This is a genomic window from Lihuaxuella thermophila, assembly GCF_900110165.1.
Lineage (GTDB): Bacteria > Bacillota > Bacilli > Thermoactinomycetales > Thermoactinomycetaceae > Lihuaxuella > Lihuaxuella thermophila.
The window spans coordinates 1-57,671 of record NZ_FOCQ01000015.1 but is presented as its reverse complement, the minus strand read 5'-3'; the positions used below and the strand labels follow the sequence as shown (position 1 = coordinate 57,671).

At 48.0% G+C, this 57,671-nt stretch carries 62 protein-coding genes, 1 tRNA gene and 2 other annotated features (1 of these 65 running past the window's edge); of the genes, 9 read left to right on the top strand and 54 right to left on the bottom strand.

Going from position 1 to position 57,671, the window contains the following annotated elements:
* From rpoB to BMW55_RS15375, 20 genes are all read right to left on the bottom strand, one after another.
* Positions 1–683, bottom strand: partial view of a DNA-directed RNA polymerase subunit beta gene (gene rpoB / locus BMW55_RS15470; protein ID WP_425283875.1) — the 5' end (the start) only. The gene continues 2,854 nt to the left of window position 1, outside the view; only the first 683 of its 3,537 coding nucleotides appear in the window; the start codon lies at positions 681–683; the stop codon falls past the left edge of the window.
* Positions 684–925: 242 nt separating this feature from the next.
* Complete coding sequence (locus BMW55_RS15465; protein ID WP_089971427.1) at positions 926–1,528, bottom strand: class I SAM-dependent methyltransferase; 603 nt, start codon at positions 1,526–1,528, stop codon at positions 926–928.
* A 67-nt stretch (positions 1,529–1,595) separates the two neighbouring features.
* A complete protein-coding gene (gene rplL / locus BMW55_RS15460) occupies positions 1,596–1,961 on the bottom strand; it encodes a 50S ribosomal protein L7/L12 (RefSeq protein ID WP_089971424.1) in 366 nt (121 codons plus the stop codon).
* Between the two features lie 62 nt (positions 1,962–2,023).
* Positions 2,024–2,539, bottom strand: coding sequence for a 50S ribosomal protein L10 (gene rplJ / locus BMW55_RS15455; protein WP_089971421.1), 516 nt, complete (start codon positions 2,537–2,539; stop codon positions 2,024–2,026).
* A 26-nt stretch (positions 2,540–2,565) separates the two neighbouring features.
* Positions 2,566–2,695, bottom strand: a sequence feature (ribosomal protein L10 leader region).
* Between the two features lie 69 nt (positions 2,696–2,764).
* Positions 2,765–3,463, bottom strand: coding sequence for a 50S ribosomal protein L1 (gene rplA / locus BMW55_RS15450; protein WP_089971418.1), 699 nt, complete (start codon positions 3,461–3,463; stop codon positions 2,765–2,767).
* 80 nt (positions 3,464–3,543) lie between these two features.
* Positions 3,544–3,969, bottom strand: a complete 426-nt coding sequence (rplK, locus tag BMW55_RS15445) for a 50S ribosomal protein L11 (RefSeq protein WP_089971415.1) — start codon at positions 3,967–3,969, stop codon at positions 3,544–3,546.
* Positions 3,970–4,127: 158 nt separating this feature from the next.
* Positions 4,128–4,661 carry a transcription termination/antitermination protein NusG gene (gene nusG / locus BMW55_RS15440; RefSeq protein ID WP_089971412.1) on the bottom strand — a complete coding sequence of 178 codons (534 nt, stop codon included), beginning with the start codon at positions 4,659–4,661 and terminating at the stop codon, positions 4,128–4,130.
* Positions 4,662–4,713: 52 nt separating this feature from the next.
* Positions 4,714–4,935, bottom strand: a complete 222-nt coding sequence (gene secE / locus BMW55_RS15435) for a preprotein translocase subunit SecE (RefSeq protein WP_089971409.1) — start codon at positions 4,933–4,935, stop codon at positions 4,714–4,716.
* Between the two features lie 37 nt (positions 4,936–4,972).
* A complete protein-coding gene (gene rpmG, locus BMW55_RS15430) occupies positions 4,973–5,122 on the bottom strand; it encodes a 50S ribosomal protein L33 (RefSeq protein ID WP_089971406.1) in 150 nt (49 codons plus the stop codon).
* A 354-nt stretch (positions 5,123–5,476) separates the two neighbouring features.
* Positions 5,477–6,160 (bottom strand): RNA polymerase sporulation sigma factor SigH, encoded by a 684-nt coding sequence (sigH, locus tag BMW55_RS15425; RefSeq protein WP_089971403.1) that lies wholly within the window; start codon positions 6,158–6,160, stop codon positions 5,477–5,479.
* 64 nt (positions 6,161–6,224) lie between these two features.
* Positions 6,225–6,743 carry an NYN domain-containing protein gene (locus BMW55_RS15420; RefSeq protein WP_089971400.1) on the bottom strand — a complete coding sequence of 173 codons (519 nt, stop codon included), beginning with the start codon at positions 6,741–6,743 and terminating at the stop codon, positions 6,225–6,227.
* Positions 6,743–7,480 carry a 23S rRNA (guanosine(2251)-2'-O)-methyltransferase RlmB gene (gene rlmB / locus BMW55_RS15415; RefSeq protein WP_089971397.1) on the bottom strand — a complete coding sequence of 246 codons (738 nt, stop codon included), beginning with the start codon at positions 7,478–7,480 and terminating at the stop codon, positions 6,743–6,745. The genes BMW55_RS15420 and rlmB overlap by 1 nt, the downstream gene beginning before the upstream one ends.
* Positions 7,473–7,922, bottom strand: a complete 450-nt coding sequence (locus BMW55_RS15410; RefSeq protein WP_280139793.1) for a Mini-ribonuclease 3 — start codon at positions 7,920–7,922, stop codon at positions 7,473–7,475. The genes rlmB and BMW55_RS15410 overlap by 8 nt, the downstream gene beginning before the upstream one ends.
* On the bottom strand, positions 7,907–9,307 hold the full coding sequence (cysS, locus tag BMW55_RS15405) for a cysteine--tRNA ligase (RefSeq protein ID WP_089971395.1): 1,401 nt from the start codon (positions 9,305–9,307) through the stop codon (positions 7,907–7,909). The genes BMW55_RS15410 and cysS overlap by 16 nt, the downstream gene beginning before the upstream one ends.
* Positions 9,276–10,016: a serine O-acetyltransferase gene (gene cysE, locus BMW55_RS15400; protein WP_089971392.1), complete on the bottom strand. Its 741-nt coding sequence runs from the start codon at positions 10,014–10,016 to the stop codon at positions 9,276–9,278. Before cysE ends, cysS begins: the two co-directional genes overlap by 32 nt.
* A gap of 177 nt (positions 10,017–10,193) precedes the next feature.
* Positions 10,194–10,429, bottom strand: a binding site (T-box leader).
* A gap of 49 nt (positions 10,430–10,478) precedes the next feature.
* The gene (gene gltX / locus BMW55_RS15395) at positions 10,479–11,963 is read right to left on the bottom strand and encodes a glutamate--tRNA ligase (RefSeq protein ID WP_089971389.1); all 1,485 of its coding nucleotides are present in this window, start codon (positions 11,961–11,963) and stop codon (positions 10,479–10,481) included.
* 34 nt (positions 11,964–11,997) lie between these two features.
* Positions 11,998–12,480, bottom strand: coding sequence for a 2-C-methyl-D-erythritol 2,4-cyclodiphosphate synthase (gene ispF, locus BMW55_RS15390; RefSeq protein WP_089971386.1), 483 nt, complete (start codon positions 12,478–12,480; stop codon positions 11,998–12,000).
* Positions 12,477–13,166 carry a 2-C-methyl-D-erythritol 4-phosphate cytidylyltransferase gene (gene ispD / locus BMW55_RS15385; protein WP_244527594.1) on the bottom strand — a complete coding sequence of 230 codons (690 nt, stop codon included), beginning with the start codon at positions 13,164–13,166 and terminating at the stop codon, positions 12,477–12,479. The genes ispF and ispD overlap by 4 nt, the downstream gene beginning before the upstream one ends.
* Before the next feature lie 182 nt (positions 13,167–13,348).
* Positions 13,349–14,443, bottom strand: coding sequence for a PIN/TRAM domain-containing protein (locus tag BMW55_RS15380; RefSeq protein ID WP_089971384.1), 1,095 nt, complete (start codon positions 14,441–14,443; stop codon positions 13,349–13,351).
* A gap of 116 nt (positions 14,444–14,559) precedes the next feature.
* Positions 14,560–15,048 carry a CarD family transcriptional regulator gene (locus tag BMW55_RS15375; protein ID WP_089971381.1) on the bottom strand — a complete coding sequence of 163 codons (489 nt, stop codon included), beginning with the start codon at positions 15,046–15,048 and terminating at the stop codon, positions 14,560–14,562.
* Between the two features lie 254 nt (positions 15,049–15,302).
* On the opposite strand from BMW55_RS15375, the gene BMW55_RS15370 reads away from it, so the two are divergent.
* Complete coding sequence (locus BMW55_RS15370; RefSeq protein WP_089971378.1) at positions 15,303–15,701, top strand: nucleoside triphosphate pyrophosphohydrolase family protein; 399 nt, start codon at positions 15,303–15,305, stop codon at positions 15,699–15,701.
* 136 nt (positions 15,702–15,837) lie between these two features.
* Here the strand turns inward: BMW55_RS15370 and pssA are convergent, their stop codons facing one another.
* The 9 genes from pssA to BMW55_RS15325 all read right to left on the bottom strand — a co-directional run bounded on the left by pssA (position 15,838) and on the right by BMW55_RS15325 (position 25,651).
* Positions 15,838–16,554 carry a CDP-diacylglycerol--serine O-phosphatidyltransferase gene (gene pssA / locus BMW55_RS15365; RefSeq protein ID WP_089971375.1) on the bottom strand — a complete coding sequence of 239 codons (717 nt, stop codon included), beginning with the start codon at positions 16,552–16,554 and terminating at the stop codon, positions 15,838–15,840.
* Positions 16,555–16,653: 99 nt separating this feature from the next.
* Entirely contained in the window at positions 16,654–17,733 is a 1,080-nt protein-coding gene (gene disA, locus BMW55_RS15360; RefSeq protein ID WP_280139792.1) for a DNA integrity scanning diadenylate cyclase DisA, read from the bottom strand.
* Positions 17,734–17,737: 4 nt separating this feature from the next.
* On the bottom strand, positions 17,738–19,105 hold the full coding sequence (gene radA / locus BMW55_RS15355) for a DNA repair protein RadA (protein WP_089971372.1): 1,368 nt from the start codon (positions 19,103–19,105) through the stop codon (positions 17,738–17,740).
* A 97-nt stretch (positions 19,106–19,202) separates the two neighbouring features.
* Positions 19,203–21,656, bottom strand: a complete 2,454-nt coding sequence (locus BMW55_RS15350; protein WP_089971369.1) for an ATP-dependent Clp protease ATP-binding subunit — start codon at positions 21,654–21,656, stop codon at positions 19,203–19,205.
* Positions 21,657–21,683: 27 nt separating this feature from the next.
* Positions 21,684–22,769, bottom strand: coding sequence for a protein-arginine kinase McsB (mcsB, locus tag BMW55_RS15345; protein WP_089971366.1), 1,086 nt, complete (start codon positions 22,767–22,769; stop codon positions 21,684–21,686).
* Between the two features lie 10 nt (positions 22,770–22,779).
* A complete protein-coding gene (mcsA, locus tag BMW55_RS15340; RefSeq protein WP_089971363.1) occupies positions 22,780–23,313 on the bottom strand; it encodes a protein-arginine kinase activator protein McsA in 534 nt (177 codons plus the stop codon).
* 7 nt (positions 23,314–23,320) lie between these two features.
* Positions 23,321–23,791, bottom strand: a complete 471-nt coding sequence (locus BMW55_RS15335) for a CtsR family transcriptional regulator (RefSeq protein ID WP_089971360.1) — start codon at positions 23,789–23,791, stop codon at positions 23,321–23,323.
* A gap of 138 nt (positions 23,792–23,929) precedes the next feature.
* Positions 23,930–24,619: an MgtC/SapB family protein gene (locus tag BMW55_RS15330; protein ID WP_089971357.1), complete on the bottom strand. Its 690-nt coding sequence runs from the start codon at positions 24,617–24,619 to the stop codon at positions 23,930–23,932.
* Between the two features lie 366 nt (positions 24,620–24,985).
* Positions 24,986–25,651: an HAD family hydrolase gene (locus tag BMW55_RS15325; protein WP_244527593.1), complete on the bottom strand. Its 666-nt coding sequence runs from the start codon at positions 25,649–25,651 to the stop codon at positions 24,986–24,988.
* Positions 25,652–25,839: 188 nt separating this feature from the next.
* On the opposite strand from BMW55_RS15325, the gene BMW55_RS19520 reads away from it, so the two are divergent.
* The 4 genes from BMW55_RS19520 (at position 25,840) to BMW55_RS15310 (ending at position 28,054) form a co-directional block, all read left to right on the top strand.
* The gene (locus BMW55_RS19520) at positions 25,840–26,001 is read left to right on the top strand and encodes a hypothetical protein (RefSeq protein WP_170839973.1); all 162 of its coding nucleotides are present in this window, start codon (positions 25,840–25,842) and stop codon (positions 25,999–26,001) included.
* Positions 26,002–26,135: 134 nt separating this feature from the next.
* Positions 26,136–26,339: a hypothetical protein gene (locus BMW55_RS15320; protein WP_089971351.1), complete on the top strand. Its 204-nt coding sequence runs from the start codon at positions 26,136–26,138 to the stop codon at positions 26,337–26,339.
* Positions 26,340–26,376: 37 nt separating this feature from the next.
* On the top strand, positions 26,377–27,261 hold the full coding sequence (locus BMW55_RS15315) for an ABC transporter ATP-binding protein (protein ID WP_211663683.1): 885 nt from the start codon (positions 26,377–26,379) through the stop codon (positions 27,259–27,261).
* Complete coding sequence (locus BMW55_RS15310) at positions 27,245–28,054, top strand: ABC transporter permease (RefSeq protein WP_211663682.1); 810 nt, start codon at positions 27,245–27,247, stop codon at positions 28,052–28,054. Before BMW55_RS15315 ends, BMW55_RS15310 begins: the two co-directional genes overlap by 17 nt.
* Positions 28,055–28,156: 102 nt before the next feature.
* On the opposite strand, the gene dacB is transcribed toward BMW55_RS15310, so the two are convergent.
* Positions 28,157–31,024, bottom strand: a complete 2,868-nt coding sequence (gene dacB / locus BMW55_RS15305) for a D-alanyl-D-alanine carboxypeptidase/D-alanyl-D-alanine endopeptidase (protein ID WP_089971348.1) — start codon at positions 31,022–31,024, stop codon at positions 28,157–28,159.
* 229 nt (positions 31,025–31,253) lie between these two features.
* On the opposite strand from dacB, the gene BMW55_RS15300 reads away from it, so the two are divergent.
* From BMW55_RS15300 to BMW55_RS15290, 3 genes are all read left to right on the top strand, one after another.
* Positions 31,254–32,075, top strand: coding sequence for a sensor histidine kinase (locus BMW55_RS15300; RefSeq protein WP_244527592.1), 822 nt, complete (start codon positions 31,254–31,256; stop codon positions 32,073–32,075).
* Positions 32,072–32,719, top strand: coding sequence for a response regulator (locus BMW55_RS15295; protein ID WP_089971340.1), 648 nt, complete (start codon positions 32,072–32,074; stop codon positions 32,717–32,719). Before BMW55_RS15300 ends, BMW55_RS15295 begins: the two co-directional genes overlap by 4 nt.
* Positions 32,720–32,843: 124 nt before the next feature.
* A complete protein-coding gene (locus tag BMW55_RS15290) occupies positions 32,844–33,599 on the top strand; it encodes a FixH family protein (protein ID WP_089971337.1) in 756 nt (251 codons plus the stop codon).
* A 302-nt stretch (positions 33,600–33,901) separates the two neighbouring features.
* Here BMW55_RS15290 and BMW55_RS15285 read toward each other — a convergent pair whose 3' ends face one another.
* The 9 genes from BMW55_RS15285 to BMW55_RS15250 all read right to left on the bottom strand — a co-directional run bounded on the left by BMW55_RS15285 (position 33,902) and on the right by BMW55_RS15250 (position 42,646).
* Complete coding sequence (locus BMW55_RS15285; protein WP_244527591.1) at positions 33,902–35,029, bottom strand: site-2 protease family protein; 1,128 nt, start codon at positions 35,027–35,029, stop codon at positions 33,902–33,904.
* Positions 35,030–35,166: 137 nt separating this feature from the next.
* A complete protein-coding gene (locus BMW55_RS15280) occupies positions 35,167–36,360 on the bottom strand; it encodes an ABC transporter permease (protein WP_089971334.1) in 1,194 nt (397 codons plus the stop codon).
* Complete coding sequence (locus tag BMW55_RS15275; protein WP_089971331.1) at positions 36,357–37,049, bottom strand: ABC transporter ATP-binding protein; 693 nt, start codon at positions 37,047–37,049, stop codon at positions 36,357–36,359. Before BMW55_RS15275 ends, BMW55_RS15280 begins: the two co-directional genes overlap by 4 nt.
* Complete coding sequence (locus tag BMW55_RS15270; protein ID WP_089971328.1) at positions 37,046–38,182, bottom strand: efflux RND transporter periplasmic adaptor subunit; 1,137 nt, start codon at positions 38,180–38,182, stop codon at positions 37,046–37,048. Before BMW55_RS15270 ends, BMW55_RS15275 begins: the two co-directional genes overlap by 4 nt.
* Before the next feature lie 22 nt (positions 38,183–38,204).
* A complete protein-coding gene (yknW, locus tag BMW55_RS15265) occupies positions 38,205–38,903 on the bottom strand; it encodes a YknW family membrane protein (RefSeq protein WP_089971325.1) in 699 nt (232 codons plus the stop codon).
* Positions 38,904–39,592: 689 nt separating this feature from the next.
* Positions 39,593–39,668 (bottom strand) — tRNA-Ala (locus tag BMW55_RS15260).
* A 118-nt stretch (positions 39,669–39,786) separates the two neighbouring features.
* Positions 39,787–39,954 carry a hypothetical protein gene (locus BMW55_RS19515; protein WP_170839972.1) on the bottom strand — a complete coding sequence of 56 codons (168 nt, stop codon included), beginning with the start codon at positions 39,952–39,954 and terminating at the stop codon, positions 39,787–39,789.
* Between the two features lie 14 nt (positions 39,955–39,968).
* Positions 39,969–41,879, bottom strand: coding sequence for a tetratricopeptide repeat protein (locus tag BMW55_RS15255; protein ID WP_089971321.1), 1,911 nt, complete (start codon positions 41,877–41,879; stop codon positions 39,969–39,971).
* Complete coding sequence (locus tag BMW55_RS15250) at positions 41,879–42,646, bottom strand: serine/threonine-protein kinase (protein ID WP_089971318.1); 768 nt, start codon at positions 42,644–42,646, stop codon at positions 41,879–41,881. Before BMW55_RS15250 ends, BMW55_RS15255 begins: the two co-directional genes overlap by 1 nt.
* Before the next feature lie 251 nt (positions 42,647–42,897).
* Between BMW55_RS15250 and BMW55_RS15245 the strand changes: the two genes are divergently transcribed.
* On the top strand, positions 42,898–44,196 hold the full coding sequence (locus BMW55_RS15245) for an MFS transporter (RefSeq protein WP_089971316.1): 1,299 nt from the start codon (positions 42,898–42,900) through the stop codon (positions 44,194–44,196).
* 263 nt (positions 44,197–44,459) lie between these two features.
* Here BMW55_RS15245 and BMW55_RS15240 read toward each other — a convergent pair whose 3' ends face one another.
* The 15 genes from BMW55_RS15240 to BMW55_RS15165 form a co-directional block, all read right to left on the bottom strand.
* A complete protein-coding gene (locus BMW55_RS15240; RefSeq protein ID WP_244527590.1) occupies positions 44,460–44,750 on the bottom strand; it encodes a contact-dependent growth inhibition system immunity protein in 291 nt (96 codons plus the stop codon).
* Between the two features lie 17 nt (positions 44,751–44,767).
* The gene (locus BMW55_RS15235) at positions 44,768–45,322 is read right to left on the bottom strand and encodes an RNase A-like domain-containing protein (RefSeq protein WP_089971310.1); all 555 of its coding nucleotides are present in this window, start codon (positions 45,320–45,322) and stop codon (positions 44,768–44,770) included.
* Positions 45,323–45,762: 440 nt separating this feature from the next.
* Positions 45,763–45,948, bottom strand: a complete 186-nt coding sequence (locus BMW55_RS15230) for a type Z 30S ribosomal protein S14 (RefSeq protein ID WP_089971307.1) — start codon at positions 45,946–45,948, stop codon at positions 45,763–45,765.
* Between the two features lie 151 nt (positions 45,949–46,099).
* On the bottom strand, positions 46,100–46,285 hold the full coding sequence (locus BMW55_RS15225) for a hypothetical protein (RefSeq protein WP_089971304.1): 186 nt from the start codon (positions 46,283–46,285) through the stop codon (positions 46,100–46,102).
* A gap of 287 nt (positions 46,286–46,572) precedes the next feature.
* Complete coding sequence (locus BMW55_RS15220) at positions 46,573–47,223, bottom strand: OmpA family protein (protein WP_089971301.1); 651 nt, start codon at positions 47,221–47,223, stop codon at positions 46,573–46,575.
* A gap of 927 nt (positions 47,224–48,150) precedes the next feature.
* Positions 48,151–48,780: a vWA domain-containing protein gene (locus BMW55_RS15210; RefSeq protein WP_089971296.1), complete on the bottom strand. Its 630-nt coding sequence runs from the start codon at positions 48,778–48,780 to the stop codon at positions 48,151–48,153.
* Positions 48,777–49,487 (bottom strand): VWA domain-containing protein, encoded by a 711-nt coding sequence (locus BMW55_RS19875; protein ID WP_170839971.1) that lies wholly within the window; start codon positions 49,485–49,487, stop codon positions 48,777–48,779. Before BMW55_RS19875 ends, BMW55_RS15210 begins: the two co-directional genes overlap by 4 nt.
* Positions 49,488–49,579: 92 nt before the next feature.
* Positions 49,580–50,086: a hypothetical protein gene (locus BMW55_RS15200; RefSeq protein ID WP_139179518.1), complete on the bottom strand. Its 507-nt coding sequence runs from the start codon at positions 50,084–50,086 to the stop codon at positions 49,580–49,582.
* A 563-nt stretch (positions 50,087–50,649) separates the two neighbouring features.
* On the bottom strand, positions 50,650–51,618 hold the full coding sequence (locus tag BMW55_RS15195; protein WP_089971289.1) for an OmpA family protein: 969 nt from the start codon (positions 51,616–51,618) through the stop codon (positions 50,650–50,652).
* Between the two features lie 222 nt (positions 51,619–51,840).
* Positions 51,841–52,275, bottom strand: coding sequence for a hypothetical protein (locus tag BMW55_RS15190; RefSeq protein WP_089971287.1), 435 nt, complete (start codon positions 52,273–52,275; stop codon positions 51,841–51,843).
* Between the two features lie 7 nt (positions 52,276–52,282).
* Entirely contained in the window at positions 52,283–52,711 is a 429-nt protein-coding gene (locus BMW55_RS15185; RefSeq protein ID WP_089971283.1) for an HTTM domain-containing protein, read from the bottom strand.
* Positions 52,712–54,226: 1,515 nt separating this feature from the next.
* Positions 54,227–54,430, bottom strand: a complete 204-nt coding sequence (locus BMW55_RS15180) for a hypothetical protein (protein WP_089971279.1) — start codon at positions 54,428–54,430, stop codon at positions 54,227–54,229.
* A gap of 46 nt (positions 54,431–54,476) precedes the next feature.
* Positions 54,477–54,725, bottom strand: a complete 249-nt coding sequence (locus tag BMW55_RS15175) for a hypothetical protein (protein ID WP_139179516.1) — start codon at positions 54,723–54,725, stop codon at positions 54,477–54,479.
* A gap of 403 nt (positions 54,726–55,128) precedes the next feature.
* Positions 55,129–55,845 carry a hypothetical protein gene (locus BMW55_RS15170; protein WP_089971273.1) on the bottom strand — a complete coding sequence of 239 codons (717 nt, stop codon included), beginning with the start codon at positions 55,843–55,845 and terminating at the stop codon, positions 55,129–55,131.
* 1,318 nt (positions 55,846–57,163) lie between these two features.
* Positions 57,164–57,481 (bottom strand): hypothetical protein, encoded by a 318-nt coding sequence (locus BMW55_RS15165; protein ID WP_089971270.1) that lies wholly within the window; start codon positions 57,479–57,481, stop codon positions 57,164–57,166.
* Between the last annotated feature and the right edge of the window lie 190 nt (positions 57,482–57,671).

Genomic DNA, 57,671 nt, shown 5'->3' with positions numbered 1-57,671 from the left:
AGCGCCTTTTCCGTATTGCCGGTATTGTCTTTGTCCAGCGTGTTGCGGACATACTCATCGTCGCCCAACAAATCGAGAATTTCGGCATCGCTGCTGAATCCGAGGGCACGCAAAAGAACCGTCACAGGAATTTTCCGTGTGCGGTCGATGCGCACATAGATAATATCCTTTGCGTCGGTTTCAAGCTCAAGCCATGCTCCCCGGTTGGGAATCACCGTAGCTGTATAAGTCGGCTTCCCGTTTTTATCCACTTTCGTGTTATAATACACACTGGGTGAACGAACCAATTGGCTGACGATGACCCGTTCAGCACCGTTGATGATAAATGTGCCCGTTTCAGTCATCAACGGGAAGTCGCCCATAAATACTTCCTGCTCTTTAACCTCACCCGTCTCCTTATTGATGAGCCGTACTTTGACGCGCAAGGGTGCAGCGTAAGTAACTTGGTGATCTTTGGCTTCCTCCACATTGTACTTGGGTTCGCCTAAGGTGTAGTCAATAAACTCAAGAACCAGATTTCCAGTGAAATCCTCGATCGGCGAAATATCCTGAAACATTTCGCGCAACCCTTCATCGAGAAACCACTGGTACGACTTCTGTTGGATCTCAATCAGATTCGGCAACTCCAATACCTCGTTAATCCGGGCATAGCTCCGGCGTTGCCGACGGCCACACGGGATCATTTTCCAAGACAAATAAACTCCCCCCTCGTACCCAGTCGAAAGCCGCATAAGACGACTGTGACAGCTAAAAAAAGAAAATGGGTTAAAACGGTAACCTCATTTTTCACCTATAAGTAGTCTACTATGTTATCCAGCTGGAGGCAGAAATAAACCAACCGGATGGAAAACTTTTCTATAAAACGGAAACCTCTTGTAGTGACACTTTCTGCAATTTATAACACTATCACAAGCGGAAAATCATGTCAATCACTCACCGCTTCAAGAATCCAATACCCCTTTTTCTGGCGGGCGAGATTGACGCTCGGATAAAGCCTTTCCAACTCGGCTCGTGCCGATGCGGCTCCTTGCTGTTTGCGGATCACCACCCAGAGTGAACCTCCGGGATTCAAGTGTTCTTTCGCTTCCGCAAACAGGCGGTAGACCGCGGCTTTCCCCACCCGGATCGGCGGGTTGAACAGAATGCGGTCAAACTTGCGATTGGCAATTTCCGCAAAGCCGTCGCTCCGCACAACCTCGACACGGTTTCCCAGTCCGTTTCTCCTGGCATTTTCCGCTGCGAGATGAACCGCGCGTTCATTGATATCCACCATGACGACATGAGCCTGTGGATAACGGACGGCCACAGCGATCCCGATCGGGCCGTATCCACAGCCCAAGTCGAGCACGGTAGAGGCATTTCCGATTTCGGCTGTCTCAATGAGGAGGCGACTGCCAAAATCCACCCCTTTCTTCGAAAAGACGCCCGCATCAGTAATAAAGGTCAGTGTATGACCCAAAAGGCTGGCTTGAAATTCCCGATGTTCATTTTTCGATGCAGGTTGGGGTGAATAATAGTGGTCGCTCATAAAAGATCCTCCCAGATAAAAGCAACCCGCCGACCGACGGCGGCGGGTCCGGCCGGAGTTAAATCAATTACTTGATTTCTACAGTAGCACCGGCTTCTTCGAGTTCTGCTTTGATTTTTTCTGCTTCTTCTTTGGATACGCCTTCTTTGAGCGGAGACGGAGCACCGTCAACGAGTGCTTTTGCTTCTTTGAGTCCCAGACCCGTGATGGCGCGAACAACTTTGATGACGTTGATTTTGGAAGCACCCGGGTTAGCCAGGATTACATCGAATTCGGTTTTCTCTTCAGCAGCTTCAGCAGGAGCGGCGCCGCCTACAACAGCTACAGGAGCGGCCGCGGTTACGCCGAATTCTTCTTCGATTGCTTTTACCAGCTCGTTCAGCTCGAGAACGCTCATGTTCTTTACAGCTTCAATGATTTGTTCTTTAGTCATGAAGGAAACCTCCCTGTATTCGTGTTAAAAATGATTTTTCGCTTCGAAGTTTAAGTGGGAAATTAAGCATTTGCCGCTTCTTCGGCTCCACCGTCTTCTTTTTCGGCCACTGCTTTAACCGCAAGCGCGAAGTTGCGGATCGGAGCTTGCAGAACGGAAAGCAGCATGGACAGGAGCCCTTCGCGGGACGGCAGATCAGCGAGAGCTTTGATTTCTTCCAAACCAACCACTTTGCCCTCAACGACTCCGCCTTTGATCTCCAAAGCTTTGTTCTCTTTGGCAAAGCTATGGAGAATTTTCGCGGGAGCAACCACATCTTCATTACTGAACGCAATCGCGGTTGGACCGGTGAGATACTGATCCAGTTCGCTCAAGCCAACTTGCTCCGTTGCCCGGCGGGTCAGGGTGTTTTTGAGTACCTTGTACTCAACACCCGCTTCACGCAATCTTTTTCTGAGCTCGTTGACTTGCTTTACATTCAGACCGCGGTAGTCAGTAACGATGGTGCTTTTGCTTTGGGACAGCTTTTCTGCAATTTCGGATACGATCGCTTTTTTCTGTTCGATCGCTTTGGACATGCGGACACCTCCTCACAAGGAGTACTGATGAAAAACAAAAAAGCCTTCGCAGACAGTCGAAGGCACGGGTAAGTACTTAAACATGCGAGCACCTCGGTAGGATATTTAAGCGTTACCTGACGCACCTACTGTCTACGGTAAAGGCAAATATTCATGTTTTCAAACAACGTGTATAGGATACTTGAGAGAATATCTCTTTGTCAACTATTGATCGAGCATTTATGATTAACGCGCAGCGACGCTGTTGGGGTTGATGGACACACCGGGCCCCATGGTCGAAGAAACGGTTACGCTCTTCATATAGGTCCCTTTCGCCGCTGCCGGTTTTGCCTTGATCAGTGCCTCTGCAAGAGTTTGCAGGTTTTCCGCCAGTTGTTCCGTGCTGAAGGAAACTTTGCCGATTGCAGCGTGAATGTTCCCTGCTTTATCAGCGCGGTATTCGATTTTACCGGCTTTGATTTCTTTAACTGCTTTTTCAACTTCAAAAGTAACCGTACCCGTTTTCGGGTTGGGCATTAATCCTTTCGGACCGAGCACGCGTCCCAGACGTCCGACTTGGCCCATCATATCAGGGGTAGCCACCACAACATCAAAGTCCAGCCAACCCTGGCTCACTTTGTTGATGAGATCTTCGTCTCCGACAAAATCAGCACCTGCAAGCTCGGCTTCTTTCGCTTTTTCTCCTTTGGCGAACACGAGCACGCGTTTGGTCTTACCGGTCCCGTGCGGCAGGACGACGGCGCCTCTTACTTGCTGATCCGCTTTTTTGGTATCGATCCCCAAGCGGAATGCCGCTTCCACGGTTTCGTCAAACTTGGCAGTAGAAATGCTTTTTACAAGCTCCAGCGCTTCAACCGGTTCATACAATTTTTCCCGGTCTACTTTTTGCAGGGCCTCGAGATATTTTTTTCCGTGTTTTGCCACAGCGATTTCCTCCCTTCGTGGTCGTAGCGGATGATCCTCCCACAAGCCTGAACTGCTAGTGGCGTTTGCAGCCGGCTTTATCAGTCTTCGATCACAATTCCCATGCTGCGGGCCGTTCCCTCAACCATGCGCATGGCAGCTTCCACGCTGGCCGCGTTGAGGTCGGGCATTTTAAGCTCCGCGATTTCACGCACTTTATCGCGTTTGACGGTCGCTACTTTTTTCTTGTTGGGCTCTCCGGAACCGGATTCGATTCCTGCCGCTTTTTTCAGCAGAACGGCAGCCGGAGGCGTTTTGGTGATAAAAGTGAACGAACGGTCTTCAAATACCGTGATTTCAACCGGAATAATCAGGCCTGCCTGGTCAGCAGTACGAGCATTAAATTCTTTACAGAAGGCCATGATGTTTACACCTGCCGCACCCAGAGCCGGGCCTACAGGCGGTGCCGGATTGGCTTTTCCAGCGGGAATCTGCAGCTTGACCACTTTAATCACTTTTTTGGCCACGCTAACCAACCTCCTTCAAACATGTGGTTTTCGCGGGGTTAACCCTCCCACGGTAAGGCAAGCTCCCGGAAACGCGGGCTTGCGCTCGCCCCAAAGACGGGGGTAACAAACAGTAATACTTTACCACAACCCAGTCAGACAGACAAGGTTTGCCTTCATCAAACTTTTTCCACTTGAAAGAACTCCAGTTCGACCGGGGTTTCGCGCCCAAACATATTGACGAGCACTTTTAGTTTGGAGCGGTTCACATCGATTTCCTCGATCGTTCCGACAAAATTGGCAAACGGCCCTTCTTTCACCCTTACATTTTCACCCGCAGCAAAATCCACAATTGCGCGGGGTTCTTCCATACCCATTTGGCGTAAGATCGCATTTACCTCTTCCGGCATAAGGGGAGTCGGTTTTGAACCAGCCCCGGAAGAACCTACAAAGCCGGTCACACCAGGCGTGTTCCGCACGACATACCACGAGTCATCGGTCATGATCATCTCAACCAGAACATAACCCGGAAACACTTTGCGCATGACGGTTTTCTTTTTCCCATCTTTATGCTCCACTTCTTCTTCCATCGGGACCAGGACGCGGAAGATTTTATCCTCCATGTCCATGGAGCGGACCCGCTTTTCCAGGTTGGTTTTCACCTTGTTCTCGTAACCGGAATATGTGTGAACCACATACCAATTCTTCTCCATGCTCTTCAGGGCTTAACCCTGTCCCCCCTTATGACGCTTAAGTTTCTTACGCCTACTTGATCAGATTGAGCAGACTGATCAGCCCGGTATCGATCAAGAAGAAAAAGACAGCAAGTATGACGACGGTAACAATAACGACCAGTGTGTAGCTGACCATTTCCTGCCGGCTCGGCCAGCGAACTTTTTTCAATTCTTGAACACTGCCGCGGAAAAAGCCGGCCGTCCCGCTCACGCTTTTCCGAATCCCGCGTCCGATGTTTGAAAGTATTGCCATGCTGTCACCCCCATCTTTCCTAGAGGATTAAAGCAAATTATTTTGTTTCCCGATGTACGGTATGGGCATTGCAACGGGGGCAATATTTACGGAGTTCCATACGATCCGGATGCTTCCGTTTGTTTTTTGTCAGCGCGTAGTTACGATTGCGACATTCCGTGCAAGCCAAAGTGATGTTCACCCGCATGCCGACACCTCCCCTATTCTTTTAAATCACCGATCATGTAAGTTTAACTAAAGAATACCCAAAATACATTATCATAACGGATACTTTCTGTCAACGCACATCCCCGTCTCGCTCTACCATTATTGACAGAAACAAGGAGATTCTAAACTTCAGCATAAGGAACATGTGCTGAACGGTTCGTTTCATATCCTTTTTTATCCACTCTTGTAAAAACCCTGTGTTCTCTCAAGGTTTGTTCTCAAATTTGTCAACATTTATCGCCGACATTTTTTGATCATCAAAAGAGGACTATGATGATTTTTGTCGAACTAAACAAAAAGAAACAGGCCGCCACCTGTTTCTTCCGTTGATTCCTTACATAGAGACTTCCCTGAGCGCAAGGTATTTTTCAAGTTTTCTCTTCACACGTTGCAATGCGTTATCGATCGATTTGACATGTCGATTTAAGTCGACGGCGATTTCCTGATAAGAGCGCCCGTCCAGATATAACATCAAAACCTTGCGTTCTAAATCACTTAAAATTTTCGATATTTTATCCTCAATATCGTCGTATTCTTCCCGATTGATGTAAATCTCTTCGGGATTTGAACGCGTTCCCGGTATTTTATCCAGCAGGGTTCGATCCGAATCTTCATCATATGCCGGCTTGTCCAATGACACATAAGAGTTGAGCGGAATGTGTTTCTGACGAGTAGCTGTCTTGATTGCAGTGATAATTTGGCGCGTAATACATAATTCAGCAAAAGCTTTAAATGATGCCAGCTTGTCACCGCGAAAATCACGAATCGCTTTATAAAGGCCGATCATGCCTTCTTGAACGATGTCTTCATGGTCAGCACCGATCAAGAAGTATGATCTGGCCTTCGCCCTGACAAAATTTTTGTACTTATTAATCAAGTATTCGAGAGCTTCGCTGTCACCCACACGTACGCCATCTACCAGCTCTTCGTCGGCCAATGCCTCATAGTCTACCATCTTCTCGTAATCGGTCGAATTAGTAGATTGCAGGTTTACACTCACCGCTTTCCCTCCCGACATGTAGCCTAGAAGCCCATAGTAAGGTTATTATATCTGAACTGAAACAAAAACGTCAATTTTTCTCCTATTTTTTCCTCCTCCATTTTTCAAGTTTTTGCTGCAGATCTTCGCTTAATCTTTCACCTAATGTATTTCTTTGACGCTCATACTCATTTTTTCGCAATTTTTCACTCAATTTCTGTTTGGCGATTCGAATCTCCTGCAGCAATTCCCGCGAGGAAATGCGGTAAGCTCCTTGACCAAACACCATCCGCTGCTCCAGGTAATCGGAAGTGGCCACATAGATCCGGCGGTACGGGTTTTTATTTTGTTTGACAAATCGTTCGATCCATTCATCGGCGGTCTCATCCCGTCTGGTGTAATAAACGGTGATTTGCTCCCGAACGTCTTTTACTTGCGCTCCCGGGGTCAAGTGGGCATCGAACACCAGGAAAACCCGTCGTCCCGTCATCGCCTGGTACTCAGAGAGATCACGGATCAGCTTGTCCCGCTCTGCCTCAAGGTTGGACGGATTCCAACGCACCCGGGCATCTGCACCGATGACGTTGTATCCGTCAACGACCAACCATTCTTCTTGCCGCATCATTTTTCCTTCCGGCCCCGCAACACTTCATACATGAGCAGCGCGGCAGCGACAGATGCATTGAGCGAAGTGACGCGGCCCATCATGGGCAATCTCACCAAAAAATCACACTTCTGTTTCATCAGGCGGCTCATCCCCTGGCCCTCGCTCCCGATGACCAGAGCGACCGGCCCGGAATAATCGACTTGAGTATATTCTTGCTCAGCTCTACCGTCGCTCCCGACCAGCCACACTCCACGCTCTTTCAGTTCATCAGCTGTCCGGTTCAGGTTCGTCACCTTCGCCACCGGCACATGCTCGATCGCACCTGCTGATGTCTTGGCCACCACCGCCGTCAATCCGACTGCCCTCCGCTTCGGGATAATCACTCCATGCACCCCGGCGGCATCTGCCGTACGTAAAATGGAACCGAGGTTATGTGGATCTTCAATTCCATCGAGCAGGAGAAAAAACGGAGGTTCACCTCTTTTTTCCGCCCGTTGAAACAGCTCATCCACCTCCACATAACCGTATGCGGCAACCTGGGCCATCACCCCCTGATGATTGCCTCCGCCGGCCAGCTGGTCCAACTTTGGACGGGGCACCCGCTGAAACGGGATCTTCTGTTCCTGCACTTGCTTCAGCAGCTCTTGGATGTTTTTCGTTTGTATACCTTCGGCGAGTAAAACTTTTTCAATTGGCCTTCCCGACCGAACCGCTTCCAGGACGGAGTGCCTTCCCAGTATCCAATTACTCATCTTGCGCCTTTCCTTTCTCTACATGCGTGAGCAATTGCTCCATAATCTCTTGCAATCTTTGTTCGTTGCCTGATGCGTATAAGTAGCCAATCAGCGCTTCTAAGCCCGTACTGTACCGATAATCGGAGATTTTGGTGTTTTTGGGGATACTGCCCGATTTCGCGTTGCGCCCTCTTTTCAGGATGTTCATTTCTTCCTCTGTGAGAAAAGATTCAATCTGTCGCCCGGCCTTCGCCTGTGCCACCGCGGAAACATACCGCGTCGCCTCCCGTTGCAGGTCCCGGGGACGAAGCATCCCTTTCGCCACCAGATGGTAGCGGACAAAAACTTCATAAACAGCATCTCCCAAATAGGCGAGCAGCAAGGGGTTCAGTTCACCGGGAGGTCTGGTGAGCCCCGTCCCGGTCATTCCCAGCAAAACATCGCTCATTTTCTTCTCCATCTGACTCCTTGCGGGGTGTCTTCCAAGATAATCCCCTTTGCTGACAATAAGTCGCGAATCTCATCGGCACGGGCAAAGTTGCGCTCTTTTCTCGCTTGTTGGCGCTCTTCGATGAGGGCTTCAACTTCGGCATCCAGGATTTCTTCCGTTTCCACATCCACCAGTCCGAGAATCTGGCTGCCGTACGTTTTGAACCAGCTGAGCAGGGCATCCAGCGACCCTTCGGAGACGACCGGTTGGGCCACCCATTCATTGGCCAGCTTTACTGCTTCAAAAAGGACGCTGATCGCGTTGGCGGTGTTCAAATCATCATTCATCTCGGTGTGAAACTGTTCCGAAAGGGACTCCAGGTTACGTGTCAATTCCTGTGCAGGCTCCCCTTCCAATGCCGCCTTTTTGCGATGTTTGATATTGGCGACAGCCGTGCGGATCCGTTCCACGCTCCCCTCCGCCTGATGCATGATCTCTTTGCTGAATTGAATCGGGTTGCGGTAATGGGAGGAAAGAAGGAGATAACGGATCGCCTGAGGAGTATATTCCTTTCTCAGGTCGATAACCAGCTTCACATTGCCCAGGGATTTTGACATTTTTTCATGGCCCATATTGATATACCCGTTATGGAGCCAATACCGGACAAATGGTTTTCCGGTCCAAGCTTCACTCTGGGCGATTTCGTTTTCATGATGGGGAAAGCAGAGGTCCATCCCGCCGGCATGGATATCTAAAGTATCCCCCAGGTATTTGCGGGACATGGCCGAGCATTCCAGATGCCAGCCGGGCCTGCCGGGCCCCCAGGGTGTGTCCCAACTGATCTCTCCGGGTTTTGCCGCCTTCCACAGAGCAAAATCAAGAGGATGTTCCTTCCGCTCGTTCACTTCAATGCGCGCCCCCGCTTTCAGTTCATCGAGCGATTGGTGCGACAGTTTGCCGTAATCTTTTTTGGCGAGGGTTCTGAAGTAAACATCTCCGTCTTTTTCATAAGCATATCCATTATCGAGCAACACCTGGACCGCCTCGATCATTTCGGCGATGTGTTCGGTCGCCCGCGGATGAAAGTCCGCCCTTTCCACTCCAAGCGCATCCATATCTTCAAAATAGGCCTGGATGAAGCGTTCGGCAATTTCCGGGACCGGTACTCCGGTCTCTTTGGACGCTTGGATCAAGCGGTCATCCACATCGGTAAAGTTTTGCACATAGGTGACTTTGTAACCGAGATGGCGCAAATAGCGGCGGACCACATCGTAAAAAACAAAGACGCGCGCATTTCCGATGTGAATATAATTGTATACGGTCGGACCGCATACATACATTTTTATTTCCCCCTCTGTAAGGGGTTTTAATTCCTCTTTTTTCTTAGTCAGAGTATTGTAAAGCCTTAGTGTCATCTTGGTTGGGTCCTCCTTGACTACTCGGGGGCTCATCTGTTTTTGCCCCTTGTTTCAATCGTTCGATTTCGTCCCGTAATGCGTTGATTTCGGCTTGCATCGCGCGGAACATTTTTTCAACCGGGTCAGGCAAGTTGACCTGGTCCAGATCCGTCTGCACACGAACTCCGTCCTGAATCACCACACGGCCGGGAACCCCTACCACCGTGGAGTTGGGCGGCACTTCACGCAATACGACGGAACCGGCACCGATCTTGGCGCAGCGTCCCACGCGAATCGAACCCAATACCTTCGCACCGGAGGCGATCATCACATGATCTTCAATCGTAGGATGTCGTTTTCCCTTTTCCTTTCCTGTCCCGCCCAAGGTCACTCCTTGATAAATGGTCACATGGTTCCCGATCTCACAGGTTTCACCGATCACCACACCCATTCCGTGATCGATGAAAACCCCCCGGCCGATCTTGGCGCCCGGATGGATCTCAATCCCTGTAAAAAAGCGGCTGACCTGCGAAATGATTCTGGCGGTGAGGAACCAGCGTCTCCGGTAAAAAAAATGAGCGAACCGGTGAGCCCAGATAGCGTGCAAACCGGAATAAGTGAGAACGACTTCCAAGGTGCTTCTGGCTGCCGGGTCCCTGTCAAATACAGCTTGAATATCCGATTGAAGCGTCCTACGGATTTCTGTCAATTTATTCACGAGTGACATGGTTTGGTTTCTCCCCTCACTTCATTTGATTGAAATTGATACGGATTCCAACCGTTTTGCCCTCCGCTCCAGTTTTCCGGGGCAACCACATGCGAAAGACCCATCGCCTGAATCCGGTTGACCAAACCCTGTATGAGACGGTTTGACAGAATAAAAAAGCCTCCGCAGCTGAAGCGCTGCAGAGACGGGTTTCATTTCCGCGGTTCCACTCTGCTTGAATTCACCAAAAGTGAATTCCTCTCAGGGCCCTTATAACGGCGGGGACCGGACCTTCCTACTCTGGCACTTCAACCATTTCAGAGGGACAGCTCATGGGGGCACTTCGGGAACAGCCGGAATGGAGCCTTTTCAGCGAACAGCCCCTCTCTGTAATCCCGGCGCTTGTTCCTTACTCTCCCAATCATCGCATTTTAAATTATTCTATGCTCAAACATGAAAATGTTCTTTTCGGTTACAGGGTTCTTACCGCTTATTTTCCAATAAGACTTCGTAATTGTCAATCAACGACTGTACCCGGGCCGTTACCGTTTCGGCTCCCAAAAGAGCGATGGTTTCCCTTAAGTCCGGACCGTGAACCACGCCGGTCACCGCTGCACGGATCGGCATAAAGAGCTGCTTTCCTTTACACCCGGTCTCTTTTTGCACCTGTTTGAACATCGCTTTCACTTGGTCCGCATCGAGTTCGCGGACTTCCTTCAGTTGCTTGAGGAATGCCTGCAAAACACCCGGAACCTGTTCTCCCGCAAGAACTTCTTTCGCTTCATCCGAGTAGATCATCTCCTCTTGGAAAAAGAGGTCCGACAGCTCTACGATTTGCGAGATTTCTTCCAATTGCTCCTGATAAAGGCTGACCACACGCGTGACCCATTCTTTTCTCTCGGGTGACAAAGGCGATTCGATGCAGCCTGCCTTCTCCAGATAGGGAAAAGCGAGGGCGGCAACTCTTTCCAGCGGGGCTTTTTTAATATATTGGCCGTTCATCCATTTCAGTTTGCCGGTATCAAACACGGCAGGGGCCTTGGACACACGTTCCAGAGAGAAGATTTGCGTAAGCTCTTGCAGGGAGAAAATCTCTTCTTCCCCTTCGGGAGCCCAGCCCAACAGGGCAATAAAGTTGACGATTGCTTCCGGCAGATAACCGAGTTCTTTATACTGGTCAATAAATTGGATGATCGTTTCATCCCGTTTGCTCATCTTTTTCCCTTCCGCGTTAAGGATCAACGGAACATGGGCGAACTCGGGCACCTCAAATCCAAGCGCTTCATAGATCAACAATTGTTTGGGCGTATTGGAGAGATGTTCCTCTCCCCGGATCACATGCGTAATTTTCATCAACGCGTCGTCGACGACGACCGCAAAGTTGTAAGTGGGCCGGCCATCCGGGCGCATGATGACAAAATCACCGATATCATCGGATTCAAACACAACTCTTCCCCGGATCGCATCGTCAAAAACCAGCGTTTTTCCTTCAGGCACTTTGAAACGAACGCTGGGAACCCGGCCTTCTGCCTCAAATTTTGCTCTCTGTTCAGGTGTCAAGTCACGGTCCCACCCGCTGTATTTCGGCGTTTCCCCGCGCGCCAGCTGCTCTTGTCTCTCTTTTTCCCGTTCTTCCGGAGTACTGTAACTATAATATGCCTTGCCTTCAGCCAGCAATTGGTCCACATATTTTTTGTAGATGTCCATCCGTTCCATACAGCGATAAGGGCCGTAAGGGCCGCCGACATCGACGGACTCATCCCACTCGATTCCGAGCCACTTCAACATGGCCATCTGCTTATCGGCTGCGCCTTCGATGTTCCGTTCCGTATCCGTATCTTCAATGCGCACGATAAACTGTCCGCCGTGTTTTTTCGCGAGTAAATAGCTGAATAATGCCGTCCTTGCCCCTCCGATATGCAAGTGGCCGGTCGGGCTTGGCGCATAACGTGTTCGAACTGTTGCCATCTTTCTTCGTTGCCTCCCCGGTAGTTAGTTTTTCCTAGACTTCATTTTTTACTAGGCAAACGACAGCCATCGCGGCGATTCCCTCTTCACGGCCGGTAAAGCCCAATTTCTCCGTTGTCGTCGCCTTTACATTGACCCGGTCGATGTCCGTCTCTAACAGTTCCGCAATCCGTTCGCGCATCTGCGGAATATAAGGAGCCATTTTCGGCTTTTGGGCGATGATGGTGGCATCTGCGTTCCCCAGACGGTAGCCCCTCTCCTTGGCTAAGTTCCACACGACTTTGAGCAGCTCGGCACTATCCGCTCCTTTGTACTCAGGATCTGTGTCCGGGAAATGCCGGCCGATATCCCCCAGGGCGAGGGCACCCAAAATGGCATCACAAATCGTATGTAAGAGAACATCGGCATCGGAGTGGCCGATCAGCCCTTTCTCATAAGGAATCGTTACCCCTCCAATGATGAGCGGCCGGTTTTCACCCAATTGATGCACGTCAAATCCTTGTCCAATTCGAATCATGCTTTGTTTCTCCTCATTTGATAAATCGCTTCAGCCAATATGAGATCATCCGGCGTGGTCAGCTTGATATTGGTATATTCTCCTTCGACCACCCGGACATCAATGCCCAACAGTTCAACCAGCATGGAGTCGTCAGTGACGGTACGTTCCTGTCCCGCCGCCTGCTCGTGTGCTTCGCGCAATAGGTCCGTCCGAAACGCCTGCGGAGTTTGCACCGCCCACAAACGGTTTCGATCCGGGGTCATTTCGACAATCCCGGCAGAATCCACCTGTTTGACCGTATCTTTCACGGGGACAGCCAGAATCGCAGCTCCGTGCATGCGGACAACCGTAAGCAGACGCGAAATCGCCTCATGGCTGACAAAGGGGCGGACCGCGTCATGAACCAATACCCATTCCGCGGTCAACCACTTTAGCCCTTGGTAGACGCTCTCCTGCCTCTCTCTGCCTCCAACGGTCACCTTGGTTACCTTTTTCAGGCCGGCTTTTTCCACGAGGCCGGTGACGCGCCCGATCTCGTTTTCGCGGGTAACCACAACGATTTCCCCAACTTCCGGATGCGTTTCAAAGACGCGCAAAGTATGGAGGAGGACCGGTTGATCATCTAAGAATAAAAACTGTTTGCTTTCCTTGGTCCCCATCCGCTTTCCCTGCCCCGCTGCCGGGATGATTACGCCCACACTCACAAAGTTATCTCCTTTCAGACACAGCAATGCCCGTCGGCTTTCATAAAACCGATACGGGCTGGTTGAAAAACGAAGTCGAATTGTTTGATCCCCATGGGGGAGAAGCACATTCCGGTGCGGTTTGAGGCGCTTCTGTCCCCTGCGGGATGCCGAGGATCGGGGAAACGAACCCCGATGTTGGATTATAATGCACGTTCAAGCAGTTTCGGTTTGGCAAAAATCATACGCCCTGCTGAAGTTTGTAACACACTGGTGACCAGCACGTCAATCTTGTCTCCGATGTACTCCCGTCCGCCTTCGATCACAATCATCGTGCCGTCATCCAGGTAAGCAACGCCCTGACCATGCTCTTTTCCGTCTTTAATGACCTGAACGTTAATTTCTTCACCTGGCAGGACGACAGGTTTGACGGCATTCGCCAAATCGTTGATGTTCAGCACGCTGACGCCTTGCAGCTCGCAAACCTTATTTAAGTTGAAATCATTGGTGACCACTTTACCCGACAAAACTTTGGCGAGCTTCACCAGCTTGCTGTCCACTTCGGTTACTTCCTCAAAGTCCCCTTCATAGATGAGCACTTTTACATTCGACTCTTTTTGAATCTTATTCAGGATATCCAGACCTCTGCGTCCCCGGTTGCGCTTCAATACGTCCGAAGAGTCGGCAATATGCTGCAACTCTTCAAGAACAAAGCTGGGGATGACGAGCGTTCCTTCCAAAAAGCCAGTCCGGCAGATATCTGCAATGCGCCCGTCGATAATGACACTGGTATCTAAAATTTTATGTTCGAAGACCTCGCGGGCTTCTTTTTTGTTTCGCCCTTCTTTGCCTTGACGACCCAGTGTAAAAATGGAAATTAGTTCATCGCGTTTCTTATATCCTACTCTGAACCCGAGGTAACCGAGAAAACCGGAAATGATAAACGGCAACACCCGGTTGACGACGGGAATCGGCAATGTTGAGAGAGGCTGTTGAATGAGAAAAGCGACGATAAGACCAAAGATCAATCCCAGAGCCCCAAACAAACCATCCGCGGCAGGGATTTTGATCAAGCGCTCTTCACTCCAACGAATCCACTTTACCACATTGTTCGAGAACCAGAAGGTAGCCACGAACATGACGACTGCACCTAAAGCGGCGCCTATATAATGAGGTGCAGGGACTTCACCGAATTTCAGAGAGGATCTTTGAAGCACCCCGAAAAATTTCGGCCCCAGATAGTAGCCAGCGGATGCTCCGATCAGAGTGAAGGCTAGTTGCACAAAGCGTTTCAACACGGGGCTTCACCTCCTCTCAAAACACTTAAGCTAGTATCATTATAGACAATTTGACCAGCGGATAACCTCATTCCCCGATTTTCTTGTTAATTTTTTGGTGACAGCCGAGCGAGAGGTCAATTATTTTTTGTAATAACGATATCATCGATGAGTTCAAATGCCTGCTCTTCCTTCAGATTTCTGGCCAAAACCAGTTCACTGATCAAGATTTGCTTCGCATTTTCCAACATTTTGCGCTCCCCGGTGGAAAGGCCTTTCTCTTCTTCGCGGAGCATCAGGGACCGTACCACATCGGCCACTTCGTAGATGTCTCCGCTCTTCATTTTGTCCAAATTGGCACGATAGCGGCGATTCCAATTCGTCGTGTCGTTCACTTCCCCCGAACGCATACGTTCCAAAACCCGCTCAACAGTGCTTTCATCCACGACTTCCCTCAAACCGATGCTTTCCACATTTTTCAGGGGAACCATCACTTTCATGTCACCGATGGGCATACGCATCACATAATATTTTTGACGCTCTCCCAGGATTTCTTTTTCCTCAATCGATTCAATGATTCCCGCACCATGCATCGGATAAACCACCTTATCGCCAATATTGAACAAATCAGGCCACCTCCAAAGGGCAATATCTATTTCCAAGATATCACAAAAGCCGGCAGGAGTCAATAAAATTAAAAATTCTTATATTAGCATATTCCCATTTGAAACGTCAACAACTTTTTTTACCTGCGATACAGAGAAGCCTGATTGGGAAATTGACACTATGAAAGCGCCACCGATATAATAAACTTAGTCTATTCAGCAATGGCACGGAGTTTGAGCGCGATCGGACACCACCGGCAAAAGAGGTGAAAGGCGTGAGTGAAGACAGCAATTTTGATTTCTTCCAGCAGCAAGTATCAGATCTTCTGTTAAGACACCGCAGCTTTTTAGATGTTTCCTCTAAATTTCAGGAATCCAATGCCCGGGTGAACCGCGCTTTGATGAAGGCAGTCACCGAGTGCGGCTGCATCCAAGTAAATGCCCGTCGCAGGCCCGTTCCCCAAGATGCGACCCTCGAAGAGTGGAAGGAGCAGCTAAAAACCCATTTATCAGGGGAACTGTGTGATCACTGCCTGGATGTGCTCAAAGCGGAGATGGGGAAAAACTTGTTCTACCTGACCGCTTTATGCAACCTGCTGAACATTCGCCTGCAGGATGTAATCGAACAGGAATCCAAAAAACTATCCACTTTGGGAGTTTTTAATCTCCGGTAATTCCTTGTATCCTTTACTACTCACCCATTATACTTCATTTACAGCCGAATGAGCATATTTTTTAAAAGATTGTTAAATATTTTTGCACAGTCAAAAACAACCCTGGCGAGATCAGGGTTGTTTTTGACTGTGCGGCTTATTTCATTTCTTCTACAGGGTCTTCATTCACTTCTTCCCCGCATCGTTTGCGGTCGATGGCTTTTTTCACCCCGTACAGCGCATACAGGGCCAGCGGGATAAACATGACTTTGGGCAGTTCACGCGGATACAAAATGGCAGAAACAGCGACGGCAATCAAAAAGACCGGAGCAAACCAAAACGCGGTCTTCGGTATCTTCATTTTTTTAAAAGCGGGGTATTTGATTTGGCTCACCATTAAAAAAGACAAAAACAGCATCGCAAACATGAGGATATAAGCGTTTGCCACGTATTCGTTGTACAAGGCCATCGTAGCCAGGATTCCGCCCGCCGCCGTGATCGGCAACCCGATGAAATATCCAGGCTCTCCCGGGTGGACGTTAAACCGGGCCAACCGAAGGGCACCGCAAATAGGGAAAATGGCTGTGACCAGCCAACCTTCCGGCCCCATCGACTTAAAAACCGAAACATACATGATGACGGCTGGCGCGACTCCGAATGAGATAACATCAGATAATGAGTCCAGTTCTTTTCCAAATTCGCTTTGTGTATTCAGCATTCGCGCGACACGGCCGTCCAGTCCGTCCAATAGCATTCCGATAATCACCATAATTGCAGCATACTGCCATGAATCCTGAATCGCCAAAATGATGGACATGATACCGAGAAATAAGTTCCCAACCGTAAAACAACTGGGCAACGCTCTGGCAAACATAAAGGGAACCTCCTAAATTGATTGAATACCGCTCAAGTGCGGTTTTCCCCTCCTTAGCCGTTATCGTTCAACTTGCTTAGTGGTTTCATTCTAGGTTATTTAGATATGTCTGTCAATAAAAACCTGTTCCTGAATCCTCTTTAAGCCTTCTTTGATCGTTCTCGCGCGAACGTCTCCGATCCCTTCCACATCATCCAATTCTTCGGTCGACGCCAGCATGATGCGCGGCAGTGTTTCAAAGCGGCTGATCAACTTCTGAATGATGCCCGACGGCAAACGGGGGATTTTGCTTAAGATGCGATAGCCTCGAGGGGAAACCGCTTCTTCCTGGGTATTAATATTTCCCGAAAACCCTAGAATTCTTACCAACTGGGAATAATCGAGCAGGTCATCGGCTGACAACTGTTTCAGTTCCTCAAATACTTTCTCCGGTTTAATGTTTTGCGGGTCTTGAGAGTAATCCTTGATCAGGAGTTCGGCTTCTTCTTCCACATTGGACACCAGTTCTTCCAGCTGCATGCTGATCAGGCGCCCTTCTGTCCCCAATTCATGAATATATGTTTCGATTTCGCGTTTGATTCGGAGGACCATTTCAATCCTCTGCAAAACTAAGGCCACTTCGTTTAAGGTAACCAATTCTTCAAATTCCAACGCGCTCAAATTGGTTGTGGATTGATCCAATACCGATTTATATTTTTCAAGGGTCTGAATGGCCTGATTGGCCTTCGTCAAGATCACGCCGATATCTTTGAGGGTATAGCGAAAATTTCCTTTAAACAAAGTTATTATATTTCTGCGTTGCGAAATGGACACAACCAATTTGCCGGTTTGCTTCGCCGTCCGCTGGGCCGTCCGGTGCCGGATGCCCGTCTCCGTCGAAGGAATGGAGGAGCTGGGCACTAATTGGGTATTGGCATACAAAATTCTTTTTCCGTCATTGCTGAGGATGATCGCTCCGTCCATTTTGGCCAGTTCATACAAATGGGCAGGCGAAAAGGGGCAATCGATATGAAAGCCGCCGTCTACGATTTCACGAACGCTTTCATCGTATCCCATCACAATGAGCGCCCCTGTTTTTGCTCCCAAAACATTGTCAAGACCTTCCCGGAACGGGGTTCCGGGAGCAAGCAAGCGCAAGATATCACTCATCACCCTGTCTTTTTGACCTTCTTCCTTCACCGTCTTACCCTCCCAACGCCACTTCCAATGCTTCTCCCAATGCACTGACCCCGATGAGTTCCATTCCTTGCGGCGGTGTCCAGCCCCGACGGTTTTTTTCCGGGAAAATCACCCTTCTGAATCCCATGTTGAAAGCTTCCGCCACCCTTTGCTCAATCCGGGAGACCGCGCGGACTTCTCCGGTCAACCCCACTTCTCCGATAAACAGATCGTGCGGGGAAGTGGCCCGGTCCCGAAAACTGGAAGCCAGGCTCACGGCGATGCTCAAATCCACAGCCGGTTCGTCCAATCGAACCCCGCCGACCACATTGAGATAAGCATCCTGATTTTGCAGAAAAAAGCCAAGCCTTTTTTCGAGTACGGCCATAATCATCGTTACCCGGTGAGGATCTACACCCGTAGCCATTCGTTTCGGGGTTGCAAAACTGGTAGGGGTCACCAATGCCTGTAATTCCACGAGAACCGGGCGGGTTCCTTCCATGCTTGCAGTTACGGCCGTGCCGGGAACACCGACCGGGCGCCCGGATAAAAACATTTCAGAAGGATTGCCCACTTCCGAGAGACCCGTTTCTTTCATTTCGAATACACCGATTTCATTGGTGGAGCCAAAGCGGTTTTTGACGGCGCGAAGCACCCGGTACGTGTGGTGTCTCTCCCCTTCAAAGTACAGGACCGAATCGACCATATGCTCAAGCATTCTCGGTCCAGCGATGGCTCCTGCCTTTGTAACATGCCCAACGATGATGATGGCAATTCCCTTCTCCTTGGCCCAGCGCATCAGTTGCCCCGTACATTCGCGTACTTGTGAAACACTCCCGGGGGCGGATGTGACTTCCGGGTGAAACATGGTTTGAATGGAGTCAATCACCACCAGTTTGGGCCGGGTCTCCTCAAGCAGGCTTTCAATGGCGGTCAAATCGGTTTCCGAGGCGACCATGACCCGGTCATCCAGTGCCCCCAAACGTTCGGCGCGAAGCCTAATTTGCTCCGCAGATTCCTCCCCGGAGACATACAGAACCGGCATTCCCCGCTTGGCCAACTGATGGGTTGCCTGCAAAAGCAGGGTGGACTTGCCGATCCCCGGATCACCGCCCACCAGGATAAATGAACCGGGAACCAAACCTCCTCCAAGCACCCGGTTGAGCTCCCGCATTCCCGTGTCCGAACGGGGCTGATCCAGTTTCTCCACCCGCGTGATGGGGACCGCTTTTTCCCTCTTTTGGTTCAGTTTGACTGCCGTGCCGGGAATGCGGACAGGTTCTCTCTCTTCGATCATTGAGTTCCAATTTCCGCAGGATGGACAACGCCCCATCCATTTGGGAGATTCATATCCACATTCTTGACAAACAAACCTGTTTTTTTTCTTCGTCACAGTCCGTCCCCTATTCAAACTGTTTTCCTTCACTACATTATAGCAAATCCCAACACAAAAACATCCCCACTAGCCTGTTGTGGGGATGTAAGGCTGCTTAAATGGCTTCAGTTGGCTTTACTTTGGTTTTTTCGACCATCAGCTCGCCGTCTCTCACATCGATGGTGACAGAATCACCGCGGCTGATGTTGCCTCTGAGCAATTCTTCAGACAAGCGGTCTTCAATGTGTTTGGTGATTGCCCTTCTGAGCGGTCTTGCCCCGTAGGTCGGGTCAAAACCTTCTTTGGCCAGGTGCTTTTTGGCCGCTTCGGTGAGTACGAAATCGATGTCCTGCTCTTTGAGCCGTTTGCGCAGTTCTTCAGCCATCAGCGAGACGATTTGCTGCAAATGCTCCTCTTTCAGGGAGTGGAAGACGATGACATCATCGATCCGGTTCAAAAACTCGGGGCGGAAGCTTTTCTTCAGTTCTTCCATCACATTCTGTTTCATTTGTTCGTATTCATCTTTGTCGATATTGCCGTCCCCGGTGGTAAATCCGAGCCGCGTATTTTTTCTGATCGTAGAGGCGCCGACGTTGGAAGTCATGATGATAATGGTGTTGCGGAAGTCAACCGTACGCCCTTTTCCGTCGGTGAGGCGTCCGTCTTCCAATACCTGCAGCAGGATGTTAAACACTTCCGGGTGCGCCTTTTCGATTTCGTCAAAGAGAACGACCGAATAAGGTTTGCGGCGCACTCTTTCCGTCAGCTGTCCTCCTTCTTCATACCCCACATATCCGGGGGGAGAGCCGATTAGCCGGCTGGTGGTGTGTTTCTCCATGTACTCGGACATATCGATGCGGATCATCGCATCTTCATCCCCGAACATCGCTTCGGCAAGGGCGCGGGCCAATTCGGTTTTCCCGACCCCGGTCGGCCCCAGGAAGATAAACGAACCAATCGGGCGTTTCGGGTCCTTCAGTCCCGCACGGGCGCGGCGAATGGCGCGGGAAACCGATTTGACCGCTTCTTCCTGCCCGATGACGCGGTTATGGAGAATGTTTTCCATATTCAAGAGGCGTTCGGACTCTTCCTGAGCCAATTTGCTCACCGGAATTCCCGTCCAGTTGGCAACCACATCCGCGATGTCTTCCGCCGTAACTTCCGAGTCGGTTTTCCCCTGGTCTTGTTTCCAATTGTTGCGAAGGATCTCCAGCTCTTCCCTCAATTTTTGCTCTTTGTCCCTGAGCGATGCCGCTTTTTCAAATTCCTGGCTTTGCACGGCCGCGTCTTTTTCTTTTTTCACTTCTTCCACCTTTTGCTCCAACTCTTTCAGCTCCGGCGGAACGGTGTATGCGGAAAGGCGTACTTTGGAGGCCGCTTCGTCAATCAAGTCGATCGCTTTATCAGGAAGATAGCGATCTGTAATATAGCGGTCGGAGAGTTTTACAGCGGCACGAATCGCTTCATCCGTGATTTTCACCCGGTGATGCGCTTCATAGCGATCGCGCAAGCCCTCCAGAATCAGGATCGCTTCGTCCGCCGTCGGCTCATCGACGGTAATCGGCTGGAACCGGCGTTCCAGCGCCGCGTCTTTTTCAATATACTTCCGGTACTCATCCAGGGTGGTGGCACCGATGCACTGCAAATCACCCCGGGCCAGTGCCGGTTTCAAGATGTTGGAAGCATCGATGGCGCCCTCGGCTCCTCCCGCTCCAATCAACGTATGCAGCTCGTCGATGAACAGAATGATATTTCCGGCCTGACGAATCTCGTCCATGATTTTTTTGAGGCGATCCTCAAACTCTCCGCGGTATTTGGTCCCTGCCACCACCGTTCCCATATCCAGGGTCATAACCCGTTTACCGCGCAGGGTTTCAGGGATTTCACCGTCGACAATCCGCTGTGCCAATCCTTCGGCGATTGCCGTTTTCCCTACCCCCGGCTCCCCGATCAACACAGGGTTGTTTTTGGTACGGCGGGACAGGACTTGAATCACCCGTTCAATTTCTTTGCTGCGGCCGATGACAGGATCCAGATTGCCGTCTCTTGCCGCTTGGGTCAGGTCACGGGCTAGACTGTCGAGGGTCGGGGTGTTGACATTGGGATTGCCCCCCTGATGCCCGGCCACTGACTCACTGTTGCCCAGCAGCTGCAGGACCTGTTGGCGCGCTTTGTTCAGGCTTACCCCCAGGTTGTTGAGAACGCGGGCGGCTACTCCTTCTCCCTCGCGGATCAAACCGAGCAAAATGTGTTCCGTTCCCACATAGGTGTGCCCCAGTTTACGGGCTTCGTCCATCGACAGTTCGATCACTTTTTTGGCCCTTGGCGTATAAGCGATGTTGGCGGGTTGCCCTTGACCCCGACCAATCAGCGTTTCCACTTCTTTTTGGATTTTTTCGAGCCCGAGGCCAAGCGCAATCAGCGCTTTCGCGGCAATTCCTTCCCCTTCGCGGACAAGCCCCAGCAAAATATGCTCTGTACCGATATTGTTGTGGCCCAGACGTACGGCTTCTTCCTGGGCAAGTGACAGCACTTTTTGCGCCCGCTCTGTAAAACGGCCAAACATCATAGAACATGACACCTCTCTTTGCCAGTTTTAAGATTCATCTTGATCTTTTTCCATCGAGAGCCGTTCCCGGATCAATTTGGAGCGGCGGACATCCCGCTGTTCCGCGTCGAGCCTCATCCCGGCGTATTGCTGCAGAAAGCCCGGCTGCGTCATGACCATCAGCTCATTCATCACATTGGCCGATACACCTCTGATGAGTCCCGTGTCGACTCCCAACCGGACGTCGGAGAGTCTCTGCATGGCTTCTTTCGAATCGATGATGCGCGAATGGGCGAGAACTCCATAAGAACGATGCACACGGTCTTCCAGTTGGATGGAGGAAGTCTCCAGGAGCCGCTGGCGCGCCAGTTCCTCATGTTGGATCATCTGCCGTACCACGCCTTGCAGCTTATCCAGAATTTCATCCTCCGATTGTCCGAGGGTAACCTGATTGGAAACCTGATAAAGTTGACCTAACGCTTCGCTGCCCTCACCGTAAATCCCGCGCACCGCCAGGCCTACTTGCGTAATCGCCGGAAGCAGCCGGTCCAATTGCTGGGTCATGGCCAAAGCGGGCAGATGAACCATCACGGAAGCGCGGATCCCGGTTCCGACGTTGGTCGGACAGCTGGTCAGGTATCCGCACTGATCATCAAACGCATAGGAGAGATGTTTCTCAAACCAATCGTCAATCCGGTTGGCCATCTCCCAGGCTCTTTCCAACTGCAGACCCGGAAACAGGCATTGGATTCGGATATGATCTTCTTCGTTGATCATGATGCTCACAGATTCATCTTTTGAGAGAAGCACCGCACCGTGGCGCGATTCCTCGGCCAGCATCGGGCTGATCAGATGTTTTTCCACCAGCACTCTTTTTTCCAGGTCGGTCAAATCCCGCATCCGAATCAGTTCGGCGTCTTTTAACAAGGGGTGGGAATCCCTCTCCTTCTTCCATGCCTCTTCAACCTCACGAACCACTGCCTCCGCTTGGGAAGAAGTGCTTAACATGGGGAAAGGATAGGCGGTAAGGTTACGGGCGATCCGAACACGGCTGCTGAAAACGATGTGCGACTCAGGACCTTTGACCCGCATCCACTCACTGATCGCATTTTGCATAAAATGTTCGAGTGACATGGAATCCCCCCTACTTTTCCAATTTTTCCTGCAATGAGCGAATCTGGTCCCTCAGGCGGGCAGCCTCTTCAAACTCTTCGGCTTGGACTCGTAACGCCAATTCTTCTTTCAATCTCTCCAATTCACGGCGAAGCTTTAACTCACCTTTGGTCCGCTCGGGAATTTTCCCCCGGTGGGAAGCATGCCCGTGAACCCTTCTGAGCAGGGGGACGAGTCGGTCACGAAACGTTTTGTAACAGTCGGCACACCCGAAGCGGCCGATTTTGCTGAACTGGTTGTAAGTCAGCCCGCAAGTCGGACAGCGGTGGATATGGGGTTTCGGAGCCCCTCCGTGCCCGCCGGGTTCCGAAGGGGAAGCATCGAAGTTTAAAAGTCCGGATAATAATTGATGAAAAGAAAACCCGTTTTCAAATCCGGGCATCTGCATATATTCACCTTTTTCCTGGGCACACACTTCGCACAAATGGAATTCCGATTTATGACCGTTCACGATTTTTGTGTAATGAAGTGTTGCCGGGCGTTTTCCACACTCTGGACAAAGCAAAAGGACGTCACTCTCCTTTGCTGGAAAATAATGTGGTAACCAACATCCGCATCATACGCGCCCTCATTTGGTCGCGCAGCGGAATCGGCAACTTGAGCGTATCCCGCGAAATTAAACGTCGCATCAGCAGTGCTTCACGCTGGGTCATCCACTTCTCTTCCAAAAGCCGGGAAATCAGATGTTCCGCCGTAATCTGCGGAATGCTCTCCCCGATTTGCTCCAGAAGATCTTCAAACGTTTCTTGCCGGTTTTTGAGACGGACTTTTCGAATGCGGATATATCCGCCTCCTCCTCTTTTACTTTCCACGATATACCCTTTTTCAATCGTAAACCGGGTACTGATCACATAATTGATCTGCGAAGGCACGCACTGAAAAGCATCCGCCAATTCACTGCGCTTGATCTCGATGACTCCGGTCTTGCTTTCACTCAATATTTTCTTCAGATAGTGTTCAATGATGTCCGAAATACTGCTCATCGGACAACCCCCTGCTGACTTTGACTAACTTTGACCTTATTGATTATTATTATAAATAAAACACCTCTTTCTGCCAAGTACCTCTTTCCCTCTCACCTATCATTTTCCCTTTTTTCTTTTGTCTTCATACCAAGCGATTCACTCGGTACGGACAGACTTGATCCCTTGGATCTTACTGATTTCTTCACATAATTCAGCGATCGACGTCTTCTCCGTTAACCGGATGTGAAAGGTTAACGCTACTTGATTCGAATCCGATTCACTTTCCTCAAAATTGACCCTCCGAATGCTTCCTCCCATTTTTTCAATCAGGAGGGTAAGTTCCCCGAGCTTTCCCGGTTCATCTGAAAGAATCATATAAAGGACGTGCACATGACGTTTTTTGATCAATATATTTTCCAGACGGTTTAAGAGCTCCAAGCTTACCAGCACAAAAATCGTCGCCAGGACGGCAGCGAACATAAAGCCGGCCCCCGCCGCCAGGCCGATTCCGGCCACGACCCACAAGGAGGCGGCGGTCGTCAACCCTTTGACGGAAACTCCGTGCCTTAATATCGTTCCTGCCCCCAAAAAACCGATCCCGCTGACGACTTGGGCGGCAATGCGGGCCGGGTCCATCCGGACGTTTTTTTCATTCACAAAATCAGAGAAGCCGTAGATGGAAATCAACATGATCAACGCAGATCCCAAACTTACTAAAATATGCGTACGAAAGCCGGCAGGATGATTGTCCTTTTCTCTCTCCCAACCGATCAATCCCCCCAAAAATCCGGCCGCAAACAATCGGAGAGCGATTTCCCAGTAAGTAATCGTCCATACATTTTCCATCTCAGAAACCCCTCCTGAAGTTTTTATTTACCCCTCTTGCAAGTCCGGCATTTTTTCTGAATAACATTCACGAACATATGTTTCGCATTCAACGAAAATTCGTTGCTCTTGACAAGCGGATCGCATATCGGGTTGTCCACTGGAGGCTGCGCCCCGCAGCCAATCACCTTGCACGTAAAAGGCGATGTGTACAACTGGCCAGGCTGAATTGCGAAAAACACAGTCTGTGACGTAGCAGTTTAAACAAACTATTCACCATGGGGCCTCGGGGGTAGCTTAGTAAACTCCTCTTCGACCGAAGGGATTACCCAAGCGACCGAAGAAAGTCCCTTGCGGGCAATCCCCTGCGTTACGCATGGAAAAGTGTCAAGAATCCAAAATAATGCTGAGCAACTCTTTAAAATCGCCAATGATATAGTCGGCGTCCGCCAGTTCATCGTGTTCGCCAAATTGGGGGAAACCGGAATAACGGCAGCCAATCACTGTCAGGTGATTTTCTTTTCCCGCTTTCACATCGGAACGGCGATCGCCCACCATGTATCCGCTGGTGATGCCGTGCCGTTCTTTGCAAATGTTCACCAGATCCGTTTTACTTCCCGTCTCAAACTCACCAGCTGTGTAGATTCCTTCGAAGAGAGAGATTAATCCCTTTGATTCCAGCGCCCCGCGCACATAGGGAAGAAGCCCGTTGCTGGCGATCAAAAGAGGCCAACCTGCATTTTTTAGTTTTTTAAGGGTCTCATCCACACCCGGATAGAGAGCCCCTTTTCCCTCCGCCAACATCTCCAACTCTTTCTCCAACAGGATGCGGTCCGCCTTTTTTCTCGTTTCCTCGTCTGCTTCGGGCAACAGCCGTTGCCAAATCTCTTCATGCGTCATTCCAAATACCGACTGAATTTTTGCTGCCGAAGGGGTCTCACCCGAATACAAGCCCAGCTCCCTTAAATCACGAAACATGGCTTCCGCCGCAGGAACGGCCAACTTTTCCGTTTGAAACAAGGTACCGTCCAAGTCAAAAATAATGGCTTTCAAACATAACACCTTCTTTTCTGTGTATATTTCACTTATTTCCGATAACATACTCCATTTCCATGGCAAGGACAAGAGCCGGGTCAAATGGAAAAGAACAATTCAAAAAATTTCATTGACAAATGGTTGGCTAAACATTAGAATTTAAATTGCCTTAAATTACACTCGTTTCTGAAAGGAGGTCGTCCAACATGATGAACGTGTTCATGAATGTTCCAACTGTTCAAGGGGTTGGTCTGCCCATTTTTGCCGATACCCGGAGAGGAGCAGCTCCCTCCAACGGGATCTTTTTGGCTGAAAAAGCATATACAAGGCCGCCGGACGACCTCGGTGATGAGACGATGATGAATTAATCTCAGCGAAACAATCACCACAGGTTCTGCGGGGCCTGTGGTTTTATATTCCCTTTTGCAGGGTACCACAGGCCGTTTCTCTACAAAACCTGTGGTACTTTTTGTTTTTGCTGAAAAAAAGGAGGAGTACCGTCTTGAAAGCCATTATCCACCTCTTTTCCACAGAGCGGATCCGACTACAGGAGCAGATGGAACCCGGATCCGAGACGAACAGCGTTTTCAATCACGTTTTAATCGACTACTGGTTGATCGAAGGTCCCCGCTCTTACCGGCAGAGTATTCTGAGTGACAAGATACGCAGCTTGGACATCAGCCGGAATTATTCGCACTGGATGTAAGGATGATTTTTGACTTTTGTGAAAGGGTGTGAGAGTAGTGACAACTCAGACCATCGAGAAGGATTCGGAACAGGCGAACCGGCCGTCCGATTTGCCGGAATCACCAGTCGCCATAAGCTGCCGCCAAATCAGCAAAACCTTTTACGAGCCGGTCAAAGGGAGCCGTTCCTGGAAAAACGGCTTCCTCGGCCGTAAACGTCCGTTAAAGGCCGTGGATCAAGTTTCGTTTGAAGTGTTCCAGGGAGAGGTATTCGGGCTTCTGGGTCCAAACGGTTCCGGAAAATCGACGTTAATCCGTCTGTTATCCACCCTCCTGCTTCCCGACAGCGGTAGGTTAACCGTGTTCGGGTATGACGTGTCAAAAGATCAACACCAGATCCGCCGCTTCATCAACCGTGTTTCCGTTGAAGCCTCCTTTTTCAAAAAGCTGTCCGCAATGGAAAACCTGCGTTATGCGGCGAGAATTTACGGGCTTCCCCAAGAAGAGGGGCGGGAAAAAGCTCTTTCCATCCTGTCCCGCCTCGGCATTGATCAAGAGAAAGCCCATACTTCACTCGAAAACTTATCACGGGGAATGCAGCAAAAAGTGGCGATCGCCCGGGCTTTGATGACATCGCCCACCCTGGTTCTGCTGGATGAACCCACCACCGGGCTGGACCCGAAATCAAAGCGGGATGTTCAGGAGTTTGTGGAAGAAGTGATGGACACCCATGATGCCACGATCATTCTGACGACCCACGACATGGATGAAGCGGAGCGGTTATGCGACCGCATCGCCATTATCGATCACGGTCAAATTGTCGCGCTGGATACCCCCCAAGGTTTGAAAGATCACGTGGGAACCAATTCAATGGAAGAAGTATTCTTCCGGCTGACAGGGAAATCATGGGAGGATGTGCTGGCAGATGAAAATCACGAGTGAACTGAATGCCATGTATGCCTTTGTAGAGCGGAGTTTCAGCCTGATCCGGCGTTACATCGCCTGGGAAGCGGTTTTCCTCTTCTATAACGTTGTCAATACGTTAACCATCGGGCTGATCGGTTTTACGGTAAACGACCCGGCAGAACGTTCCGAAATGGTCCTGTTTCTGGTGGTTGGCGCTCTCTTCTGGGGTTTTATGTCGGTGCTGTTTGAAGAGGTAGCCAACTCCATCACCTGGGAACGCTGGGAAGGAACCATCGAATACACGTTTATGGCTCCGATCCGCCGCGTGACTCATCTGGCCGGAATGTGTATGTTTGCCGTTTTGTACGGCATCTTTCGCACTGTCGTCGTATTGACGGCCGTCGCTTTATTTTTCGACCTCAATCTGGAAAAATCCAACCTTTTTTCAGCGTTGTCGGTATTGATTGTTGCCAGTCCGGCTTTTATGGGTTTAGGCTTAATCGCTGCGGTTCTTCCCCTGCTGTCTCCGGAGCGGGGGACACAAGCAACCCATATCATTCAAGGAGTCATTTTGCTCGTTTCGGGCATTTATTATCCTGTCACATTGTTGCCCGGATGGCTGCAGCCGCTGTCCTGGATCTCTCCGGGAACCTACGCGCTGGAATCGGCACGGGCCGCACTCTTAAAAGGTGCCACCCTTTCCGACTTGTGGCCACAATTGCTCATACTTGTCGTGATCGGAGCCGTCCTGATCCCGTTCGGATTGTGGATTTTCTCCGTCGCTGAAAAATATGCGATGCGCACAGGCAAGTTAAAGCGCAACGGGTAAAGAACGCACCCGTGACGGATACAGAATGAAATGAGCGGGAACCCCCAAGCGGCCACGGAAAAAGTGGAAAAAAGGGGGTTCCCCGATTTTATGCCCGACTTATCACCTCTGTTCCCGTTTAAATTCGGCCAGCAACACACCGATCTTATCTTGCAGCTCCCGCATGGAGCCGCTGGTGTAACCATTCATCAACATCGAATAGGCCAGCCGCTCACCGTCTTGGGTACTTACATAACCGGACAGCGCGCTGACATCTGTTAATGATCCCGTTTTTCCCCGCAAATTTCCCGCCGCCGCCGTATTTTTCATCCGGCTGCGCAACGTGCCGTCCACTCCGGCAATGGGCAATGAATCGTAAATCGCTGAAAAATAGGGTTCTTCCGTCAGTGCGGTCAGCAGCCCGACCAAATGCGCGGACGCCAGTTGATTGCGCCTCGTCAATCCTGAGCCGTCCAACAGATCCGCATTCAGATCCACCCCGAGACTCCTGGAATAGTCAGTCACGACTGAAATGCCTGCCTTGGCCGTCCCTTCTCCTTTTTTCTCGAAACCGATCGTCTTCAGGATCATTTCTGCATAAAAATTGTCGCTGTTCTTATTGAGATATTGAATCACCTCAGCCAAAGGAGGGGAAAGATAGCGCCGAAGCAATTCCGACTCTTCCGGAACCGGCCCTGATGTGACCCCGCTCCGGGCACTGAAGGAAATGCCCGCCTGTTCCAACTGTTCCTTTAACACATGTCCGGCATAAAGATGGGGATTTTCAACCGGAACACGTGTGTAGTCCCCGCCGAAATCCAACGGGAGGCTGCCCGACAGCCGAATCGTATTGGTTCCCCGGTCCCGCCAAATTTTTAACGTGTTTTCTGAACCGGCCGGTCCGGTCACCACCTCGTTTACGACCCGGACATAATCCGTCTTGGGAGACAAAGTGAGCCGGATCGGATCTCCCGCCTTTTCCCCCGGCAGGTAGTCCAGGCGAACGGTTCCCCTGTTTAAGGACAGGGCGGTAATTTGCGGCTGATAATATTCACTTTCGTCGTCCCAGGACCACCCGTCCCCGTACACATCATCGGTGAAAATGCCGGCATCGGCCACCACGTTCCCTTCCACCCGCTGAATGCCGAGCGCTTTTAAATCGCTGACGATTTGTTCGATCACCGGACCTTCTTGGACACGCAGCGGCCCGTCGGTAGCCAACGTCGGATCTCCGTATCCTTTCATCACTAAATCCCCTTTCAGAACCCCGTCACGAATGGGCCCGGTCCGGTAGAGTTCCGTTTTGAACCGGTAATCCATGCCCAAGGAACGGAGTGCCGCTCCCGCAGTGAACAGTTTGATGTTGGAAGCAGGGGTTAACAACGCTTCCGCATGATGCCGATACAGCACTTCACCATGATCGACCGATTGAACCATTATCCCGCTGATCATGCCGGCATAGGCTTCGTCCGCCAACAGCGGATCGATGGCATCGCTCAAAAGGTATGCTTCTTCCGGCGGAAGTTCACCCGGGTCCGGCAAATCCGGATACGTGGCCAGCGTAATGGCGATCCGGTCTTGCAACGCTTTTGCCAACGCCTTTTTCTGCGCCCCCTTGATCAGGACGGAAAAAGCGAACCGCTCTCCGGACTGGGCAACAGCAATTCCGGCGAGTCCAAATTCCCCGCCTGTCTTGGCCCGGACATGCTTTTCACCCGGCGTTCCGGTCATCCGGTTCTTCAACGTGCCATCGACTCCGGCAACGGGCAGCAACGACCAAAAACGTTCCCCGGCCGGATGCCGATCCATCGTTTCTAACAGTTGAACCAAGTGATGAGGTGAAATGGCATCCTGCCTCGACAGTCCCGAACCATCAACCTGTCGAAACTGCAAATTCATCCCCGCCCGGTCACGGGCAAACGACTGAATGGCCCGAATCCCCGCCTCTGCGCTTCCTTCACCCGCCTCCCGCGCTCCCAACTGCTTTAACAGCATCTCGGCAAAAAAGTTATCGCTTTTCTTGGTCATATGACGGAGCAATTGATCCATGGGGGGTGAAACGATTTGGCCGATCCGCTCCGCCTGTGCGGACACCGCCCCTGTAATGACGGTGGTGTGTTTCCCAGCCAGCATGCCCTTTTTTTGCAATCTTTCCTTGAACACATACCCGGCAAACAGTCCGGGCTCCACGACCGTCCGCTTCACGGTCAGTCCGGGGTGATCGGTTCCGATTTTTCCGGAAATGACCAGTTCGTTTTTCGCCCGCGTCCGGGTGATGGTCAGATTCTGGTTGTCGCCATCTTCCGTAACCGCCCTGTTGACCACCCGGACATAATCCGGTGCGGGAGAAACGGTAACACGTGGCGGTTTCCCCAATCGTCCGGGGGTCACTTTTACCCGTACGGTGTTGCCGTTGACGGATACGGCTCCGATCTGTGCGCTAAACGGGAAGAGTTCATCATCCCACATCCAGCTGGTTCCCAAACGGACAGAATCATAATACGAATCGTCGACGACAATATCACCGCTCATCTTGCGAATCCCTTTTTTGACGAGAGCCTGGGCCAGCTGATCCAGTTTGTCCACCGTGAGCGAAGGATCTCCATATCCTTTGAGGATCACGTCACCGCGCAAAACGCCTCCCGCCACCCTGCCGTCGATATACAATTCCGTCGGGATTCTCAGCTCACGCGGCCAGCGGTCCAAGAGGGCGGCACTCACCAGCAGCTTGAGTGTCGAACCGGGCACAAATGTCTTGCTCTCTTGCCATGAAGATACCGCTTTATGACGATCCAGCGAATACACTTCATAGCCGACCAGCATCCCCTTCGTGTCGGGATTTTGTTTTAATTCCTGCACATACTGACGGAGTGTCCGATCCAGGCGCACATCCGGATCCGAGCCACCCGACGCCCATGCGGGAACAGCCATCCATGCTTGCAGGATGAAAAAAATCAGCGCAAAACAGATGCGGCGCTGCCATCGATTCATCGATACCCCTCCCTTCTCATGATATATTAATAATAACAGAACATTCAAAAAAGTTCTATCACCTTCCGAAATCCAGCCCGTGATCAGGTTGAGGAATTGGAGGCAGCATGATTGGAATAAGCCGGTTTCCAGGGTTTCCCGCTGTTATTTTCGTCAGTCGTTCAAATGTTTATTATGATCTGTTCCAATTTCTGCTATAAGATAAAATCGAGAATCCAAACCTACCGGAGTGATTCGCTTGTCTTACAAATCAATCAAATGGCTTATACTCATCCTACCTACATTTGTCATCGGTTTATGGGAATATCTCCGTCATACGATTTTGTTGCCGTATCTCTCCATGGAACTCGGTAACTGGCTCTCCCCGGTGATCGTTTTCCTGGTTACCATCACTTTTCTGCACAAGTTATTTCAGATTTACGAAAACATGCAGACACAATTAAATAAGGAGAGAGAAGAAAAGGCGATTCTGTACGAACGGGAACGAATCGCCCGCGAACTTCACGATGGGATCGCCCAAACCCTATTCCTGTGTTCCGTCCAGGTGAGCCGGATGAAAGAAAAATATCCGGGACCCGAATGGACAGAACTGGACAAGAGCCTTCGCCAGATCCACGATTATGTGCGCCACTCGATCTACAACCTGAAAAATCCGCCGTCCAAGCGGTGCTTACAAACGCGGATCGAACAACTGGTTCAGCAATTTGAATTGGATACGGGACTCGATTTCCATCTGGATTTAAAAATGGAGGATGTGCATCTGGAACCCAAAGAACAAGTGGAATTATTCGCCTGCCTCCAGGAAGCTCTCACCAATATCCGCAAACACGCCGATGCCAGCCAGGTGTGGATTCGCTGGCTCCCCAAGCATCGGGGATGGCGTTTAGAGGTGGAAGACGATGGCGTTGGCTTTCAAACAGACCCGTTTCAGCCGAACGGCCGGTTCGGGCTCCGGATTATGCGTGAACGGGTGGGCGAGCTGGGCGGCTCCTTTTCTTTTACCCGCAATAACGGAAAAACCAGATTAGTGATCGAGAAGGAGGGGGAATGATGACCTGCCGCATTCTCATCGGCGATGATCATGAACATGCCCGTCAAGCGATGCGCATGATTTTGGAAAATGATCCCGGTTTTGAAATCGTGGCAGAGGCTGCGAACGGCAGGGAGGTCATCCTGTTGTCTGAGGAGAAGATGCCGGACATGATTCTGATGGATATCAACATGCCCATGCTGAACGGATTGAAGGCGACACGGATCATCAAAGAGCGGTTCCCGGAGATTAAAATCGTTATCGTGACTGTCTCCGATGATGTTTCCGACCTGTTTGAAGCCATTAAAAAAGGAGCGCAGGGATATCTCTTAAAAAACCTGAATCCTTCCATCTGGCTGGAATACCTCCGCTCTGTGGCCGCCGATGAAGCACCGATGCCAAGAGAAATCGCGCGGCGCATCCTGAGGGAATTCAGCCAGCCTCCCCGCCCTGCGCCAGAGTCCGGCTTAACCGTCCGGGAACGTGAGGTTCTCAGTTGTGTGGCCAGAGGATTGAGTAATAAAGAGATAGCCTGCCAACTCTCCATTTCCGAATATACGGTTAAAAATCACCTGAAAAATATCATGCAAAAGCTGCATATGAATAATCGCGTTCAACTGACCCGTTACGCCTTCGAACACGGATGGGTGGATGCCGATTCATAAGCCGGGCGAATTTGTCACAAGATATAGCTCCAAAGAGGGATGGAAAACAGAACACTCAGGCAGTAGTATAAGATCGATCCCTTTGACAACCGTTGGATAAAGATTTAGAAGGAGCACAAGGAAAATGAAACTGACAATCCGATTCATACCGATGATCTGTGTGCTGCTTGCCGCCGCCTGGCTCACTGCCTGCAGCCAGAAAACCAATGAACATCAGGGCCATCAGAACCAACAGCATCAACCAACCGGTCAATCCCAACCGCTCCGCATTGAATTTAATACAAATCCCGCCCCGGCGGAGGCCGGCAAACCAGTTACCCTGACCTCAACGGTAAAAGCGGGAAACGAGTCTGTGAATGATGCCACAGTCGAATTTGAAGTATGGAAAAAAGGGCAGAAAGAGCATCAGAAATTCGGGGCCAAACGGCAGCAAAACGGGACATACACGGCCTCCGCTTCATTCCGGGAAGCAGGGGAGTATGTAACCATCGTCCACGTAACCACACCCAAAACACACCAGATGGCAAGCGGCGCATTCACCGTGGGCCAAGCCTCCGGCCACTCTCACGGAGATCACGGAGATCACGGGAACGGGGTTCAGCTGCATATCCAATTTCCCTCTCAAGCCAGGAGCGGGAAACCCATCACAGTAATTGGCCATGTCCAGCGGGACGGGAATCCTTTGACGGATGCGGAAGTCCAATTTGAATACTGGAAAGAAGGAGAACAAAAACACGAGTGGACGGACACCGCGGAACGGAACCCCGGGGAATACCTAACCACGATCCGTTTCTCCGAGCCGGGAACCTATCGTGTGAAATTACACGTGGAAAAAGGGGAAATCCATGATCACAAAGAAGAAACTTACATCGTAAAATAAGAACCGATTTTTTGAAGAAAGTCGCCCCGTTTTACTTGTAGGGGGACCGGGTGCGCACCAATCCCACCCTCTCGCGTGACCCCTCCGTTTGTGTTAAACTGGTTACGAACAGACCTCCTTGGACTGAGGAGTTGCGTAAAGACTTCCACCGGCGTTGCCTGCCGTTCGGCTATAACGCCGCATGGGTGGTCGCAAGAATCCCCTTCGTCCCAAGCACGGGGTCAGTCAATATCTTTTAAGGTAGAGAGCTAACTCCACTTTAAAAAGACGGGTCCGAGAACAGATTCTCGGACCCGTCTTTTTTAACTTACCGCAGAAAGATCGGGCGCCACTTGCCCCAGGACATACAGCATGTAAATCAAAAATCCCGCCAGACCCACATAGGCCAGCCCAAACGCCCAGCGCGTCTTTACAGGAACGCTGTAATATTTATCATCGCGCTGAATCCCTCCGACAGCTTCCCTGCCGGAAACAAGGTAATCCACTTCGAGGTGCATGCGGACATACGGATGTTCAAAAGTAGGGCGAGTCGTTTTGACCAACTGAACCCGCCGGGCCACCCCCGGGGGCATCCCTTCAAAACGCATGACGTTTTCCAGTCCCGGGAATTCGGCTTCCAGTACGTGCTCCCGCGTGTCCAAGCGACAGTATTGGGTAAACGGAAGAGGGCGCTGGTGATCCTCTCCCGGGATCCAGATCCCGGATTCCTCAAACTTCACCGGATCGATATCTTGAGCCAGCAAGTAGGTTTGGGGTTTCATCTTCTTTTTGCGCCTGCTCCTTCCATAAACGGCCCACAGTTCCCAGACGAACATCAAATAAATCAGAGCCAACAGCCAGCTGCGCAAATAGATGATCACGATAAGACCGACCACCAGCCCGAATACCCACAGCCAGCGGGTGATGGCGGTCACAATCCTCCCCCCGTCCAAAGGATGAATGGGAATCAGGTTGAAAAGATTGAGAAAAAACCCCACCATCGCAATCACATAAAACAGCTCATTCCCGGTCCACACACCCACTCCGTAACAAGCCAGCGCGCCGAGAGACCCGATCAGAGGCCCCCCGTACGCGATATACGCCTCTGTCGCCGCATCCGTCGGTTGCTTCTTCATGGTGATCAATGCGCCCAGAAACGGAATAAATGCAGGTGCGGAAACCGGCAACCCTTTTCTTTTGGCCGCCCAAACATGCCCCATCTCGTGAATAAAAATCATCACTACCAGTCCGATTGCAAACTCAAAGGGGTAGAACAGGGCATACCCTCCAACGGAAACCGCCATACTGATGAGGGTTCCGCCAAACTTTCCAAATTTCAGCAGCGGAAGGATGGATTTGAGTTTTCCGCCGACACTGATGAGCAAAACCCCCAGCCAGCCAAGCCAAGATACCAGGCGGCCCCGGGGTTTTTTGGATTCCTCTTGATCCACTCACTCAACCTCCCCCGACAAGATAACCTCTGTCATCCCCTTTTTTCCCCTTCTTCATGTTTTTCATGCCCTTATTATAACAAAAGGGAAAGGCCCCGGACGCCCTTCCCTTACAGAATAAGACAAAGCTCGCCTTCTTATTCATACCGCAAACATTCGATGGGATGCAGGCGGGCCGCTTTATTGGCGGGCAGGATTCCGAACACCACGCCAAACAGCATGGAGAACAGAACTCCGCCGATGCCTACAGGGACGGAAACCTTCGCCGGCCAGATGTTCAGTCCGTCGAGGATTCCCGCCACACCCGCCCCGAGCAGGATGCCGATTCCCCCGCCAATCACAGAGAGGGTCATCGATTCCACCAAAAACTGCATCAGAATATTTCCCCTTGTCGCCCCCAACGCTTTGCGGATTCCGATTTCCCTGGTCCGCTCAGTCACCGAAACCAGCATGATATTCATCACGCCAATACCGCCGACAAGCAGAGAGATTCCGCCGATACTTCCGATCACGATCGTCATAATATTGGCAATGCGGGTGATTCCCTGCAACATCTGCTCTATATTCTGAACTTCATAACCATCTTTTTTATTATGGTTGCGATTGAGCAGCTTGACGGCTTTCTTTCCCGCACTCTCCATCATGCCCGGTTCTTTTACCTGCAATGTCACCTGGCTGATTTTCATCATGCCAAAGATGTTTCGCCAAGTTCGCGCAGGCAGGTAAACCTCTGATGTTTGCACCATCGCCTGCAGTCCCTCGGGCGTTTCCAACACACCGATGACCGGAACCGGTTGGGAACCAATGCGAATAATTTTTCCAATGGGATTTTGCTGTGGAAATAATTTTTCGGCCAGGCTTTTTGAGAGGATGGCTCCTCCGCTCATGCTGTGAAAATCGGCCGATTGGAAAGAGCGCCCTTTCTCCACACTGATTCCCGACATCTCCAGGAAAGCATTGTTATTGACGCCGAACACCAGCGTTCCGGTTGCTTTTTTATCCCGGTACTGAACACTGGCCATCTCAAAACTGCTGGCCACCACTTGTTTGATCTCGGGAATCTGTCTGAGATCCTGCAAATCGGTCTCGGTAAAAAAGTTTTCATCCTGAATGAAAAATCCGGCATTCTCATCCTGCTTGGGCACAAGATTCATCGAGTTTTGAGAACCGGCGAAGGCCTCGGTCAACTGAGCCGTTCCTCCCTGCCCGATGGCGACAATGACGATAACCGAGGCGACACCGATGATGATTCCGAGCATCGTGAGGATGGAGCGAAGCTTGTGCGCAAAGATGGAATCCAAGGCCATCTTGATATTCTCCCAAACCGTCAACGTCGCTTCCCTCCTGCCCGTACCTGATCAGCTATGAGCTCCCCGTCCCGGATGATCAACTGCCGCTGTGCCCGTTCTGCCACTTCCGGATCATGGGTGATCAATACGACCGTACGTCCTTCTTGGTGCAACTCATCAAACAAATCCAATACGATTCCGCTCGAATGGGAATCCAGGGCACCGGTCGGCTCATCGGCAAGCAGGACCAACGGCTGTGTAACCAGCGCCCGGGCGATCGCCACCCGCTGTTGCTGTCCTCCCGATAACTCGGAAGGACGATGGCTTTTGCGGTCTTCCAGCCCGACACGGCGCAGGGCTTCCAGCGCCCTCTTTTTTCGTTCCGCTTTCGATACACCCGCATAAACGAGCGGCAACTCAACATTTTTTTGCGCATCCATCCGGGGCAATAACTGAAACTGTTGAAAGACAAAACCAATCGTCCGGTTTCTGACTGCCGCCAAACCCGTATCATCTTCTTTAAACACATCTCTGCCGTTTAAGAAGTAAGTTCCTTCGGAAGGACGGTCCAAACAGCCGATAATATTCATCAAAGTAGATTTTCCAGAGCCCGAAGGCCCCATAATGGCCACATATTCTCCTTCGTCAATGGTGAGATGAATATTTTTCAGCACAGGAATCTGGAGGTGCCCCGCTTGATACGATTTAAAGATCCCTTTCAATTCAATCATCGGATTTCCACTTCCATACCTGTCCTCAAATCGGCAGGCGGGTTGACAATCACCGGCTGGTCAGCAGAAATTCCGGAGAGAATTTCAACGATATCACCGTTGCTTCTTCCGATCTTCACCGGCTTTTGAACCGCTTTCCCTTTTTCCACTACAAATACGAAATTCTGCTCCCCGTTCTCTTTGACGGCTGATTGCGGCAAACCCTTGACCCGTTCTTTGGAAGTGGTAATTTCAATGATCAATCTTGAACCGATTTTCATCGGCACGGCTTCTTCCAGTTTGATATCCACCGGATAGGTTACCTGCGCATCCTGATCCGCCGACGCGGCTACCTGATTCGTTTTGGGCAAAAAGCCGACTTGTTCCACCTTGGCTGTCCACTCTTTATCCAAAATGGCATCTGTCTTGATGGTAACGGATTGCCCCGCTTTTACTTTGATGGCATCGTATTCAGAAACATTGGCCGTCACTTTCAACTGGCTGAGATCCGCCACCACCACCAGCGGCTCTGCAGCCGTCGCCGCTCCACCGGTACCGGCTCCCGCATTTTCGTTCACCTGCACCACTGTGCCGTTTTGTTCGCTGGTGACAAACAAGCGGCTTTCTTTCGCCTTGACCATGTCTAGTTGCTTTTCGGCCTGGTCCAATTCCAGCCTGGCCAGCCGGATCTGCTGTTCAATCTCATCTTTGCCGGAACCCGGGCTTCCTCCCTGGTTAGCTGCAAGAATCTGACCGGAAACTGACGACGGAGGTGGCGTTTGCTTCAGCTGCTTCTTTTGTTTGTACAAACCGTCCAACTTGACCTTTGCCGTTTTTATTTGCAATTCCGCCTGGTCCCTCTCCGCATCGAGCGTCGGATTTTCATATTCGATCAGACGGTCGCCTGCTTTCACTTTTTGTCCCTGTTTGACCAGGATTTTCTTCAGATCGCCCCGGTCCGGCTCCAGATAAACCGCCTGCTGTTTCCCTGCGGTTAAGGTTCCCGAAGTTGTCAATGTTTCCACAAACATTTTCTGCTCCAGTCTGGTCACTTTGACTGGTCCCTCTGCACGGGATTTCTGCACGACAGCTATTGTCACCATGGCCGCTACGGCTGCTGCGATCCCGGCTCCGATCCAGATCTTCTTGTTCACCGAACATTCCTCCACTCTATCTTTAAACACCAACGCTGTTGAATGTATAGGTAACACCGTAGATAAGAGCCGTAACAATGAAAAATAAGAGGGAGATGGTCCATGCTTTTCCGGATGAAAGTTTGGCAATCACTTTTAATCCGTTTGCGGTCAAAAACAATCCCCAGATCATAAACACATCCAAAACGGTGAGAAAACCTTTCAACATCCCTTCCACCGGCAATATGGCAGCCAAACTGGTAACGGAACCCTCCAGTGGATTGATTCCAAAGCCGATTAGAGCGATGAAATTGACCAATAAGGATAATACATTGAGTACCATCAGATGAAGCCCGAAGGAAAGAAGCTGGCGGTATTTGGCTTCTCCTTGGAACAATAAAACCAATATCCATGTGAAAAGTGCTCCGACCAGAGAGCCGAGCGGAATGATAAATAAAGCGCCTACGGTCCCGGAAATGACGGTAATGGTTTTGAGCATATCCAGTTCGCCCGTCAGATTCCCCGATGGATCCACCATTCCGGGAAACAATACCGGATCATTTACCACAAAATACATCTGAATCCCTGTTATCAGAGTTGTCACAAGGGTTAAGAGAATCATCGGCCCCCAGACGGTCGGGTGGTCCTTGATCCTTAGAAATTGCTTTTCCGGACTGGTAATGATCCCCAGCAATGACGGCTTCTCCTTTGGTGTGGATGGCGTTTGCGCCTGTAGATTCATAAACGGGTTCCTCCTTGGATGCTGAAAAGTGTTTAACTTTAAAATAACATAAAAATTATCCGTTTATGTCAGAAGTTTGTATATAGACATGGTTTTTTCATAAATCTTTTATAATAAGCTATTTCAAAAGTGCCCAATAACGAAAAATGCAGGAAAGATATAAGGCTTTTTTCTCTGTTCACATTCATGTTTCCGGATCATCCAAACCGTGACGGATCCTGTCATCCTTCATTGTTGGAGCCACACTCCATTGGTAAGTGGAGACGAAGGCATCGTTAAAGTTCCTCTATTTTCATATTTCAGCCCGCCTAACCCGCGTTACTTTTGCCGATGCCTTGATCATACTGCCTCACGTTACTGGAGGTTCAAGGATTTTGCGAATGGATGCCCGCTCCCATCGTTGGCTGAACCGCCCCTGGGCCCAGTATCGTTTGGGATCATCATAAGGTTCATTCGACAATTTAGTTTATTTGCTTCCCCGATCTCTTATGTAGTGTTTCTCCCTTATTTTATAATTCGGCCACTCCCTGCAACCTAAAATTTAGCTTAACTTTTTTACCGGGCCGATCGAAGCAGAGTACGACGATTCCCTTCTCCTGCTTTGCTCCCCCCTCTGCCCATTTGCCGCGAAGATCATGGGGACAGGCTCAAACAAAAAAAACCTGCATCGAAACAGATGCAGGTTGAATTGGTGGAGCTAAGCGGATTCGAACCGCTGACCCCCTGCTTGCAAGGCAGGTGCTCTCCCAGCTGAGCTATAGCCCCTCAATATAAACACTTTATATAAAATAACACCCGGATGGAAAAAAGTCAACCTCAAAAAGATTTGAAAATAAAAAAGAGCAGACAGTTCCCTGTCTGCAAACATACATGACCGATTCCGTTATTTGCTTGCTTCAACCGGGATGGGGTTCATTTCGATCTGCTCCAATTCCATTTCCAAATCCGGAACCTTTGAAGAAATCGTTGCTTTAGATTGGGCAGTAAAAAGGAAAAATCCGGCCGCTGCTAAAAACAAGATAAACAGTCCATTTCGAACCCAGCATTTCATGCCTTTGTCCCCCTTTACGGTTTGCTTCCCATCACTTGGGCTTTGGCCAAAGCTTTTTTGTACCGGAAATTATTTGGTTCTAATTCCACTGCTTGTTCAAAAGCTTGAATGGCTTCCTCCTTTTTCTTAAGCGCCATATAAGTCAAGCCCAGTTGATATTGATAAAAGTGATTTTTAGGATTGATTTTAACTGCTTTTAATGCGGCCACATTGGCAGATATTAACCGGTTTCCGTAGTAGTTGATAACCGACAGGCAATAGTAAGCTTTCCCGTAATAACTGTTGATCTTCAAGGCTTTGTCGATGGCCAGGCGTTCCTCTTTGACCAATGGGTCGAGGGTCTTCGACTTTTGTTCAGGGGTTATGGCAGGATCATTGGCGATTCGTTCTATTTTCTTAAAATACAAGATTGCGAGATCCAGGTAATAAACTTCCTGATCTTCTTTCGCTGAGTCTGCCGCTTTTTTGGCTGCTTCAATCGCTTCTTCCAAATTTCCTGTCCGGAAAAGATAGAGCGCAAAATCATGGTTGAAACGAGCTTGATCAGGCTCAAGTTTTACCGCCTGACGGAGAGATTCCATTGCCTTATCATTTTGCTTCAGAGCCGCCAGGATTTTTCCTTGGTGATAGTAATAGAGAGCTTGTTTGCCATCTAATTGAATCGCTTGCTCAATCGCTTGTTTTGCCGTACCGTAATCCTTCAGATAATAAGCAAAAATAGATAAGGCATCATAAAATTTGGCTGTTTGCGGAAACTTGTTCACTGCGGCTTCCAATGTTTTCTTTCCATTTGTGTAATCCCGCGCGGCCCCGAATAAGTTGGCCAGATGCAGGTAGTATTCAGGCTGTTCTGGGTTGGCGCTCAACGCTTTTCTCGCAAGGACGACGGCTTCGTTTAACTTTTTTTGCTCATAAGCTTGATTAGATGCTTCAAAGTACTGAAGCGCCTGTTCCTCATCCTGCTCAACGGAGGGATCCAGGATACCTGCTAAAGCCGGGTCAACCGAATCAGAGAAGAGTTGACTGATCAGATAAACGACCAGTGCCAATGCTGCGACCGTTCCCAAGATCAGTTTGACCGGACGTTTGGAACCGCTCTGGCTGGCTGACGGCTGTTCTCCCCTTAACGGTTTTTTGGCTTTGACTTGTTCTTTGGCGGGTGGCGATATGGCAGGGGCAGACTTCGCCTTTTCTTCGAGCGCGGCCGACTCTCTCTCCTCATAGCGCAGCGCCCAGCGCCAGAAATCTTGGGTACGCGGGCGTTTCATGGGGTCCGGGGAAAGAGCGCGCATCAGCAGCCCTTCCAGTTCCAGAGGCACATCCTGTCTCTCCTGGCGGAGCGGTTCGATTTGCCCGGTCTGCTCATCTGCATGCTTTTTGGTCAGCATCGTATATAAAAGGCTGCCAACCTTTTTAACATCTTCTGCTTCGGGGTATTCATAAGATAGAAGCTTTTTGGGGCCTCCGTATAAAAAGCGGATTTGTCCCGCTTTCGTAATCACGATATTTTGCGGGTCAACCAAGGCGAACTGCCCCCGGTCGTAACAATTCATCAGATGAGTGGTTATCTTTTTCAGGATGTCCGCCGTCTCGACAAGAGAAAGCGGTGCTGACTGCAACAGGTAGATCCCGAGCAGATTTCCTTCCATCTTTTCAAACACTTGATATAAGATGCCTTCTTCTACAAATACCTCTTCTACCGGAAAGAAAATATCTTCATTCCGATTCAGGAGCTCCTTTAAATCCAGCTCATCCATTTGCTTTTTCAGTTTCAAAGCGTGGATGAATCGGGTCGAAGGGGTAGAGGAATCCGCCTGATCCGGATCGGTTAAAGCAGCAAAATAAAGGACTCCTTCCACAAAGGGAAAGGCACTCAACACTTGGTATTTACCTCGAATCGATTCACCTTTCTGCTTAAATTCCATTATGATTTCTCCTCCGATTTATATCCGTACGATACAGTGAGATGATCCAGTAACCCGAAGATTTCTTCGATTCTGGGTCGTTTGCGGACTGCAAACGACAAAGCCTTTTTAACCAATTCCTCCAGCTCACCGGGGCAATCGGGTCGGTATGTAGAAATCGGCGGAACTTCAATACCCGCAGCCAGGGGATTTTTTCCGGTCAGCATCTGATAAATAAGCGTTCCAACCGTGTATGAATCATAAAGATGATTCATTTCAAGCGCATCCTCACGAGGGAGCCTGTCAGCACCGATCCCCTTGGGCAAAACGCCGATCGGTCCGCCGTATAGAAAACGAATCGCATTGCCTGAGGTGATGATGATGTTCTGGGGATGTACGATGGTAAATGAGCCTTCTCTGTAGAGACGGAGCAAATGGCTGGTGATTCCCCGAACCATCCATGCCATATCCGAAACGGGAAGAGGGGCGTGATGCCGGATATAGTGGGCGAGCAGATTTCCCTCCAAACGATAAAAAACCTGATATAAGACACCATCTTCGATAAACATCTCTCGAACGGGAAAAAAAACCGAGTCATCACGGGCGAGGATCGGTTCTTCTGAAATGTTTTCTCCCGCGGCTTTCACATCAAGTGCATGAACAAAACGGGTTTGGGGCCCCAGCTTTGTATTTGCCTCCGTAAAATAAAGCACCCCGATGACAAACGGAAAAGCCTTTAATATTCGATACTTATCGCGAATCCATTCCCCCTGTGCCTTCATTTTCATGCTCCCAATTCCCCTTTGATTCCTTCTTGCATCGATCAGTATTGCATTTATCTTCCGGTTGTGTCGGTCAGCCATCGCAGATTTCGCTAAGTTTCATTCTATCACGATCCCCACCAAGCGTGTAGTCGTGAAGGGGGGACTTCACCCTTTTTTGAAGGACTTTATTGACGTTCCGATACACGGCTTCCTCCCCGTGTGATAAACTGTTCATAGACACTATTTTCTGACTAATGAGACAGGCAGGTGCTTCTATGGATAACCGAGCGGTTCGTAGTTGGGTCATGTATGACTGGGCGAATTCCGCTTTCGCTACAACGATTATGGCGGCTGTGATGCCGATCTTTTATTCCGACGTGGCCGGGAAAGGATTGACTCCCGCCACCTCCACAGCCTACTGGGGGTACACGCAGTCTGTCGCACTTATTCTTGTGGTTCTCTTATCGCCGGTTCTCGGGGCGATAGCGGATGCCTCCGGTTCCAAAAAACAATTCTTGCGCTTCTTCACTTATATGGGGGTGATCGCCTCCCTGCTCATGTTTACGATCGGTGAAGGGGAGTGGCTGTGGGCTTCCGTACTGGTCATTCTGGGAACACTCTCCTTTTCCGGGGCCAATGTGTTTTACGATGCTTTTCTGACAGACGTCGCCCCGGAAGACAAGCGGGATATGATTTCTTCCCGGGGTTACGCCTTCGGATATATCGGGGGAGGGATTTTGCTTGCCGTTAACCTGGCGATGATCACCTTTCATGATCAACTTCTGCTGACCAAGCTCGCCGCTACCCAACTTTCTTTTCTGACGGTCGGACTGTGGTGGTTCTTCTTCTCACTTCCTCTTTTCCGTCATGTGCACGAGAAAAAGCAGCTCAAGGGAATCAGACAAACCCCCATGTCCCGGGCCATGCATGGTTTTAAAAGCGTGGCCAGAACGATGAGGGAAATCGGCAAATATCCGGAACTTCTCAAATTTCTCATCGCTTTTTGGTTCTTCAGCGACGGGATCAATACGATCATTAAAATGGCCACCATCTACGGACGCGAAATCGGGATCGGCCAGACCGATCTCATCAGCGCACTGCTCATCACCCAGTTTGTCGGCATCCCCTGCACGCTTTTATTCGGGAAGGTCGCACAAAAACTGGGAGCCAAAACGACTTTAATCATTACTTTGCTCATTTACCTGATGATCGTTTGTCTGGGATACTTTATGAAGAGCGCCCTGCATTTTTATCTGCTGGCCATCATGGTGGGTCTGGTGCAGGGAGGCAGCCAAGCTTTAAGCCGTTCTCTCTTCAGCAGGCTCGTGCCTCTCCATCGGAACGCCGAATTTTTCGGATTTTTCGGCTTGTCCGGCAAATTTGCCTCCATCTTCGGTCCAGCCGTCTTCGGTTTCTTCGGGCAGCTGACAGGCTCCAGCCGCTCGGGAATCGCTTCGCTCGCCCTGTTTTTCATCGCGGGAATCACGCTGCTGTTGTTCGTAAACCTGGAAAAAGGAAAAGAGCAAGCGATGGCAGGAACGGGTCAGGCAGCAGGAGAAGCGGAAATGATCTAGAAAATAGGCAAAAAAATAGGAAAAAGGCTCTTTCCGATTGGGAAGAGCTACTTTTGTTGAGTCATATTCAATGGCTTCATCCGGTGGAAAATGGATTGTATGCAGAAAGCTATCACCACCCGGGGATGATTATACATCTCGCGCATAGAGTGTTTGTACAGGGGAACTTTGAGGCTCCGGCGGATCTTAAGGAGGGATCAAGTCGGAACCCTGTACAAGCCTCCTAGCCCTGCTTGAGCCGGAGGTTTTATGTTCGTCACGCGCTAACCACCGGAATCCAGCCCTTTCCTTAACTGCTCCAAAACCTGTTCCAGCCACTGTACCGGCTGGATGTTGTAGTAGGGAAAGTAAATGTATGTATGAGCCCGGATGAAAGCGTCCTTTTCCTCATCGCTGATGCCGCTGTTCAGAAATTTCGCGATCTGGTCTGCCACTTCCGAAATCCACTCCCGATCCTCCTCCCGCAAAAACTCGGCCAAGGCTTCTTCAGGAGTTGAAATATCTTGATGAAAAGTTCCGGAAAGAAACTGAACAAGAACATCCTCCTTATACAATTCTCCCACCTGCCGATCTATTCTTCCGGATATCCCGTCAAAATATAGTAGCCGCCCTTTCTGTCACTCTTTAAGATAATCTTGGCCCTGGTATAATTTTCAATCCTGTTTGAACCCCTTTGTATACCGCGGCCAATCACCGTTTTCCCATCACCCGGATAGTTGAGCACCAAATTTCCTCTCGGGTGTTTTAACCAGTGATTTATTTTTTCGACATTTTCAGGTTCGGACAAGGTTGTCTCCACCACTTTTTCCGCAGTGGACAGATCGGTAAACGTGGAGGCGGCGGAGATTCCCGGATTTTCATTTAACCGCTCGATCAGCTCCTGATCCGACTTCCCCACATGCCTGCTGATTAAGTGCCCTCCTTTGGCTTCATGATCCCTTAAATCGACAGAAACCGTCTCGACCTGGTTCCGTGGCCCTTCTGAAGTTTTTTGGTTTGCATCCTCTTTTACATCGAGTGAACAGGCTGTAAGAAAAGCAAGAAGGCTGACTGCCAGAGCCCATTTCAAGGCGGAAATACCGGATGCCGAAAATCGCCGCCAAAGATGAAACCATTTCCCTGCCATGTGCCTCACTGCTCCTTTTCGTGAACATGGTACCGGATAAAACAATCATAATAGAAAGGACAAAGAATTGCTTGTTCTCAGGCGAGTGGTACTCATCAATCTTTGGGTAGATGACAAACAAACACATAAGGGATGAAGAACAATGAACTCTCTGAAAGGCAATATCTAGCAAATGGTTAGTTATTCCCGAATGGTAGAGTAAATATTTCCATAAGATCATTGCTTGAAGGGATCAAAAAATGAAGTCCGGTGAAAAAGGAGGGTTCTTTCCAGCAACATTCAGAAGCAGAAAAGGACAGACGTACCATTGGATCAAATCCGTCACACTTCAGACCTGAACGATTTCCCGTTCAGATGATCCAGGAAGATGATACTATCAGGGTACGTATTCATGCGAGAATCAACAACTGCCATCCCCATGCGGAACCCTCCTTCCCTCATTACCAGCTTGCTTTTTTCACACCGGGAATCTGCCCTTTGTAGGCCAGCTCACGAAAGCAAATCCGGCAGAGCCTAAACTTCCGATATACCGAATGCGGCCTGCCGCAACGCTCACACCGGGTATATTCGCGCACTTTAAACTTTTGCCGACGTTTCGCCTTGACGATCATCGACTTCTTGGCCAAGTGGATTCCTCCTTTCACCAATTAGTGAAATACTCCAAACATCTACGGGAAAGTATCGCCATGAGGGATAACCGGTTGTCCCGGCTTCTTCATCAGTGTTTGCAGTTGTTGCGATAGCTACATTCCACCTGTGTGCAGTCGGTCGGGCGCTTTATGATGGATCTGTTTTAACCTGGCGGAGATCCGTCTCTCCCGGAGGAAGTGGGTCCTCGGGAATGAGATGGGGTTGATTGGTGACCCGTGTCTTATGTTGATTGGGACTTCCGGCTGAATAAGCGAGGTCTGGACCGACGTACTCTTTCGTATCGGACTTTTTTTGATTCGCTTTATTTTTCAATGAGATGCCTCCTTTAAACCTTTCGTTTTTTGTAATCTGCCCTATGCCGGAATGTAAAATACGGCGGAGAATCGTTCATGATCGCCGCCAGAAAATCCCTTTCCAATGGGGGTATTCCGAGCAAACCAGGCAAGCGGCACGATCCATAACAGCGGAGAATACAACCGATTCACAAAGAGGATTGAAGGATTACGAGAAGGGACCGGGAAAAATGGTAGCCAACCCGTGATGATGGAATCAAACAGGCAAAGAGCGACATCGCCATATGGATGTCGCTCTTTGCTCTTCTATGATTGCGGTTCAATCACAATTTGCACGCGGCGGTTTTTCTTACGATTGTCTTCCGTATCATTGGGGGCGACCGGCTGGGTTTCCCCGTATCCTTTCGTGGTAAATTGAAACTTTCCAGGATCCAATTTGCCTTTGAGATACTTTTCCACCGCTTCCGCTCTCTTTTGCGAGAGAGTCAGGTTGTATTGGTCAGAGCCAATGTTGTCCGTATGTCCGGAAATGTGAATCTTGGCTGATGCGTACTTGGCACATCCCTGAACAATCTTATCCAGCACTTCCTGCGCTTGCGGCTTCAAATCACTTTTATTGTAGTCGAACAAAAGGGTATCAGGCATATTAATTTTAACCTGCTTGTCTGTCGTAGACACAGAAATCTGCGGAAATTCCGGTATTGGCGGAAATTCGAATTGGGGAATTTCCGGAGGTTCCGGCATTTCAAATTGTGGGATTTCCGGCGGTTCGGGCTGTTCGAATTGCGGGATACTCGGTATGAAAGCATCATTGGAGTCTGCAGGCTCTTTCGCTTGGGGAGTCTCCTTCACCTGCGGAGTTTCTTTTACCTGAGGTGCCCCCGCCTCTTCTTTTTCGCTGCAAGCGGTCAAAATCAAACTAAGGATTAAAACAGGCATCCACATTTTACTAGACATTTATGTATGAAACCTCCATCCAGAATGATCATTTTCTTTAAAATCTTAACATATTTACATACATTTTTCCATTTCTTACACTAGCGATCAGAATGCAAAATAGCTGATCTTCCGACTGATATTGAAACTCCTCACCATATATCATATTATTAGTTAGTTTATACCAAGCTTTTCTGCGACGATCGAAATTATAGCCGGTAAGAAAATCAGAGCGAGCAATATAAGGCAAACATTAAATATAGGTTTAGCAAATTTTTTGCTCTTTTCCCAAATATGAGAGGTTGATGGGAAATAGTTCCCCATAGGAAATATAAAGAAATACAACGAGAAAACCATCCCTGCTGACGCCCATACTACCATATCAAACAATGTATTCATCCTATGTGGTGATGTGACCACTGCTAATACAATGAGCGTTATCATGATATAAAAGAAAGCCTTTACGATCTTCAAAAGGATCTCTCTAAATCTGGTTTTAAAGAAGCCCCAACTCAAAATAAAATAAAAAATGGTAACAAATATGATCCATAGACGCGCTACCGATTCAAAAAAAGTAAGCTCCATTTCCAGCCTCCTTCATACGTATTGTTTAGCAATCATCTTGCTATCGACTCCGGAGTCAGCTCCTCGTTTCGGATGCAGAAGAAATAATCTATAAAGCGGATTCTGTCGTGAATTTCTCTTGCTACGAATCATTATCTCTTGTGCCATAGACTCTTAAAGAGAAGTTAGTATATTTCAGTAATAAGGTTGAAAAGCGGACGATCGCGGCGTGCCCAAAATAGGTATGTATGGTTAAAAGTATGTGGTTTGCCTCAAAACAAACCGCATACCTTCTTTGTATATCATCCTAGATCTTTTCCGACTGTTCGGCATTTCAAAGCGATGGTCGACTGATCTGTACTCTATGCAGGGGATTTTGGCAGGTTAATAAAGTTTGTCTTTCTCTTCGTCTGCCTTGTCCAATACCTCGTCCTGAATCTTATTCTTATTGTCCAGAACGGCTTCCTGGAGCTTATCTCTCTTGTAAAAGTTGTAGTCGTTGATGTAGTCCGCCCGCTTGGAAAACTTTTGATTGACGTGATTATAGAGGAGTTCAAATTCAAATCCCCGTTCTTTTTCCAAATACTCGCTCATGTGGTAGAACCGCTTTTCTTCACGGTCGGTGATTTGGTACATCTCGTGGGATTTCCGTTGCAGATCCTCGTATTTTTTGTTGGCTACGTCGCCCGCCTTGTCATAATGCTCGTTGGCCCAGTGAGACCACGCTTTGTACAGCCGGCTTCTCTCTTCCTCAAAATAGCGGTCGAGATCCACTTCGGAATCCACTGAGCTGTACTCACCACCTCCGGCATCGGCCACTGCTTGCAGTGCCTTTTGTCCAGCATCATCAAGATCAAAACCGATGATGTTGACCACGGCTTTCATATTGGATTCGTGAAGCTCCTTCGCCGCTTGTACCGGATCGCCGCCACAGGTTTCCACTCCATCACTCACTACATAAACGATGTTTTCTGCCTTATCCTGATTCGCCAGCTTTTGCTTGGCCAGTTTCATGGCAGCCGCAATCGGAGTCCACCCTTGGGCTTAAACTGGTTCAATGCCTGGTTGAATTTGCTTTCATCATAGGCTCCGAGGGGATACACTTCTTCAATGCTTTTGCAGGATGTGGCCTTGTCCTTTTCACTGTTGCTCCCTTTGTGACCGTAAACGGAAAGGGAAACGTTGGCTCCTTCCGGCATTTGGCTGGCGAAATTCTTGACAGCCTCCTTGGCCAGATCCATTTTCATTCCGCCGGATACTTTTCCGGCCATCGAACCGCTGGAATCGACCAGAATCATGATATTTACCGGTTTTTCCCCTGGCAATTTGAGGTTTTTCAACCCGCCCGGACCTTGTTCCACATTGATGATCGAAGTATCAAAGGTCTCATAATACTTGAAAAAAGGCGTGTAATCTTCCGCTGCCAGTTCGTAAAACTTTTTGAGAATCGTTTTTCCATCAGCGTTTTTCGGAATCTTGTCCAGTTCCTTTTTTACCTTTGCCCAATCGTATTTCTCACCTGCGTATTTGCCTTCGGGCGGCAGGTCAACTCCCTGTAACTCCTCGGGAATTTTCACATCCTCTTTGTATTTGGATGCCTGTTCCGCCTGTTTTTCCGCTGTCTGTTTGGCATTTCCCGACAGAGATGAAGAACCCAGCGAACAACCGCTTGTAAGGATCAGGCCGATGATTAGCATACAAAGAAACCTTTTTTTCCGCATAATGCCCTCCTGGTTAAAAATGTATCCTCCGAAGCCCTCCATGAACGACCGCCGGTTCCTGCAATTGATAAAAACCCCTTTCGGGGTTTCTCTCATTGCGTTTCCACTTTCTTGCCTTCCATATCTTCCACGATAAATTTCTTTCCATCCAACGCGCCGGTTTCGACCGAAACCCAATCGCGGGCAGGTGCTTCCCGGCCGATATCCTTCTCCCAGGAAACGACGATTTTCACAACATCCTGATCAATCACCTGGAGCTTTTCAATATTGATATTTTGATGTTGATATTTTTTGCTGGCCTGGACGTAAAGCATATCTTCGTGGTCCCAATCCTGGTCATCCAAGCCGGCGGGGTGCCTATCCTTGTTCCAAAGCCAGATTCCACCCGTCGGCTCGGGATCCGGCGCTCCCATGATCCAGTTAATGTTTGTAAATTCGATTTCTTTAAAGGTTTGATTGGGTGCAACAGCTTCCGCTGCTGCTTCCGATTTCTTCTCTTCCGGTTTTTTGCCGGTGTCTGCATTCTTCTCATCACTTCCACAACCGGCACCCAATAGTGCAGCAATAAGAACGACGAAAAGTATGAGGAAACGTTTCAACAACAAATACCTCCTATTACATTCAAAATACATATGCTATTTTAAACAACTTTTAATAGAGTGTCCAGAAAAATCTTCCATAACATAAAAAAGATTCAATGGGAGAAAGATTGACATGTTAAATTAGGTGTCTTTCCAACCAACACGACCCCCCTTTGTTAAACAGTCCGTTTTCGCTGCCTAATTAAAATAATTCCCTTCTACTATTCTTTATCTCTCTTCTGGAAGTTTATGGGCTATTATAGCTTCATTACCAAATAACTAAAGTTGTCAGGATGAACACTACCGTATTACTAATGAGGGTTGGCAAGGTAAGGATGAAGCAACCGAGAACCACTTGGAGCAATAAAAGGTAGAAGCGACATCGACGTATAGATGCGTTCCCTTTATTCCAAACGATACCTGGTTCGAAAAAGAACCGTGTCCGTTACACTCCTTACCTTAGCGGTAAGGTTACCCAGTTTTGTGGCGATCGTATCATTTTAAGCAAATAAGAATAATATTAGACTATCACGATTGCATGATAGCCTTCAGATTTCAGAGCAGTACAGTATACAAATTTTTTAACGAGGGTCGATTATAATTTCGACTCGCCTATTTTTTTGTCTTCCTTGTATTGTGTCATTAGATTCTTTAGGGTTCATTTCTCCAAAACCTCGTGTATCAAACTGAACTCCTTGTAAACCTCTACTTTTTAAGTATGATTCTACTGTCGCAGCCCTCTTTTGAGACAGCTTCAAATTATAATCTTCCTCTCCTAAACTATCTGTGTACCCATATACTTTAACGACAGCATTGGAATATTGTTTTAATACAAGGGCAACTTCATCTAACGTTTCTTGCGCTTGGGGCTTTAGGTCACTTTTGTTGAAACTAAATAGAAGGGGCTCCGGAACATTAATTTTTACTTGGTCTTTATTGAAAGTAACTCCTACATAATTAGGTAAGTTTAGGTGCTTTTGCTTTTGACTTGCTTCTTTTAATCCCCCAACAACGTTAAATGTCTCATCTGCCATCAACTCAAGGTCCCTATAAATTCGGACTCTGTATTCCCCTGGTTCCAGTTCTCCATTCCAGACAGGATCATGAAACGTTAACATTAGTCCCTTATAGGATGGCTCAACTTTCTGTTCCCAACCTCTTACCCAATTATGAAATTCTCCTTTAGCCCGAACTCTAAGCAATCTTATAATTAACTTATCAGTTTTAAGAGTATCTGGTTCATCAAAATCTAAGGATATTTTCTCACTAGGATCAAAGTATTTTCTAATGTTATCCAGGGACTTCTTGTTTTCGTCTTTAGGCCAATCTCCAAAAGTCATAGGACGGGGATCTACTGTGAGTTTCTTATATGTATCTACTGGTCTACTATTAGTTATCCCACCTTGAGATTGCTGACTATTACCATCCTTCGGGTTTTCAACTACATTAAAACTACCTTCTGATAGAACTTTTCCTTCTCTAATTACTTGAACTTTATACTCTCCTAAAATTGTTGGAACATCAAACCAAGTAATTAACCCTTTATACATACTCTAATGATTCTCCAACAATACCTTCTATTACGAGACGGCACTTATCTCTTTGGACTTTCATTTTCCGGCAATTAAACGACTTTTTCTTCGGCACGTTACACTATAAAAAATCTAGCCTTCAAATGAAAACTAGATTTTTTATGTAGTACCTGATTATTGAGACTCGATCACAATTTCGACCCGGCTGTTTTGATCTAACATCTAATTATACCTGAGAAATTATATTTTTCTCGGTCCAGGAAGACCAACAATTAAAACTGTATAGTCTTCATGTGTAATGGAGTAAACCCATTCAAAACTATGATCAAATACATAAACATCCAACTGTCTATTTACCTGGTAACTACTTTCCAAAAAAGAATAAATGCTTAATATATCGGTTTGATAAGCTTTGTTCCTTCTTTCATCATAAAGATAAAGGAGATAATCGTTATCGTTGATAAAAAAATGGTAATCTTTCAACTGCTCATATGTGAATACTACAGGCTCCTTGCGGAATGCCAACCACATTAGAGTTTTTCCTGATTCCGTCAATCGCTGATTCTTGTTAAATTGATCGATATCAACAAATGTATCTTTTAATTTCTGTACAAGCTCATTTGTTTTTTCAATTCCAAGATCCAGTCCTTGAAACTCCGAAAAGTTTGCTGACATCATTCACTCATCCTGCACTTTGCAAAAGCTTCATCCTCAACCATGCGACGAATCGTTTGTACTTTTTAAATATCATTTGAAACTCGCGATCGGAAAGCAACAAAAGCTCGCAGCTGATCATAATCCATGAAAAGTCAATCAATCCCATAAAAACGGCGATCCCGGCATGAAAGGCGAAAGCCGCCAATAGTGCCAGATATTTGGTATATCGGTAGAGCAACAATATAGGAAACAGAACTTGATAGACAACGGTGGCATAAGTCATCCCTTTAAGGAGAGTTTCATTTTTCCACAACCACTCACTTAAGCCCGGGGTAAAGTAATCTTGCGTTCGGGTAGCGTAATATAAGGCGGTACCATCCAGCCACATGCTGCCGGTCAATTTATACAAACCGGCCGTGAGGTACATCACGCATAATTGAATGATCGCCGCCATCCATGCGAAATGGATTTAAGAGTTCATTTGAACATTCCGAATGATCTTATGTTACAATAGACATTACTAGAAGATTGAAAGGAGTTTCGTATGGGTGAATTCATTCATGCGCTGCAAAATCTCTTTCTATTTTTAGCAGTGATTATAGGGCTAGTTTGTTCTTTTCTGTTTGATAAAAAAAAATTCAACATTCAGCATTAAAAATCACTAAAATATCTCTTTACTTACTTATTATATTAACAATTCTAGACTTAATATTTCTCCCAACTTTCACCAGCAAGATTAAAATGTTAGGGACTACATCCTTTTGGCTGTTACTTCCCTATTATGCAATCGCATTTCCTAGAGATGTTGCTCATAAATCAAATTATGTTAAATGGCCTGTAAGTAGAGAATTCGGCAAAAAGGTATTTTATTGTTGTCTAGCCATTTTATTGATTTCTTTCGTCATACCAGCAATATTTATCTCCCTTTTTTAAATATGACATTTGTAAATGTTATGAGGCTGCTCTTCTTTCTCCGATAGAACAGCCTCGATCTTTATTGTTAGTTAAATTATAAAAGTGTTAAAACTAAATAATAAATCGTTTTAGTACTCATGATAAACAAGATCCCTTTTTTCTGCGTAATATGAACGAATTGAAAATACAAAGATAGGTAAGAAGAAAGTATTTATTACAATCTAAACTAAAGCATGTATCATAAAACTGTTAGTTACAGAGTCAACACCAAGGGCTACTAAAATTCCCAGAACTAGTTCCGTTCCTTGTACTAAGATAACTAAACCAAGAAGTCCCAAGAAATGCTGTTTTCCAAAACGAAATGCCTCTGTAAAACCGCTTAATCTTTTATCTTTTAATACAATGGAATAGGGAAAGAGAAATAACAAAGTAAATAGTATTAGACCTGGAATAATCAAAATTGTAAACCCAATAACAACCAGTTTTTCGTATAAATGGCCCTCTTTCAGCTAACTTCTGTTTGTTGTAATTAGTTTCTATCTTCGTTTTCTCGCTATCCAGGTATCTTAACCGTTTATTAAGACTTCGTTCCTTTTGTTCGATGTTTTTTCGTGTTTTTTGGGGAACTTTATTCCAATCCCCATGTCGTTTAATTAAATCTTGCTTCTTTTGTTTGACTGTTGTAAGCTGCTGATTAATCCTGTTTTTCCGCTCATCATAATTTAATTTTTCTAAGTCTGCTGGATACTGTTTTTCTATATCAACCTTTTTACCTTTATATTTTAGAGATTCACCAGTAATATCTTTAGTAATATACTTAATCTTCTATACTAGGCTTTTTAAATTCATCTATCTTGAATTCTTCTACTTCAGCTTTCAAATGAGGTGCTATGTTTAAATCGTCTGGTGGAGTATAAATATCATCAGGTGGAGTCCATGGAGCTACTCCCTCTGCAAAGGAAATTCCTATTCATCCTCTATCTCGATCTTATTTTTTGCAGTTTGTACTCTTTAGGAGCCCCAAATGATTTTTTGGCCTGGTCTTCCGCTTTTTTTACATCCCCTGATGTAGAGGCAACTTTGACGGCATCCCGCAATGCCGCTTGCGTATCCATAACTGCCTTGCCTGCAACCACCAGTTGCCAAACAACCAGACATAAAAAGAGAACAGCGGAAGGATGACAATAAACTCCATCGTGGAGGCACCCTTTCGATGAGCGTGACTCCACTTCAGCAACTGTTTGATTCGTTTTTTCATTCCCAATCCTCCAGTGAAGTTAAATGAAACGAATCATCTAGATAAGCTACTGGATCACCGGTGCTCTTGCCTCAAACTGATAGGTAAACGGCGGCAATTCTCTCCAAAAAACCGCTTCAATCTTGGTTTCAGCCTTTGCAATCGCCTGCCCGTCCTCGATTTTCACCTGATAGGATTCTAAATAGTAACGGCCGGCAGGATCAAAAGAAGCTTTCCCCCGCTTCTCTTCCGCTTTGGCATCCCCTGAAGAAGCGGCTAATCTTACCCCTTCACGAACCAAAGTCTGGGTGTCCATCACAGCCATCCCGGCGACGATAAACTGCAACATAAAAAAGATTCAATGGGAGAAAGATTGACATGTCTTATGTATGCGAATGTAATCCTCCCCTAAAATGATATGATATAACTTTCTCCATTATGTTTAAAACCAAATTGACAGAAGCCATCTATAAAGTCTTTCATTATACCCTTAGGGCTAACGATTTATGTCAACGCGATCTTCAACTACTTTTCCCTTTAAAATCTCCAATTTTGTACGGAAAAAGTATCTTGTATTTGTTTGGGTGGACAGATGTTCTTCCTTTATCCGTAACCGCTTGATAGACATATGGAATGCTTGACAGACAAATAAATTGAATGTCATTTAGTTTAAACAGGAAATAGTTCATCGCATTTTAAGTTTAAGAGGTGGGTCTGGTCTATTTTTTGAATAATGCAGCTACTTCCCTTCCGAATCTACCTTCGATTTTCCCAATATCGTGTGAATCAATTGACATAATTTGAATTGGAACCTTATTTTGTTTCACTAATTGGTAAGCGCGAACAAAATCTTTTTTCTTCATCCATCTTGTATTAGTTCTGGAAAAATTCGATTCTATGGTAGATGTTTTTCCATTTTTTAACTCGCACTCAAGATAGACTACAGTTACTTTTCCTCTTTTATCTTTTATAATATCTAGTTTTGCACGATCTATCTGATTCCAATAAACTTTTTCATGATCGCCCAGTTTCCAGAAACTTGATTCGACAAGACCTTTCTCAGTGACCAAGCTATATTTGTCCAGAACGAAGAGCGTAATCAAAAATGCAATCATTACAAGGACAGAATAACCAATCCAAAATTGTTTCTCGGTGACAGTCATGCTGCTCATGCTCCAGCGTTTCCTGTTCAGAAAAGCATAAATGTATACACCCAGTAAACCTGACACAACCAAAGAAGCAACAATTCCGCCATATCCGTCCCAGTATACAATTTGCCCATAGTCAGTGTACGCAACCCATTTATACACATTTTCCTCAATGAGATACCAGAGGACGGCGATAATAGCAACTGTTATCGTTGCTCGTATATAACTAATCTTTGCTTTTTCCTTTTTTTCATTAGCTTTGGGTAAGTTAGAAGAAGTTGTACGCAAACTGTTCACCCCTATTGTTGACAGTTAAAACTCATCTCATATCAAGTGAGAGAATGCCGAACGAGACTCAACCGGGCATTGAGAAACAGCTCGACCTTGGGAAACAATTGGGCTTATGTTTAAGTAACTTGATCATTTGAAGATTTACCCGGGAGTTATACCTACTAATCAGTAGTTTTTCAACTTTACTCACTACACAATGTTAATTTATTCCCAAGTTAAATCTTCACTAAGCTTTGTTTAAATACTTTTATCACTTCAGGTAATTGAACTAGTTGATCTTCAAACACCTTCTATTACTAAAGAATGTATTTGATCCCGATCTCCGTGAGGATTCATTAAATTTAAAAAATCTCTCTCTTCGTCATAAAAGATGACATGAAACCAGCCTCTACATCTTCTACAAATTCTCCTCCACAGTTAAGTAGGTATCGTTTACTTTTAAATACACATAAGTATGCTCAATTCCATCCAGTTCCTTCTATTGCTTTCTTTATCTGTTCCCATGTCGGAAGTTGATAATAATGTATTCAACTTTTAGTTCCCTTTGCATTTTCCCATCTCCAACTTCTCTCGAAGATCTGCTGCATCAGACCGTCTACGTTCTTTAGATTAAAACTTTTTTAATAGAGAATAACATATGTACGATTGATCTGAAGGGCAGAAGTAATTTGTGAGACCGAATACCCCTCACTAACTAAGGTTCGCATTAACTCCCCTGTACTTACCATCGGCCCCAGTTGGTCTTTTTTCTGAGAATCTCAATCTGCATCGCTTGTTCACCCAAGAGAGCTTTTGCTTCTTGCAGCTCTTTTTCAAGTTCCTGTTCCCGTTTAGATGGTCTAGTGATCAGAACCAAGCAACCTTAAAAGCTTCTCACCCAGTACTGTAGTTGTAAAAAGCATACTTACGGAAGACAGCAGAAATATTCGCTCCTGACGGCATCCCTACCAACCGATTTCCATTTTTTATCTACCGTCCATTTTCTTTGCCAATATCTCTCGTTCCCATTTATCTTAACTTTAGAGTTAGTCTGTGGCTGTTGGGGGATCAGTATATTTTTATCAACTTATTAGTCGATTTTTTATTAAGATAAGCAACGTTTTTATAACATTTTTTCTGATAGACTAATTTGGAATGATGACAGGCTTTTTCGTAAGATCATCAAATTGCGGGGGATCCACTTTACAATTGTCGCTTACAAAATCAAGCCACCCGTTCAACAGGCGGCTTGATTTTGTTATTAAGGGGGACTATAACTGGAAGCGTTTCGCAAAAGTTAAGTCAATAGTGTACATCCCTATTTCTTGCTATTACTTTAGTCCAGAAGATACTTTAATATATACGCATCCATCGTTTTTTTCCAGTGTTCCAAAAGCTTGTTTTCATCACAAGTATATTTGCGGCTACCAATGCCAGCCGTTGTCACCCCGTCACGATGACTGATGATGTTGATACCTTGGGACCCACAATTTTTAGTAACGGTATACAAATAATACATAGCAATCAGATCTTTGATGGTCAAACCTTCATCTTGTACAAGCTTTATTACAAAATGCCAGACCAAATCCGTATTTTGATCGGAGGGACGGTTTTTTTCCAGAAAACGAATCAATTTTTCTGTTTTATTTACCATTCATCGACCTCTATTCTTGATTGGTTTTTAAATGCTGTTTGGATTTACGGTTGTATTATTGTTACTTTGTGTAAACTTTGGATAATGAGTATCTACTTAATGCCCCCCATAAGTCCAGACAATTATGCAACTTTTTGAGTTAGCATTTGTCTAAATTCTCTTGGAGACCTGTAATTCAAAGCGGAGTGAG

Coding starts and splice junctions, on each gene's coding strand:
- BMW55_RS15465 (WP_089971427.1), bottom strand. CDS start 1,528: ATGAGCGACCACTATTATTCACCCCAACCTGCATCGAAAAATGAACAT.
- rplL (WP_089971424.1), bottom strand. CDS start 1,961: ATGACTAAAGAACAAATCATTGAAGCTGTAAAGAACATGAGCGTTCTC.
- rplJ (WP_089971421.1), bottom strand. CDS start 2,539: ATGTCCAAAGCGATCGAACAGAAAAAAGCGATCGTATCCGAAATTGCA.
- nusG (WP_089971412.1), bottom strand. CDS start 4,661: ATGGAGAAGAATTGGTATGTGGTTCACACATATTCCGGTTACGAGAAC.
- secE (WP_089971409.1), bottom strand. CDS start 4,935: ATGGCAATACTTTCAAACATCGGACGCGGGATTCGGAAAAGCGTGAGC.
- rpmG (WP_089971406.1), bottom strand. CDS start 5,122: ATGCGGGTGAACATCACTTTGGCTTGCACGGAATGTCGCAATCGTAAC.
- sigH (WP_089971403.1), bottom strand. CDS start 6,160: ATGTCGGGAGGGAAAGCGGTGAGTGTAAACCTGCAATCTACTAATTCG.
- BMW55_RS15420 (WP_089971400.1), bottom strand. CDS start 6,743: ATGCGGCAAGAAGAATGGTTGGTCGTTGACGGATACAACGTCATCGGT.
- rlmB (WP_089971397.1), bottom strand. CDS start 7,480: ATGAGTAATTGGATACTGGGAAGGCACTCCGTCCTGGAAGCGGTTCGG.
- BMW55_RS15410 (WP_280139793.1), bottom strand. CDS start 7,922: ATGGAGAAGAAAATGAGCGATGTTTTGCTGGGAATGACCGGGACGGGG.
- cysS (WP_089971395.1), bottom strand. CDS start 9,307: ATGACACTAAGGCTTTACAATACTCTGACTAAGAAAAAAGAGGAATTA.
- cysE (WP_089971392.1), bottom strand. CDS start 10,016: ATGTCACTCGTGAATAAATTGACAGAAATCCGTAGGACGCTTCAATCG.
- gltX (WP_089971389.1), bottom strand. CDS start 11,963: ATGGCAACAGTTCGAACACGTTATGCGCCAAGCCCGACCGGCCACTTG.
- ispF (WP_089971386.1), bottom strand. CDS start 12,480: ATGATTCGAATTGGACAAGGATTTGACGTGCATCAATTGGGTGAAAAC.
- pssA (WP_089971375.1), bottom strand. CDS start 16,554: ATGTTTGCCAGAGCGTTGCCCAGTTGTTTTACGGTTGGGAACTTATTT.
- BMW55_RS15350 (WP_089971369.1), bottom strand. CDS start 21,656: ATGATGTTTGGCCGTTTTACAGAGCGGGCGCAAAAAGTGCTGTCACTT.
- mcsB (WP_089971366.1), bottom strand. CDS start 22,769: ATGTCACTCGAACATTTTATGCAAAATGCGATCAGTGAGTGGATGCGG.
- BMW55_RS15335 (WP_089971360.1), bottom strand. CDS start 23,791: ATGAGCAGTATTTCGGACATCATTGAACACTATCTGAAGAAAATATTG.
- BMW55_RS15330 (WP_089971357.1), bottom strand. CDS start 24,619: ATGGAAAATGTATGGACGATTACTTACTGGGAAATCGCTCTCCGATTG.
- BMW55_RS19520 (WP_170839973.1), top strand. CDS start 25,840: ATGATGAACGTGTTCATGAATGTTCCAACTGTTCAAGGGGTTGGTCTG.
- BMW55_RS15310 (WP_211663682.1), top strand. CDS start 27,245: ATGAAAATCACGAGTGAACTGAATGCCATGTATGCCTTTGTAGAGCGG.
- dacB (WP_089971348.1), bottom strand. CDS start 31,024: ATGAATCGATGGCAGCGCCGCATCTGTTTTGCGCTGATTTTTTTCATC.
- BMW55_RS15295 (WP_089971340.1), top strand. CDS start 32,072: ATGATGACCTGCCGCATTCTCATCGGCGATGATCATGAACATGCCCGT.
- BMW55_RS15290 (WP_089971337.1), top strand. CDS start 32,844: ATGAAACTGACAATCCGATTCATACCGATGATCTGTGTGCTGCTTGCC.
- BMW55_RS15275 (WP_089971331.1), bottom strand. CDS start 37,049: ATGATTGAATTGAAAGGGATCTTTAAATCGTATCAAGCGGGGCACCTC.
- yknW (WP_089971325.1), bottom strand. CDS start 38,903: ATGAATCTACAGGCGCAAACGCCATCCACACCAAAGGAGAAGCCGTCA.
- BMW55_RS19515 (WP_170839972.1), bottom strand. CDS start 39,954: ATGAAATGCTGGGTTCGAAATGGACTGTTTATCTTGTTTTTAGCAGCG.
- BMW55_RS15255 (WP_089971321.1), bottom strand. CDS start 41,879: ATGGAATTTAAGCAGAAAGGTGAATCGATTCGAGGTAAATACCAAGTG.
- BMW55_RS15250 (WP_089971318.1), bottom strand. CDS start 42,646: ATGAAAATGAAGGCACAGGGGGAATGGATTCGCGATAAGTATCGAATA.
- BMW55_RS15245 (WP_089971316.1), top strand. CDS start 42,898: ATGGATAACCGAGCGGTTCGTAGTTGGGTCATGTATGACTGGGCGAAT.
- BMW55_RS15235 (WP_089971310.1), bottom strand. CDS start 45,322: ATGGCAGGGAAATGGTTTCATCTTTGGCGGCGATTTTCGGCATCCGGT.
- BMW55_RS15220 (WP_089971301.1), bottom strand. CDS start 47,223: ATGTCTAGTAAAATGTGGATGCCTGTTTTAATCCTTAGTTTGATTTTG.
- BMW55_RS15210 (WP_089971296.1), bottom strand. CDS start 48,780: ATGAAACTGGCCAAGCAAAAGCTGGCGAATCAGGATAAGGCAGAAAAC.
- BMW55_RS19875 (WP_170839971.1), bottom strand. CDS start 49,487: ATGCGGAAAAAAAGGTTTCTTTGTATGCTAATCATCGGCCTGATCCTT.
- BMW55_RS15195 (WP_089971289.1), bottom strand. CDS start 51,618: ATGTATAAAGGGTTAATTACTTGGTTTGATGTTCCAACAATTTTAGGA.
- BMW55_RS15190 (WP_089971287.1), bottom strand. CDS start 52,275: ATGTCAGCAAACTTTTCGGAGTTTCAAGGACTGGATCTTGGAATTGAA.
- BMW55_RS15185 (WP_089971283.1), bottom strand. CDS start 52,711: ATGGCGGCGATCATTCAATTATGCGTGATGTACCTCACGGCCGGTTTG.
- BMW55_RS15180 (WP_089971279.1), bottom strand. CDS start 54,430: ATGAAAAAACGAATCAAACAGTTGCTGAAGTGGAGTCACGCTCATCGA.
- BMW55_RS15175 (WP_139179516.1), bottom strand. CDS start 54,725: ATGGACACCCAGACTTTGGTTCGTGAAGGGGTAAGATTAGCCGCTTCT.
- BMW55_RS15165 (WP_089971270.1), bottom strand. CDS start 57,481: ATGGTAAATAAAACAGAAAAATTGATTCGTTTTCTGGAAAAAAACCGT.